The 41,387-nt window shown below is 68.8% G+C and carries 38 protein-coding genes; 23 read left to right on the top strand and 15 right to left on the bottom strand.

Annotation, left to right across the window (positions count from 1 at the left end):
- The 3 genes from HUW62_RS16740 to HUW62_RS16730 form a co-directional block, all read left to right on the top strand.
- Positions 1-615 (top strand): PEGA domain-containing protein (locus HUW62_RS16740; RefSeq protein WP_176435022.1); only part of this gene is annotated, 615 nt, incomplete at its 5' end.
- A gap of 101 nt (positions 616-716) precedes the next feature.
- The gene (locus HUW62_RS16735; protein WP_163864773.1) at positions 717-2,087 is read left to right on the top strand and encodes a KamA family radical SAM protein; all 1,371 of its coding nucleotides are present in this window, start codon (positions 717-719) and stop codon (positions 2,085-2,087) included.
- A 20-nt stretch (positions 2,088-2,107) separates the two neighbouring features.
- Entirely contained in the window at positions 2,108-3,334 is a 1,227-nt protein-coding gene (locus HUW62_RS16730) for a KamA family radical SAM protein (protein WP_255203468.1), read from the top strand.
- Positions 3,335-3,390: 56 nt separating this feature from the next.
- Here the strand turns inward: HUW62_RS16730 and HUW62_RS16725 are convergent, their stop codons facing one another.
- From HUW62_RS16725 to HUW62_RS16715, 3 genes are all read right to left on the bottom strand, one after another.
- Positions 3,391-4,062, bottom strand: coding sequence for a hypothetical protein (locus HUW62_RS16725; RefSeq protein WP_176435020.1), 672 nt, complete (start codon positions 4,060-4,062; stop codon positions 3,391-3,393).
- Between the two features lie 127 nt (positions 4,063-4,189).
- Complete coding sequence (locus tag HUW62_RS16720) at positions 4,190-4,525, bottom strand: hypothetical protein (RefSeq protein WP_176435019.1); 336 nt, start codon at positions 4,523-4,525, stop codon at positions 4,190-4,192.
- Positions 4,526-4,599: 74 nt separating this feature from the next.
- Complete coding sequence (locus tag HUW62_RS16715) at positions 4,600-5,160, bottom strand: hypothetical protein (protein ID WP_368670426.1); 561 nt, start codon at positions 5,158-5,160, stop codon at positions 4,600-4,602.
- A 72-nt stretch (positions 5,161-5,232) separates the two neighbouring features.
- Between HUW62_RS16715 and HUW62_RS16710 the strand changes: the two genes are divergently transcribed.
- From HUW62_RS16710 to secF, 6 genes are all read left to right on the top strand, one after another.
- On the top strand, positions 5,233-6,345 hold the full coding sequence (locus tag HUW62_RS16710; RefSeq protein WP_163864775.1) for a SpoIID/LytB domain-containing protein: 1,113 nt from the start codon (positions 5,233-5,235) through the stop codon (positions 6,343-6,345).
- Positions 6,346-6,405: 60 nt separating this feature from the next.
- On the top strand, positions 6,406-7,491 hold the full coding sequence (gene queA / locus HUW62_RS16705) for a tRNA preQ1(34) S-adenosylmethionine ribosyltransferase-isomerase QueA (protein ID WP_163864776.1): 1,086 nt from the start codon (positions 6,406-6,408) through the stop codon (positions 7,489-7,491).
- 5 nt (positions 7,492-7,496) lie between these two features.
- Complete coding sequence (tgt, locus tag HUW62_RS16700) at positions 7,497-8,705, top strand: tRNA guanosine(34) transglycosylase Tgt (protein ID WP_163864777.1); 1,209 nt, start codon at positions 7,497-7,499, stop codon at positions 8,703-8,705.
- 142 nt (positions 8,706-8,847) lie between these two features.
- Positions 8,848-9,204 (top strand): preprotein translocase subunit YajC, encoded by a 357-nt coding sequence (gene yajC, locus HUW62_RS16695; RefSeq protein WP_163864778.1) that lies wholly within the window; start codon positions 8,848-8,850, stop codon positions 9,202-9,204.
- Positions 9,205-10,977 carry a protein translocase subunit SecD gene (gene secD / locus HUW62_RS16690; protein WP_163864779.1) on the top strand — a complete coding sequence of 591 codons (1,773 nt, stop codon included), beginning with the start codon at positions 9,205-9,207 and terminating at the stop codon, positions 10,975-10,977.
- 24 nt (positions 10,978-11,001) lie between these two features.
- Positions 11,002-12,171 carry a protein translocase subunit SecF gene (gene secF, locus HUW62_RS16685; protein WP_163864780.1) on the top strand — a complete coding sequence of 390 codons (1,170 nt, stop codon included), beginning with the start codon at positions 11,002-11,004 and terminating at the stop codon, positions 12,169-12,171.
- A gap of 104 nt (positions 12,172-12,275) precedes the next feature.
- Here the strand turns inward: secF and HUW62_RS16680 are convergent, their stop codons facing one another.
- Positions 12,276-12,875, bottom strand: coding sequence for an outer membrane beta-barrel protein (locus tag HUW62_RS16680; protein WP_176435018.1), 600 nt, complete (start codon positions 12,873-12,875; stop codon positions 12,276-12,278).
- 226 nt (positions 12,876-13,101) lie between these two features.
- On the opposite strand from HUW62_RS16680, the gene recJ reads away from it, so the two are divergent.
- The gene (gene recJ, locus HUW62_RS16675; protein WP_176435017.1) at positions 13,102-14,814 is read left to right on the top strand and encodes a single-stranded-DNA-specific exonuclease RecJ; all 1,713 of its coding nucleotides are present in this window, start codon (positions 13,102-13,104) and stop codon (positions 14,812-14,814) included.
- Positions 14,815-14,875: 61 nt separating this feature from the next.
- On the opposite strand, the gene HUW62_RS16670 is transcribed toward recJ, so the two are convergent.
- From HUW62_RS16670 to HUW62_RS16655, 4 genes are all read right to left on the bottom strand, one after another.
- A complete protein-coding gene (locus HUW62_RS16670; protein ID WP_163864783.1) occupies positions 14,876-15,118 on the bottom strand; it encodes a YHS domain-containing protein in 243 nt (80 codons plus the stop codon).
- 180 nt (positions 15,119-15,298) lie between these two features.
- Complete coding sequence (locus HUW62_RS16665; RefSeq protein WP_240356280.1) at positions 15,299-16,066, bottom strand: hypothetical protein; 768 nt, start codon at positions 16,064-16,066, stop codon at positions 15,299-15,301.
- 14 nt (positions 16,067-16,080) lie between these two features.
- Entirely contained in the window at positions 16,081-17,370 is a 1,290-nt protein-coding gene (locus HUW62_RS16660) for a hypothetical protein (protein WP_176435016.1), read from the bottom strand.
- A 24-nt stretch (positions 17,371-17,394) separates the two neighbouring features.
- Complete coding sequence (locus HUW62_RS16655) at positions 17,395-18,522, bottom strand: hypothetical protein (protein WP_176435015.1); 1,128 nt, start codon at positions 18,520-18,522, stop codon at positions 17,395-17,397.
- 178 nt (positions 18,523-18,700) lie between these two features.
- Between HUW62_RS16655 and aspS the strand changes: the two genes are divergently transcribed.
- A complete protein-coding gene (gene aspS / locus HUW62_RS16650) occupies positions 18,701-20,518 on the top strand; it encodes an aspartate--tRNA ligase (RefSeq protein ID WP_163864787.1) in 1,818 nt (605 codons plus the stop codon).
- Here aspS and HUW62_RS16645 read toward each other — a convergent pair whose 3' ends face one another.
- Entirely contained in the window at positions 20,519-21,922 is a 1,404-nt protein-coding gene (locus tag HUW62_RS16645; protein ID WP_176435014.1) for a PLP-dependent aminotransferase family protein, read from the bottom strand. It abuts the gene before it with no gap.
- Between the two features lie 134 nt (positions 21,923-22,056).
- Here HUW62_RS16645 and HUW62_RS16640 point away from each other — a divergent pair, with 134 nt between their 5' ends.
- The 7 genes from HUW62_RS16640 to HUW62_RS16610 all read left to right on the top strand — a co-directional run bounded on the left by HUW62_RS16640 (position 22,057) and on the right by HUW62_RS16610 (position 26,778).
- Positions 22,057-22,944, top strand: coding sequence for a PhzF family phenazine biosynthesis protein (locus HUW62_RS16640; RefSeq protein WP_176435013.1), 888 nt, complete (start codon positions 22,057-22,059; stop codon positions 22,942-22,944).
- A gap of 480 nt (positions 22,945-23,424) precedes the next feature.
- On the top strand, positions 23,425-23,601 hold the full coding sequence (locus HUW62_RS48110; protein WP_217911367.1) for a hypothetical protein: 177 nt from the start codon (positions 23,425-23,427) through the stop codon (positions 23,599-23,601).
- A 200-nt stretch (positions 23,602-23,801) separates the two neighbouring features.
- Entirely contained in the window at positions 23,802-24,725 is a 924-nt protein-coding gene (locus HUW62_RS16630; protein ID WP_163864790.1) for a diacylglycerol kinase family protein, read from the top strand.
- A 79-nt stretch (positions 24,726-24,804) separates the two neighbouring features.
- The gene (locus tag HUW62_RS16625) at positions 24,805-24,948 is read left to right on the top strand and encodes a LuxR C-terminal-related transcriptional regulator (protein ID WP_255203469.1); all 144 of its coding nucleotides are present in this window, start codon (positions 24,805-24,807) and stop codon (positions 24,946-24,948) included.
- Positions 24,949-25,077: 129 nt separating this feature from the next.
- Positions 25,078-26,133, top strand: coding sequence for a DUF72 domain-containing protein (locus HUW62_RS16620; RefSeq protein ID WP_163864791.1), 1,056 nt, complete (start codon positions 25,078-25,080; stop codon positions 26,131-26,133).
- A 44-nt stretch (positions 26,134-26,177) separates the two neighbouring features.
- Positions 26,178-26,486: a hypothetical protein gene (locus HUW62_RS16615; RefSeq protein ID WP_163864792.1), complete on the top strand. Its 309-nt coding sequence runs from the start codon at positions 26,178-26,180 to the stop codon at positions 26,484-26,486.
- Complete coding sequence (locus HUW62_RS16610; RefSeq protein WP_176435011.1) at positions 26,407-26,778, top strand: Smr/MutS family protein; 372 nt, start codon at positions 26,407-26,409, stop codon at positions 26,776-26,778. Before HUW62_RS16615 ends, HUW62_RS16610 begins: the two co-directional genes overlap by 80 nt.
- Here HUW62_RS16610 and HUW62_RS16605 read toward each other — a convergent pair.
- The 4 genes from HUW62_RS16605 to HUW62_RS16590 all read right to left on the bottom strand — a co-directional run bounded on the left by HUW62_RS16605 (position 26,760) and on the right by HUW62_RS16590 (position 33,030).
- Positions 26,760-29,525, bottom strand: coding sequence for an SNF2-related protein (locus HUW62_RS16605; RefSeq protein ID WP_163864794.1), 2,766 nt, complete (start codon positions 29,523-29,525; stop codon positions 26,760-26,762). The two genes, HUW62_RS16610 and HUW62_RS16605, sit on opposite strands and share 19 nt — an antisense overlap.
- A 201-nt stretch (positions 29,526-29,726) precedes the next feature.
- The gene (locus HUW62_RS16600) at positions 29,727-31,073 is read right to left on the bottom strand and encodes a DUF58 domain-containing protein (protein WP_176435010.1); all 1,347 of its coding nucleotides are present in this window, start codon (positions 31,071-31,073) and stop codon (positions 29,727-29,729) included.
- A complete protein-coding gene (locus HUW62_RS16595; RefSeq protein WP_163864796.1) occupies positions 31,070-32,005 on the bottom strand; it encodes a MoxR family ATPase in 936 nt (311 codons plus the stop codon). The genes HUW62_RS16600 and HUW62_RS16595 overlap by 4 nt, the downstream gene beginning before the upstream one ends.
- A gap of 68 nt (positions 32,006-32,073) precedes the next feature.
- Positions 32,074-33,030, bottom strand: coding sequence for a hypothetical protein (locus HUW62_RS16590; protein WP_176435009.1), 957 nt, complete (start codon positions 33,028-33,030; stop codon positions 32,074-32,076).
- Between the two features lie 56 nt (positions 33,031-33,086).
- Here HUW62_RS16590 and HUW62_RS16585 point away from each other — a divergent pair, with 56 nt between their 5' ends.
- Positions 33,087-35,234 (top strand): peptidylprolyl isomerase, encoded by a 2,148-nt coding sequence (locus HUW62_RS16585; RefSeq protein WP_176435008.1) that lies wholly within the window; start codon positions 33,087-33,089, stop codon positions 35,232-35,234.
- 9 nt (positions 35,235-35,243) lie between these two features.
- Here HUW62_RS16585 and HUW62_RS16580 read toward each other — a convergent pair whose 3' ends face one another.
- The gene (locus HUW62_RS16580) at positions 35,244-36,359 is read right to left on the bottom strand and encodes an HD domain-containing phosphohydrolase (protein WP_163864799.1); all 1,116 of its coding nucleotides are present in this window, start codon (positions 36,357-36,359) and stop codon (positions 35,244-35,246) included.
- Positions 36,360-36,597: 238 nt separating this feature from the next.
- Between HUW62_RS16580 and HUW62_RS16575 the strand changes: the two genes are divergently transcribed.
- From HUW62_RS16575 to HUW62_RS16560, 4 genes are all read left to right on the top strand, one after another.
- A complete protein-coding gene (locus HUW62_RS16575; protein WP_163864800.1) occupies positions 36,598-37,599 on the top strand; it encodes a dihydrodipicolinate reductase in 1,002 nt (333 codons plus the stop codon).
- A 16-nt stretch (positions 37,600-37,615) separates the two neighbouring features.
- Complete coding sequence (locus tag HUW62_RS16570; RefSeq protein ID WP_141643258.1) at positions 37,616-38,065, top strand: MaoC family dehydratase N-terminal domain-containing protein; 450 nt, start codon at positions 37,616-37,618, stop codon at positions 38,063-38,065.
- Positions 38,065-38,739 carry a MaoC family dehydratase gene (locus tag HUW62_RS16565; protein ID WP_163864801.1) on the top strand — a complete coding sequence of 225 codons (675 nt, stop codon included), beginning with the start codon at positions 38,065-38,067 and terminating at the stop codon, positions 38,737-38,739. Before HUW62_RS16570 ends, HUW62_RS16565 begins: the two co-directional genes overlap by 1 nt.
- Positions 38,740-38,908: 169 nt before the next feature.
- On the top strand, positions 38,909-40,753 hold the full coding sequence (locus HUW62_RS16560) for an acyl-CoA dehydrogenase (RefSeq protein WP_163864802.1): 1,845 nt from the start codon (positions 38,909-38,911) through the stop codon (positions 40,751-40,753).
- Between the two features lie 123 nt (positions 40,754-40,876).
- Here HUW62_RS16560 and HUW62_RS16555 read toward each other — a convergent pair whose 3' ends face one another.
- Positions 40,877-41,329: a biopolymer transporter ExbD gene (locus tag HUW62_RS16555; RefSeq protein ID WP_176435007.1), complete on the bottom strand. Its 453-nt coding sequence runs from the start codon at positions 41,327-41,329 to the stop codon at positions 40,877-40,879.
- Positions 41,330-41,387: the final 58 nt, after the last annotated feature.

Below are 41,387 nucleotides of genomic sequence, written 5' to 3'. Positions count from 1 at the left end.
GGCACGGAGACCCCCACGCCGCCGCCCACCCAGAAGCCTCCTCCCGAGGCCCCTGTCGTGGAGAACAAGCCCGTGGAGCCGCCTCCGCCTCCGCCGGCCAGGAAGCTCGCCGCCATCTTCGACGGTGAGGCGGGCGCGGAGATCTCCGTGAACGGCAAGAAGGTCGGACGCACTCCGGATGCGCGTCTCGCCAACCTGGAGTTGGGGAAGACCTACCAGTTCACCGCGAAGCTCGCGGGCTACAAGCCGTACGCGGGACAGTTCCTCGCCAAGGGCGACGCGGACGAGCTGACCATCTCCTTCGACCTCATCAAGGAGGAGAAGCGCCCCGTCGAGACGGTGGTGAAGCCCCCGCCTCCTCCTTCGAACCCGACGCCTCCGAAGTCGAAGGCCACGGGCATGCTGGCGTGCAGCACGAAGCCCGCAGGCGCGGAAATCCTTGTCGACGGCAAGAAGACGGGACGTCAGACGCCGGTGACGCTCGGCAGCCCCCTCGTGCTCCCAGTGGGCAAGAGGAAGATCTCCTTCAAGCTCAATGGCAAGACGACCAAGCCCCAGGTGGTCTTAATCTCCGAGAACAAGATGGAGAAGCTGGTCAACGTCGCCATCGAGTGACGCAGTCGGGCATCAAGCGTCGTCGTCGAATTGTTGAATGAAGTGGTGCCGGGCGCGGTATGACGCCCGGCCCGCGACGCTACATGCTGAGGTGATGCGCCATGCAATCGACGCCCATCCGGGGCAAGGCCGAGGCCGGTCCCGCGCAACAGCCGTTTTCATATCCGCTCCGCCGTGAGTTCGTCGAACCCGACTGGCGGCGCATCCCCGGCTACAAGGACGTCACGCAGGCGGAGTGGGAGAGCTCCGTCTGGCAGCGCAAGCACACCGTCAAGAACCTGAAGGAGCTCAAGGCCACCCTGGGGGCGCTGCTCCCGGACGACCTGGCGGAGAGCCTCGAGCGGGATCAGCGCGAGCGCGCGACGATGTCCATCCTCGTCCCGCCGCAGATGCTCAACACGATGGACTATCAGGACCTGTGGAGGGATCCGGTGCGGCGCTACATGCTGCCCGCCTTCGCGGACCGCCTCACCGAGTGGACCAATCACCCGAAGGCCAGCCGTGACAGCCTCCACGAGCAGGACATGTGGGTCGTCGAAGGTCTGACGCACCGCTATCCGACGAAGGTGCTCGCGGAGATGCTGCCGACGTGTCCCCAGTACTGCGGGCACTGTACGCGCATGGACCTGGTGGGCAACGACGTCCCCCAGGTCAGCAAGCACAAGTTCTCCATCGGTCCGAAGGACCGCTACGAGCAGATGCTCGAGTATCTGCGCCGCACCCCGACGGTGCGCGACGTGGTGGTCTCCGGCGGCGACATCGCGAACCTGCCCATCCAGCAGCTCGAGCCCTTCGTCAGCTCGCTGATGGACATTCCGAACATCCGGGACATCCGTCTGGCCAGCAAGGGGCTGATGGCCATCCCCCAGCACTTCCTCCAGGACTCGGTGCTCCAGGGGTTGGACAGGCTGGCGAAGAAGGCCGTGGAGCGGGGCGTGGACCTGGCGATGCACACGCACGTCAACAACGCCGCGCAGCTCACCCCGCTGGTGGGCAAGGCCGTGCGCAAGCTGCTGGACATGGGCTTCCGCGACGTGCGCAACCAGGGCGTGCTGTTGCGTGGCATCAATGACAGCGCGCAATCACTGCTCGAGCTGTGTTTCACGCTGCTCGACCACGCGAAGATCCTGCCGTACTACTTCTACATGTGCGACATGATCCCCAACAGCGAGCATTGGCGGCTGTCGGTGGCTCAGGCGCAGCGGCTCCAGCACGACATCATGGGCTACATGCCCGGCTTCGCGACGCCGCGCATCGTCTGTGACGTGCCCTTCGTGGGCAAACGCTGGGTCCATCAAGTCGCGGAGTATGACCGCACCCGCGGCATCTCCTACTGGACCAAGAACTACCGGACCGGCATCGAGGCGAATGACCCCGAGGCCCTCGAGCGGAAGTACGAGTACTTCGACCCCATCGACTCGCTGCCCGAAGAGGGTCAGGCGTGGTGGCGGGAGCAGATCAAGGCGGCGTGATGGACACCCCCGCGGTTGCGATGAGTGTGGCGGCGGACTTGCGCACCGAGCGCTCCTCGCTCAGTGATGCGGGGCGCCGTCGCCTGTTTCCCCAGGCCACCGATGCGGAGTGGAACGACTGGCGCTGGCATCAGCGCCATGCCGTGCGCGGGTTGGAGCAGTTGGAGCGCTTCATCCCGCTGACCGCCGATGAACGCGCGGGCGTCCAGGAGACGTCCTCGCTGTTCCGCATCGGCATCAGCCCGTACTACCTGTCGCTCATCGACCCGGAGCATCCGTTCTGCCCGGTCCGCATGCAGTCCATTCCCGTGCGGGCCGAGGCTCGCGTGCGTCCCGGCGAGCTGGAGGATCCGCTCGGCGAGGACAAGACGCGGCCAGAGGAGTGCATCGTCCACAAGTATCCCGACCGGGTGCTGTTCCTGGCGCTGGATACGTGCTCCGTCTATTGCCGCCACTGCACGCGGCGGCGCATCACCCAGGGCGGCGTCGCGGAGTTGTCCAAGGAGCAGATGCGCCGCGGCATCGACTACGTCCGGCGCCACCCCGAGGTGCGTGACGTCCTCATCTCGGGCGGAGATCCGTTCCTGCTGAGCGAGCAGCGCCTGGATGAGCTGCTCGCGCCGCTGAGCGAGATTCCGCATGTGGAGATGATTCGCATTGGCACCCGCGTCCCCGTGGTGCTGCCCATGCGCGTCACGGATGCGCTGGCGAGCACGCTGCGCCGCCATGCGCCTGTCTTCGTCGTCACGCACTTCAATCACCCGAAGGAAGTGACGCCCGAGGCGCGCGAGGCGTGTGAGCGATTGGTGGACCACGGTGTCCCCGTGGAGAACCAGGCCGTGCTGATGCGGCAGCTCAACTCGGACGCGCGCATCATCAAGGAGCTGTCACACCTGCTGCTGCGCAGCCGCGTGCGGCCGTACTACCTGCACCAGATGGACGTGGCCGAAGGCTGCGAGCACCTGCGCACGCCCATCGCGAAGGGCCTGGAAATCATCCAGCAGCTTCGCGGCCACACCACCGGACTCGCAGTGCCGCACCTCGCGGTGGACCTGCCCGGCGGCGGCGGCAAGGTGACGCTCCAGCCGGACTACGTCGTCGAGCGGGGCGAGCGGGAGACGGTGTTCCGCAACTACAAGGGCGAGCGCTACGCCTACCCGGAGCCGGAAGAAACAGACTGCTCTTGTCCGTATGACGAGACGTGGCGCGCTCGTGCCCAGGAGTACGGCTACCTTCGGAAGGGCTGAGGCTGAGCGGCAGTGGCTCCCGGCGTTGTGCTACCGGGAGCGGGCGCCCGGGAAGCTCACTCGTCGTCCGAGGACTTCTTCCGGGCCTTCTTCTTCACCTTGGTTGTCTGCGAGCTGGGGCGACGCGCGGCCTTCTTGGCGGGCTGGTCGTCCCCTCCGCCCATGATTTCCACGGGCACCTGGTCCTCGCCCGCCGCGGCGGCCTGGGCTCCCACGGCGCCACCCTCCTCGCCGCCTTCTTCACCCTCCACGGGGATGCCAATCTGGACTTCGGGGTTGTCGCCCTCGTTGGACTCCAGCTCGACGGGGTTGTCGTTGTCGAAGCCGTTCTGAATCGAGACTTCCTTCTCCTCGGTGGGCTTCGCCGCGGCCGGCTTGGACGCCTTGGCCTGCTCCTCCAGGCGCTGCCCCTCCGCCTTCGCCCGCTCATTGCCCTCGCGTCCCATCCGCGCGGTGAAGCGGTCGTATTCCTTCGCGGTGACGCCGTGCTTCTCCAGCACCGAGGTGGTGGCCGCAGACTGCTTCCGCGTGGCCTGCCCGCGCTCCTCGTTGCTCATCTCCGAGGGTTTGCGATTGCCGTACTCGTCGTCCACCTTCTTCATCGCCGCCGCTTCGTCGCGGCGGATGTGCGCCACCTTCTCGGGGGTCAGCTCGCCCCCTTCGTCCGCGCCGGCGACGCCCGGAAGGACCAGCAGGGCTGCCATGAGCAGGGAAATCGGACGGGACATGACGCGGCTCCTCGACGGTGGAATCACTCGTATCTAACCACGGTCCGCCCTCGGCGCGCACCGGTCGCCTTCCGTGGCGGGGACTGTCACTGAAATCCGTGATTGCTCCCAGTCACGTCTGAGGGCGTCAGCCGTTCTGGCAACGCGCGCAACCATTCCTGGCATCGGAGCACTGCTCCCGGCCCTGGGCGCAACGCGGGGGGAGGTCATCCCGGTCCGGGTTTCGGTCCACCAGGGAACACAGCTCCTCGGCCACGCCACAGGTGCTGGTGGCCACCTCGCAACGGTCCTGACAGGCCAGCTCGTCCTGGGCCGCGCGCGCTCGCAGCTCCTCGAGCCGCGCCGAGGCTCCGTCGATGGCCGCGTCGTCGTCACCCGCGACGCGCGTGTCCACGTTCTTCGCGCAGCCCGCCAGGAGGTGGATGACCACGAGCAGCGGAAGCGCGACGAAGGGGACTCGCATGGGCCTTTCCATATTCGTGCGGGTGGTCCTCCGTCCAGCAGGGGCCTCCACGAGTGTCGGACGTGGGGCTCACCTCACCCCGCATCAGGCGGCGACTGTTGTTGCTGGGGTGGGGGACGCGGGCGGCGCGGTGGCTCCTCGGGGCGCGACAGGTACAGGTAGGCCGTCAGCGCCAGCAGGGCCGCGACCGCCAGCCGCCGCATCCAGTCCTCGCGCTGCCGCACGGGAGACGCCTGGTCCTCCCGCGTCGCGGCTTCACGGCCCGCCGCCACGTCGGCGCTCACCGCTCGCAGACGACGGCAGACCTCCACCACGGGCACCAGGCCCGCGGGCACTGGCGCGTCCTCCCGCTCCAGCGCCGCCACGAGCATCCGGGCCCAGGCCGCTTCCTCCTCGCTGCCCGAGGGCTCCCTCGCCGCCGTGCCTGTCTTCGTCGCCAGCGACACCGCGGCTCGTAGCAGGAGCACCGAGAGGGCCTGCTCCGACACCCCGTAGAAGCTCGCACAGTCCTCCAGCGAGGCCCCCACGACGAGCCGGCGGTTCAGCAGGGCGGCCGGACGGGGCTCCAGCGCCCTGAGGGCCTGGACGAAGACAGCGGGGGGCAGACGGGAGATGGGCGGCTCGGGAGGTGTCACGGGCGCGCCATCCTCTCCCATCCTCCGGCCGTTTTCTTGAGGCACGTGGCCGCGCACCTACACTCCCAGGCCATGTTGCGACCTGTTGCACTGCTCCTGCTCCTGCTCTCCCCCCTGCGCTCGCTCGCGGTGGAGACCCTGCGCATCGCCATCGAGGACACGGGAGTGGAGGTGCGCATCAGCGGGCGCGGACTTGGCTTCGGCGTGGACAGCGAGGAGGCCACCTTCGTCCCCATCCCCTCCGATGTCGCCACCGTCCGTCGCAAGGCCGGCAAGCTCGAGGTGAACGGCGCCCCCGTCATCGGAGACTCCGTGCGCTTCCGCGCGGGCCTCGGCGCCTCCGAGGATGCGGGCTCGGCTCCGGGAGAACAGCCGATCAAGGCCGGCGGTGCCCAGGTGCGCGGTGACGTCGTCGTGCGTCCGTTCAAGGACGGGCTCCAGCTCATCAACGTCATCTCCCTGGAGGACTACCTCGCCGCGGTGCTCGGCAGCGAGATGCCCGTGTCCTTCCCGCCAGAGGCCCTCAAGGCCCAGGCCATCGCCGCGCGCACCTACGCCCTGCAGAAGAAACTGGAGAGCTATAGCAACGCGTTTCATCTGGGCAGCAGCGTGCTCCACCAGGTGTACGGCGGCGTCAATCGCGAGGACCCTCGCACCCGCGCCGCCGTCGACGCCACCCGTGGCCAGGTGCTCACCTACGAGCTGGCTCCCATCGAGGCCTACTTCCACGCCTCCTGCGGGGGCCGCACCGAGTCCGGGCAGGACGCCCTCCACCGTGACTTGCCCTACCTGCAGCCCGTCGACTGTCCGTGCGGCCGACTGCCCGCGAGCCGCTGGTCCGCCTCCATGTCGGACACCGAAATCAAGGCCGCCCTCAAGCGCCCCGCCCAGGGCATGAAGGTGTCCGCGCGCACGCCCACCCGCCGCGTTACCCGCATCACCATGGGCGATGGCAGCACGGTGGACGGAGTGGAGCTCCGCCGCAGGCTTGGCTACACGCGCCTCAAGAGTCTCGACTTCGAGGTGGAGCGAACCGACCACGGCTATGTGTTCTCCGGTCGCGGCTATGGCCATGGGGCCGGGCTCTGCCAGTGGGGCGCCAAGGCGCTCGCCGACAAGGGCAGGGGGTACCTGGAAATCCTCACCCACTACTACCCAGGGGCCGAGCTGCAGCACCTCTACTGACGTCCCCTGTGTCGGCGCGCTTTCCGCGGCGGCGCGGGGGCTGCTACAAGCGCCAACCCCGTGTCGTCTCGCCTCTCAGACTACGACTTCGAGCTCCCCGAGTCCCAAATCGCCCAGGCACCGCTCGCCCGGCGCGATGCCTCGCGGCTGATGCTCGTCCGCCGCTCCACCGGTGACGTGAGCCACCGCCAGTTCTCCGATGTCCTGGAGCTGCTGCGCCCGGGTGACTTGCTCGTCCTCAACGACGCACGCGTCATCCCCGCGCGCCTGCTGGGCCAGAAGGCGGGCACCGGTGGCCGCGTGGAGCTGCTCGTGGTGCGCCCCGCGGCCTCCACGCTGACCTCGGCCGCGTTGGACGGCGCTCCCGAGTCGCTCGACTGGCTCTGCCTGGGACAGGCATCCAAGGGCCTCAAGCCCCCGCAGCGCCTCACCTTCGCCGGTGGCCTGGAGGCCGAGGTGCTGGAGGTGCTCGGAGGAGGGGAGTACCGCGTTCGCTTCCATGCGCCCCCCGGTGCCTCGCTGGCCTCGTTGCTCGACGCCGCAGGGCGCCTGCCGCTGCCGCCCTACATCACCCGCGAGCCCGATGCCGCGGACGCCGAGCGCTATCAGACTGTCTACGCGCGCGCTTCCGGCGCCGTCGCCGCGCCCACCGCGGGCCTGCACTTCACGCAGGACACCCTGGACGCGCTGGCTGCCAAGGGCGTGCGCCGCGCGCTGGTGACGCTGGACGTGGGGCCGGGGACCTTCCTGCCGGTGCGCGAGGAGGAGCTCGACAAGCACCACATGCACCCGGAGCGCTTCACCATCCCGGAGTCCACCGCGCGCGAGGTGAACGCGGCGCGAGCGGAGGGGCGGCGCGTCGTCGCCGTGGGCACCACCGTGGTGCGCACGCTGGAGTCCGCCACGGAGCCGGCCACGGGACTGCTGCGCGAGGGGCCCGGCGAGACGACGCTCTTCATCCGTCCGGGCTTCACCTTCCGTCAGGTGGACGCGCTCCTGACGAACTTCCACCTGCCGCGCTCCACGTTGGTGGTGCTCGTCAGCGCGCTCCTGGGGCGCGAGCGCACGCTGGCCGCCTACGCGGAAGCGGTGCGCGAGGGTTATCGATTCTTCAGCTACGGCGACGCCATGCTGGTGTCGGAGTGAGTGCCATGAGTGAGCAGGACGCGGGAGCAGGGGAGACGGCGCGCGAGAAGGGCGACTCGCGGGTGGCACCGGGCCTGGTGCGCTTCGAGCTGCTCCATGAGGATGCCTCCGGAACGAAGGCCCGCCGAGGACGGCTGAACACCCCGCACGGCCCCATCGAGACGCCCATCTTCATGCCAGTGGGCACCGTGGGCAGCGTCAAGGGCGTGGGGCCGGATGACCTGCTCGCGCTCGACGCTCAAATCATCCTCGGCAACACCTACCACCTCATGCTGCGCCCCGGCGAAGCGCTGATGCGGGAGATGGGCGGCCTCCACCAGTTCGTCTCCTGGAACCGGCCCATGCTCACCGACAGCGGCGGCTTCCAGGTCTTCAGCCTGTCGGAGAAGCGCAAAATCACCGAGGAGGGCGCCGCCTTCCAGTCCCACCTCGACGGCGCGCGTCACTTCCTCACCCCCGAGCGCTCCATCGAAATCCAGGAGACGCTCGGCGCCGACGTCATCATGGCCTTCGACGAGTGCCCGCCCTCCACCGAGGACCGCCCGTACCTGGAGAACTCCCTCGCGCGCACCACGCGGTGGCTGCACCGCTGCGTGAAGGCGTGGAACCAGGGAGGACGTTCGTCCCTCTTCGGCATCGTCCAGGGCGGCCTCCACGAGGACCTGCGCAAGCGCCACGCGGAGGAGGTGTGCGCGGTGGACCTGCCGGGGTACGCGCTGGGCGGCTACTCCGTGGGCGAGGCCCCCGAGGCGATGCACGCGGGCGTGGCGTACTCGGCGCCGCTCTTGCCTCGCGACAAGCCGCGTTACCTCATGGGTGTGGGCACCCCCGTGGACCTGGTCACCTGCGTGGAGCACGGGGTGGACATGTTCGATTGCGTGCTCCCCACCCGTTGTGCGCGCAACGGCCTGCTCTTCACCTCGGAGGGCAAGCTCACCATCCGAAACGCGGCATTCGCCAGGGACCCCAGGCCGGTCGACCCGGCGTGCTCCTGCTACACCTGCCGCAACTTCAGCAGGGCGTACCTGCGCCACCTCTTCGCGGCGGGGGAAATCCTCGCCATGCGCCTCAACACCCTGCACAACCTCCACTACTTCCTGGGACTGATGGCGGATGTGCGCAAGGCCATCGCGGAGGACCGATATGCGGCCTTCGCGCGGGAGTTCCGGGAGAGGGCTCGAGCCCAGGAGGCCGAACGGACCCGTGGTCGCTGAGCGACCGGATGGAATCCCGGGTTCCCGCGTTCACTTGCTCACATGGGGACCTGTTGCTAAGAGGGCCCCCTTTCAGGATGGGTCCTTCGGGTAGTGTGGGGGGTCCCCCATCCCAAGCCTTCCTCAACCGACGAGGCAGTCTGTGGCTGAGAGCTTTTTGATGCTGGCGCAGGCCGGGGGCGGGACCAACCCGCTGAACACCCTGGCTCTGCTCGTGGGCCTGGTGGCGATCATGTACTTCGTCATGATCCGCCCCCAGCAAAAGCAGATGAAGGAGCACCGCACGCTGCTCACTTCGCTCAAGAAGGGCGATGAAGTGGTCACCTCGGGCGGCATGCTCGGGAAGATCCACCTCGTCGAAGAGCGGACCGTGACGGTGGAGGTCGCCAGTGGCGTGCGCGTCCGCATCCTGAAGACGTCCATCAGTGCCAAGGGCACGGTGGCTGAAGGGCCCGCGCAAGCGGTGTCCGCCGAAGAGAAGAAGAAGGAGGAGAAGTAAATGGACCGCGGCTGGTGGTGGAAGTTTGGACTGATTGTCGCGGTGACGCTGGGGACCATCTGGTTCCTGATTCCGTCGTATTACTCGCTGGCGGTCATGGACCGTGCACAGCGCAATGACCTGGCGGCGCTGCAAGCGCGGCTTCCCGCCTGGGCACCTCCCGCGAAGTACCGGCTCAATCTGGGCCTGGACCTTCAGGGCGGCATCCACATGGTCATGCGCGTGGACACCAAGACCGCGCTCCAGAAGCGCACCGAGCGCCGAGGCCAGCAGATCGCCACGTACGTCGCCGACAAGAAGCTCGGCGAAGTCACCGTGGATACGGATCCAGAGAAGCTCCAGCTCACCTTGACGGCGAAGGACCCGGCGACCATGGACGCCATCGAGAAGGACGTCCTGGCGACCTTCGGGGACTTCAAGCGGGTGGACCGCAACGGCGCGACGCTGGTGCTGTCGCCCGACGACACGCAGGTGAACCGCTTCCGTGAGGAATCGGTCGACCAGGCGATGCTCGTCATCCGCCGCCGCATCGACAAGTGGGGCGTCGCCGAAGTCGACGTGCGCAAGCTCGGCACCGACTCCATCCAGATTTCGCTGCCCGGCCGCAGCAACCCGGAGCAGGCCAAGGAACTGGTCGGCACCACCGCGCAGCTCGAGTTCCGGATGGTGGACGACACCAACCCGCAGGTCTTCGCGCAGATGTTCCAGGCCAACCCGCCTCCGGCCGGCAGCGACATCACCGTGACCGAAGAGGGCGGCTTCCCGCAGCTGCAGAGCAAGTCGCGCGAGGCGCTCCTGGCATACACCGAGGGCAAGGTCCCGGAGAACCGCCAGGTCGTCACCGAGTGCATCGCGAACCCGCTGAAGAAGAACGAGTGCTCGTCCTACCGCACCTTCCTGTTGGACAAGTTCGTGCCGCTGACGGGCGAGAGCCTGGCGGGCGCGGACGCGAACGTGAACCAGATGAATGAGCCGGAGGTGAACATCGCCTTCGACCCGGCGGGCGCGCGCGAGTTCGAGAAGCTGACCGAGGCGGGCGTGGGCAAGCGGATGGCCATCGTCCTGGACGACAACGTCCAAACCGCGCCGAACATCAACGAGAAGATCGGCGGCGGTCGTGCCCGCATCACCATGGGCCGCATGGGCGCGCGCTCCCACGACGAGTGGCTGGGTGAGGCGCAGACGCTGGCGCTGGTGCTCAAGGCGGGCGCGCTGCCCGCTCCGGTGACGGTGGGTGAGATTCGTCAGGTGGGCGCGAGCCTGGGTGACGAGCTCATCAAGAAGGGCGGCATGGCGGTGCTGGTCGGCCTGGGCCTCGTGCTCCTCTTCATGGGCTTGTATTACCGCAAGGCGGGGCTCATCGCGGACATCGCGCTCGTCCTGAATGGTCTGCTCATCCTGGCGGGGCTGGCGTTCTTCAACGCGACGCTGACGTTGCCGGGCATCGCCGGATTCGTGCTGACGTTGGGCGTGGCGGTGGATGCCAACGTGCTCATCAACGAGCGCATCCGCGAGGAGTTGAGCCACGGCAAGACGGCCAAGGCGGCCGTGGACCAGGGCTATGACCGTGCCTTCTGGACCATCTTCGATGCACACGTGACGGCGCTGATCGCCGGCTTCATCCTGTTCTTCACGGGCACCGGACCGATTCGAGGCTTCGCCACCACGCTCATCGTGGGACTGCTGGCCTCGCTGTTCACGTCCATCGTGGTGACTCGCGTCATCATGACCTACTTCGTCCACGGCCGTAACGCGCAGTCGGTGTCGGTCTGACCGGCGGGAGCCCGGATAACTGCCATGCAGATCCTCAAGAACAAGACGAACTTCGACTTCATCGGCAAGCGCAAGCCGGCCATCTTCATCTCCACCCTCATCAACCTCGCCATCCTGGTGGGCATCGTCACGGTGGGGTTCAACTACGGCGTGGACTTCGCCGGCGGCACGGTGGTGGAGCTGAAGTTCAACCACCCCATCAGCGCGGCGGAAGTGCGTGAGCGCGCCCAGAAGGGCGGCCTGCACGACGTGAGCGTGCAGAACATCGGCAGCTCCGACGAGAACGCCTTCCTGTTGCGCATGGGCGGCGTCACCCAGCTCAACGAGGAGAACGCCACGAAGGCCAAGACGGCCATCGAGGCCCTGGGTACCATCCGCAACGTCTACTCGGACCTGTCCAACGGCATCATCAACTTCCGCTCGGCCACCCCGCTGACGGCGGAGCTCATCAAGAGCACGGTGGAGGCTTCCGGCACCGGCGTGCAGGAGGTCCGTGTCCTGGGCGAGTCGCAGGGTGGCTCTGGCGTCGACTACCAGGTCGTCGCCAGCGGCATGGCGGACAAGGTGAACTCCGCGCTCAACATGGGCGTGGAGAAGCCGGACTTCGAGCAGCGCCGCGTGGACTACGTGGGTCCGCAGGTGGGCAAGCAACTGCGCAACCGCGGCGTCATGGCGCTGCTGTACTCGATGGTGGCCATCCTCATCTACGTGGCGTTCCGGTTCGACTTCAAGTTCGGCCCAGGCGCGCTGCTCGCCATGCTCCACGACGTCATCATGGTGGCCGGCTACTACCTGGTGAGCCGCCGCGAGTTCAACCTCACGGCCATCGCCGCGCTGTTGACCGTCGTCGGCTACTCGGTGAACGACACCATCGTCATCTACGACCGCATCCGCGAGGACATGGCCAAGTACAAGGGCAAGCCGCTGACGGAGGTCATCAACATCGCCATCAACGACACGCTCGGCCGCACCATCCTCACGTCCGGCACGACGGCGCTGTCACTCATCGGTCTGCTCATCTTCGGCGTGGGCGAAATCTTCGACTTCGCCATGGCGATGCTGGTGGGCATCCTCGTCGGTACCTACTCCTCCGTGTACATCGCCAGCCCGCTCACCATCTGGCTGGACGAGCGCGCCGCGGCGAAGGAAGGCCGTCACGGCGACGGCATGAAGCACGAGCCGAAGGCGGCGTGACGGACATCGCCTGACTCCCGCTCGCGGGAGCCGGACGCGACGAGGGCCCTGGTCTCCCACTCACGGGAGGCAGGGCCCTCGTTGTTTTCAGCAAGGGCCGTGCGTCAGAAGCGCGCGCCCAGCGTCACCGAGGCGTCCAGGAGGCCGCCGTCGGTGTCCTCGTCCAGCGCCCCGTTGGCGAAGCCGTTGTCGAGCAGCACGCGCCAGGTGGCTCGGACACCGGCCGTCAGCGCGCCGCTGTTGAACTCCAGGCCCGCGGCGAGCGGCAGCTCCTCCATGGTGTCGGAGTCGTAGAGCCCGCCGCCGATGCCGCGCACGTCCACATAGGAGAGGCCGAAGCCCGCTCCGACGAAGGGCCGCACCGCCGTCATGAAGGGCGGGGAGACCTTCACCAGGGCGCTACCACCCTGGCGGACGATGGAGGGGCCCTCATCCAAGAGCCGGACGTCGTCGATGCCGTTCTGCGAACCTTCGTAGCCGAGCTCGAACCCGAGGAACGTGGTGGGCTGCACGTTGAGTGTGAGACCCCATGCCGGACCGGTGCTCGTGAGATCTCCCAGGTTGCCCGTGTAATCGCCCAGGCCTCCCTTGAGGAACACGTTGACGTCGCCTCGCTTGCCCGGCTTTCGTTCCTGCGCAGAAGCCGTGCCCGCGGCGAGCAGCGCGAGCGCCAGCGCGCCGACCTGGATACCCTTTGCAGCCATGCGGTCCTCCCTGTCAGGTGGTGTGCAATCAACCTGTGCACCGGATGGACGGCACGCTCCCCACCAGCAGGCGACAGGCCGAGCGCACGCCTGAACGCTTGAGCAGGAAGGGAAATGTCGTGCCCAAGGTTGGACTATCCTCGTCAGACGTCTGAGGTACTGTCGGCCTGTCAAGATTTCGTCCCGGCCACGGAGGAGTCCCGGTGGCCGAGGAGGGGAGCTGCGAGTGCGGTGGTTGCTTCCAGACGTGGTCGAGGAGGAGGTCGGGTTGCTCGCTGGGGAGCTGTCGCTCCATCCGCTCGCGGCCAGGGTGCTGCTGCACCGCGGTTACCGGACGCCTGAGTCCGCCTCCGCGTTCCTGTCGGACCGACTGGCGGACCTGCCGGACCCCTTCCGGATGAAGGGCATGGCGGCGGGCGTGGAGCGGCTGGTGCGTGCCCTGCACCGGCGCGAGAAGGTGACGCTGTACGGCGACTACGACGTGGACGGGGTGTGCTCCACGTCGCTGATGTTCCTGTTCCTGAAGGAGCTGGGCGTTCCGCCGGCCACGTACATCCCCCACCGCCTGGACGAGGGCTACGGCCTCAACATGTCCGCGGTGGAGCGCATCGCCGCGGACGGCACGCGGGTGCTGGTGACGTTGGACTGCGGAATCACCTCCGTGGCGGAGATCACCCGCGCGAAGGAGCTGGGGCTGGACGTCATCGTGGTGGACCACCACACGGTGCCGCCCACGCTGCCTCCCGCCGTCGCGGTGCTCAACCCGCATCAGCCCGGCTGCGAGTACCCCACCAAGGCCCTGTGCGCCGCGGGCGTGGCCTTCAACCTCTGCATGGGCCTGCGCAAGCGGCTCCGCGATGACGGCTTCTTCGCCACCCGCAAGGAGCCCAACCTCCGCGCCATGATGGACCTGGTGGCCATGGCCACCGTCGCGGACGTGGTGCCGCTCACCGGCGCCAACCGCATCCTCGTGACGCATGGCCTCCAGGAGCTGACGGCCGCCCGTCGCCCGGGCGTGCGCGCGCTGAAGGAAGCGGCGGGGATGGACGCGGACACCCCCATCACCGCGGGCCAGGTGGGCTTCCGCCTGGGGCCTCGCATCAACGCCGCCGGACGGCTGCATGACGCGTCGCTGGGTCTCCAACTGCTCTGCTCGGAGACGCTGGAGTCGGCGCGCTCACTGGCCTCGGTGTTGGACCGGGCCAACGCGGAGCGGCAGGGAATCGAGAGCGGCATCCTCACGCAGGCGCTGGCCCAGGCCGAGGAGCACAAGGACGCGCGCGGCTTCGTGCTCTACGACGAGGGCTGGCACCCGGGCGTCATCGGCATCGTCGCCTCGCGCGTGGTGGAGCGCTACCACCGGCCCACCGTCATGGTGGGCGTGAAGGACGGAGTGGGGAAGGGCTCGGCGCGGAGCATCGAGGCCTTCCACCTCTACGACGCGCTCAGCGGATGTTCGGAGCTGCTCACCAAGTTCGGCGGCCACAAGCACGCCGCGGGCCTCACCATCGACGCGGACAGGCTGCCCGCGCTGCGCGAGGCCTTCGAGAAGATCGCCTGGCAGCGCCTCACCCCCGAGGACCTCATCCCCCGCTGCCGCGTGGACGCGGTGGTGAGCGCCCGGGAGCTGGATGCGACGGCCGTGGAGGCCCTCCAGCGCCTGGGGCCCTTCGGCCAGGGCAATCCGGAGCCGGTGCTGGTGCTGCGTCACCAGGTGGCCCGCTCGCGCGTGCTGCCGGCCAAGGCGGCGGGCAGCAGCGGACACCTCAAGCTGGCCCTGGCGGATGCGCCTGAGCTGGATGCCATCGGCTTCGGCATGGCGGACCGCGTGCGGATGGTGGATGGGCCGGTGGACCTGGCCTTCCAGGCGGGCTTCGACACCTTCCGAGGTCAGCGAAAGCTGTCGCTGCGCCTCAAGGACGTGCGCGTCGCCGCGTAGTGTGTGAAGCCAAGGACCCGCGGAAGCTCCTCCGCGGGCCCTGTGTGTGACGGCCGTCAGCTCAGGCCAGTCCCCAGCGCACCCGGCCCGGCGTCATCAACGCGCCCACTCGCGCCAGCTCGTTGAGTCGGAAGCGCTCGGCCTGCCGCTCGAAGGCATGGCGGCACCGTTCCGAGCAGAAGAAGTACCGGCGCTTCTTGTACTCGGACGACGGCTGGCTCTCGAGCGTCTCGAGCTGCTTGCCGCATACCGGGTCCCAATGCTTGCCCTGTCCCTGCTGCCCCTGCCCCTGCACGTCCTTCATGCCTCGCCTCCCCGCCCTGGGGCCCCACGCCCATTCCCGACGGTGGCTACAAGCAGGGCATATGCCAACCCCCAACTCCCCGGAATGCCGAGGAGCGGGGGGCCGCACGAAGGGTTGGAGGCGGAAAAACTTCCACCCGTTCACGCTCCTCGAGGGGAGCGTGAGGTCGGGAAGTGTTCTTCAGAAGGTGGCGCCGACGCTGCCGCCCAGGAAGAAGTCGTTCATGTAGCCCCGGCGGTAGCCCATGGCCTCCAGGCGGAAGGAGAGCCGGAAGTTGCCGTTGCGGGACAATTGAGGACGCCCTCGGAGGCCCACGCCGTACTGGAAGAGGGGCTTGAGGCCGTTCACCTTCGTCTCGTTGGCGTCCACGGTGATGGAGGTCGTCTGGTAGGCGACGCCGCCACCCACCTGGCCGAAGAAGCCGAAGTCGGACTTGCCGAACTTGAACTCGTAGGCCGGGGCGATGGTGAAGTAGTGGTGGCTGGTGCTGCCGCGGATGAAGTCGGTGCCGTCGCTGCTGTTGCCGTACGTCCAGCGCAGGTCCGCCCAGAGGTTCTCGCGAAAGGGCTCGAGGTCGAACGTGCGGCCGAACTCCCACGTGGTGCGCACGCCCAGGCCCAGCACGGTGTCGGCGAAGCGGCCCCGGGGGCTCTCCAGGAGGAGCGCTCCGGCGAGGAGCTCCACGCCCACGCCCATGTTGGGGTCGTCCAGGCCGGCGAGCTCCTTGAAGTCGCCTTCCTCGCCCTCCTGCTCTGAAGCGTTCCGGAACTCGTCTGCCTGGTCCACGTTGCGACGGCGGCGCTCGGCGGCCTCCTCCTCTTCAATCTGCTCCTGACTGGGGCCCGGCTCGTCCTCGGGATAGGCGTACGGGTCGTCGTCATCCTGCGCGAAGGCGGGGGTCGCCACGAGCAGGCCGCCCATGAGGCAGCGGGTGAGCCAGTTCTTCACGGGGGCGGTCCTCATCAGTCGACGCTCAGTCGGGGGCAGGTGGTGCCGCCAGCGGCGCTGGGCGGGCAGAGGTTGGGATTGGTGGTGCCCACGAGCAAATCCCGGGGAATCTGCAGGTGGTCCATCAGCTCGTTGCAGACGGCTTCCTTCAGCCGCAGGTCCGTGATGTGGCTGATGATGGCGCTCGACGCCACGGCCAGGTCGAACTTCGTCTGGTCGGCGAGGTACTGCTGGGTGAGCTGGAGCAGGCCGGGCGTGGTCGTCGAGGAGTCGCTGTAGGCGGTGACGATGGAGCGCAGCAGGATGTCTCGCTGCCCGGTGGCCTCGCCGGCCTGGTACAGCGCGCTGGCGAGCAGCGTGCCCACCCGGTACTCCTTGCCGGTGAACTGATCCAGGCTGTCGCCCCGGATGCTGTCGCGCAGGGACGCGTCCATGCAGCGGTCCGCCTTCGCCAGGTCCCGGTCGGCCGGAATGGAGCCGTAGTCGGGGCCCTCGAAGGACGTGGAGAGGAAGCGGGTGTCGCAGCCGTTCTTCGTGCGGCAGGTGGCGCCGTACGCGTGCAGGTCGGCCAGGCCCTCGTCGAAGGACTTGAGGATGTTGGCGCCCTGGCTGGGGCCACCCACGGCGGCCCACGTGCTGAGGGCCAGGGGGAAGGCCTGCCCGGCGTACACCTTCAGGTTGAAGATGCGGTGCGAGTACTCGTGGGTGATGACGCCCGCGTTGATGGCCAGCGGCGCGCGCTGGAGCTCATCGAAGGGCAGCACGAGGAAGGACTCCATCGCCGAGAAATACAGGGCGTTGTCCTTCAGCGCGTCGCGGCTGATGTCGGTGATGGTGAAGTCGGGGAAGTAGTACGTCTTGACGGGCTTCTTGAAGTCGGCCGTCGGGATGTTGGTGACGTCGTGGAAGTAATCGAAGGCGCGCTCGAGGTTGTAGTACGTCGTCACCATGTTCCAGGTGTGGAAGTCCGCCGGCCACAGGACGTCATCCTGGGAGATGTAGCTGGCGGTGACGTCGCGGCCCTCGCCCTTGATCAGCGCGTTGACGAAGGCCTCGGGCGTGGTGGCGTTGGCGAGGTCCTGGTCGTTGGAGTCGTAGACGATGCGCGCGCCGCCGTGCAGGTCGGCGACGCTGCCGCTGAGCCCGACGACGTCGGCGATCGTCTTGAGCTCGACCTCCTCGGGGACGTACTGCCCGTTGCTGGAGAGCACCAGTGCGCGAATCTTGACCGGGGCGCTCGTGTCGGGCGCACAGCCGGTGGCCAAGCCCAGCACGGCGGTGGTGGCGATGACTGTTCGGAGCATGGAGGCCGTTTTACCCCGGTCCGCTCAGAACGTGTATTCCCCCCCGAGCGTCACCAGGCCGGAACGGACCCTGGACGGGGCCTCCCCCGGGTCCATGGCCTCCAGGTGGTCCTCTTGGAGCGCCACGCTGGCCCATACCCTCAGTGGCGCCCCCAGCTTCACCGTCCAGCGGGTGCCCAGGAGGTGGGACCACCCCTCGCCCGCGACGTAGCGGGTGAAGGCGTAGGAGACCTGCCCCCGCACGTCCCGTCCGGGCTTCCAGGTGAGGGAGGGCCTGACGTCGAAGCGCGAGGGCGCGGTGGGGATGCCCGCGGTGGCGTTGGCGTCCGCCATGCGCCGGGCCAGCGCGGTACCCAAGTCCTTGTTGACGCGGGCCTGGTAGCGGCGCAGGACGCGGCGCGTCTCCACGGCGTTCTCGACGCGGCGGACCAGCGCGGCCTGCTCCTCCTCGGTGAACTGGCCGGCGGACAGCGGGTCCTCGCTGTAGAGGGACAGGCTGCCCCGGGCGCCCAGCTCCCAGCGCGTGCCCAGGAGCAGCCGGACGCCCAGCCCGGGCCGCGCGGCCCAGAGGATGTCCTCGCGGGCGAAGCGCGTGGTGGTGCCCTGGGCGTTGGTGACGAGCAGCTCCCGGCTCAGCGGGTGGCGGGTGAGGGAGACGCTCGCGTCCACGCCCAGCTCCACGTCGGAGAAGCCCGCTGAGTCATAGGCCAGCGCCACGAGCGCGCCCTGGCTGGCGTAGCCGGTGCTCGCGTCCACCGCGGGGAGGCGGCGGGCGGGGCGCTCGGGGACGAGTTCGACGGTGGTGTCCTTGGGCAGGCTCGCGCTGATGATGCCGGACAGGAGCCAGTGGTCGCCCAGCACCTGGTCCGCGCCCAGGCTGAGCTGGTGGGTGAGGGCGGTGCCCGCTTCGGGGCGGGCTCCCGTGTAGCCCAGCGTGAGGAACGTGGCGCCGTCGCGCAGCTCCACGTCACCCAGGACGCTCCAGGCGCGGAAGTCCTTGCCGACGGTGGTCTCCACGCTGACGGTGGTGTCCCCGGACTCGGCGCGGGCTGGTGGCGCGGTGAGCAGGGTGGCCACCAGCCCCAGCAGGACGCCTGCCTGGCGAGGCAGGGCCCAGGGCCCGGGCTTGCGCGTGCTTGGCTCCCCCTTCATGAGCAGGTCAACACGGCGGGCGGCGAGAAGTCGCGCGCGGGTCCGAGGAACGTCAGGACGCGCGTGGAGAGTCGACCGTTTGAGAGCAGTCAGCACGGCGCGGACTCCTTGACGCATCGTTTCCACGGTCTCTATGGTGCCGCGCCTTTTCCTTCTACGAACCACGCAGGCGGTCTCCATGGCGGTCCCGTTCATCTCCGAGGTCAAGCGTACCCACACGTGCGGTCAGCTCACCGCGACCAATGTTGGCGAAGAGGTCGTCCTCTTCGGCTGGGTGCACAATCGTCGAGACCACGGCGGCGCGGTCTTCATCGACCTCCGGGACAGGGATGGGTTGACGCAGGTGGTGTTCGAGCCGGACCACGCGGAAGCGCATGGGCTGGCGGGCAGTCTTCGGTTGGAGTTCTGCATCGGCGTGCGCGGCAAGGTCGTGTCGCGTGGCAAGAACGTGAACCCGAAGATGAAGACCGGGGAGATCGAGATCAAGGCGACGGATCTCACCATCTTCAATCGCTCCGAGCCAACCCCGTTCCCCATCGAGGACTCGATTGACACCTCGGAGGAGAAGCGACTGGCGCACCGCTACCTGGACCTGCGCCGGGCTCCGCTCCAGAAGTCGCTGATGACGCGCTCGAAGATGCACTCGCTGACGCGCGCGTACATGGTGGACCACGGCTTCCTGGACCTGGAGACGCCGTTCATGGGCAAGTACACGCCCGGTGGCGCTCGCAACTTCCTGGTCCCCAGCCGGATGAACGCGGGCAAGTTCTACGCGCTGGCGGAGAGCCCGCAGCTCTACAAGCAGCTCTTCATGGTGGCGGGCTTCGACCGGTACTTCCAGATCGTGAAGTGCTTCCGTGACGAGGACCTGCGCGTGGACCGGCAGCCGGAGTTCACGCAGATCGACGTGGAGATGAGCTTCGTCAGCCAGGACGACATCTTCACCATCATCGAGGGGCTCATCAAGAAGCTGTGGGGCGAGGTGCTCGGCATCGACGTGCCCACGCCCTTCGCGCGGATGGACTTCTACGAGTCCATGGCGAAGTACGGCAACGACAAGCCGGACCTGCGCTTCGGGCTGGAGCACACGGTGCTCACGGACCTGATTCGCGAGCACGGTGAAGCCGGCGGCGTGCCGATGATGTTCGAGGCGGTGCAGAACAAGGGCATCGTCAAGGCGATGGTCGTCCCCGCGGAGAAGGCGATGAGCCGCGCGGAGAGCGACAAGCTGGAGGAGTTCGCCAAGCAGGCCGGTGCGAAGGGCCTGGCGCGCGCGAAGGTGGGCGAGGGTGGCGAGTGGACGCAGTCGCCGCTGTCCAAGACGATTACCCCGGCGCTGCGCGCGGCCATCAACCAGGCCGTGGGCGCGAAGACGGGCGACCTCCTCCTGTTCCAGTTCGGCAAGGAGTCGCTGGTCCACACGGTGATGGCGAACCTGCGCGTGCATGTCGCCAAGAAGCTGGGGCTGATTCCGGAGTACGGCAGCGGCGGCCAGTGGAAGTTCCTGTGGGTGGTGAACCCGCCGCTGTTCGAGCATGACGAGGATTCCAACACCTGGGTGGCGGCGCACCACGCCTTCACACGTCCGCATGACGAGGACGTGCCGTTCCTGCTCACCGACCCGGGCCGGGTGAAGTGCCACCGTTACGACGTGGTGCTCAACGGCTTCGAGATTGGCGGCGGCTCCATCCGCCTGCATGACCCGAAGGTCCAGGCGGAGGTCTTCAAGGCGCTGGGCATCGGCGAGGAGGAGGCGCAGGCGAAGTTCGGCTTCCTGCTGGACGCGCTCAAGTTCGGCGCGCCTCCGCACGGTGGTATTGCGTTGGGCATGGATCGGCTCGCCTTCCTGCTGACCGGCGCCGAGTCCCTGCGCGACGTGATTCCGTTCCCCAAGACGAAGACGGGCACGGACCTGATGACGGGCGCGCCCGGCGACGTGGACGACAAGCAGCTTCGCGAGCTGCATGTCCGTCCGGTGCCGCCCCCGCAGAAGTAGTCAGACGATGGAGGCGAGGGGCTCCGGCCCCCCCTCCAGTGTCTCGCGCAGTCGATGCAGGCCCTTCTCCAGCGAGGCGCGGGTGCGTGGCGCTCCCAGGCACACGCGCACCGCCGCTGGAGCGGTGGCCGGGCCCACGGTGAACAGCTCGGCGGGAATGACGAGCACTCCGCGCCGCCGGGCCTGGGAGGTGAACGCCTCCGCGCGCCAGGGCGCGGGGAGCTTCAGCCAGAGGTGGTACGTGGTGGCTCGGCCCTGACGTGGCATCAGGTCCCCGAGCACGTCCTTCGCCAGCTCCAGGCGCTCGTGTGCTTCGCGGCGACGGCGCACCACCAGCTCATCGGCGGTGCCGTCTCGTACCCAGCGCGCGGTGATGTCGGCTGTGAGCGCGGGTGTCATTCGCGCGGCGAGGGCGGCTTCCTCCGCGAGTCGCTCGGTGCTCGGCCCTCCGGGCGCCGCGAGGTAGCCGATGCGCAGCCCCGGGGCGAGCAGCTTGGAGACGCCTGCGATGAACCAGCCGGACTCCGGCAGGAGCGCGCAGAGCGGTGGTGGTCGCTTGTCGAGGAGGAGCCCGTAGGCATCGTCCTCCACCACCGCGAGGCCGTGGCGTCGAGCCACCGTGGCGATGCGACGACGGCGCTCCTCGGGCATGACCGCGCCGGTGGGGTTCTGGAGGTTGGGAAGGCAGAAGAGGACCTTCGCGCCGGTGCGGCACGCGGTCTCCAGGGCGTCCGGGAGGAGGCCTTGCTCGTCCATGGCCACGCCGTGCAGCCGCAGGTGGAGCCGGTTCGCGAGCACCTTGAGGCCGGGGTAGGTGAGTGACTCGCAGAGCACCGTGTCGCCAGGGCGCGTGAGGGTGCTGAGGGCGACCTCCATCGCGTGCTGTCCGCCGGAGCAGACCATGATTCGCGAGGGCTCGACGTCCAGGCCGAAGCGGGACATCCACTCGGCGCCAGCCTCGCGGTGCTCCGGGTGTCCCGCGTGGGGTTGGTAGTCGAGCAGCTCGGAGAGGTGAGTGGAGCGTTGCAGGGCTTCCAGTGACTTCTTCAGGGCGGCGCCGGCGGGGTCTCCGGATGGGGTCGCGGGCCAGTTGAGGCCCAGGTCGATGAGGGTGTCGTCACCTGCGTCCTGGGCTGGCTGTGGGAGCTGGCGCGGGGTGTCCCGGTGGCGCACGAAGGTGCCTCGACCGACTTCGCCGCCGATGAGGCCCCGACGCTCCGCCTCCGCGTAGGCGCGCGTGACGGTGCCTACGGTGACGCCCACCTTCTCCGCCAGCTCACGGTGCGTGGGCAGGCGGGTTCCGGCGGCGAGGCGGCCCTCTTCGATATCCGCGCCGAGCGCATCCGCGAGGATTCTGTAGAGCGGCCCCTCTCGGCCCCGCAGGTTGGGCGTCCAGATTGTCATGGTGACAATGCATACAGTTGCCGGGCGTGTTGGTGCAATGTATCGATTGTTCCGATTCGTGGGCTGGATTGTGTCGGTACACTCGAAGGACGGTGCGGGCTTGGGCCCGAGGCCGTGGATGGGAGAGGCACGCCATGCAGGTGACCATCGTCGACGCTTTCACGCAGACCGCTGGGGCGGGCAATCGCGCGGGTGTGGTGCTGGACGCGGCGGGACTGGGGGGGGAGGCCATGCAGCGCATCGCCGCGGCGGTGGGTGCGTCGGAGACGGCGTTCGCCGTCTCGGGCCCCACGGAGCAGGGCGTGCGGCTTCGCTACTTCACTCCGACGAGCGAGATTGATTTCTGCGGCCACGCCACGGTGGCGACGTTCCACCTGTTGGCCGAGCGTGGGCTCGTGCCTCGGGCGGGGCCGCTCAAGCTGGAGTGCGCGGCGGGGGTGCTCGACGTGGAGCTGGAGTCGGTGGACGCGCGCCGGAGCCGGGCGTGGATTGTCACCCCTCGGCATCCGTGGCTGGAGACGCCGGTGCCGCTGGAGCAGGTGCTCGCGCTCGTGGGTGGGACGGTGGACATGGTGGATGACTCGTTGCCCGTGCGGCGCAATGCGCACCGGGTGATGGTGCCGTTCCGCAGGAGGGAAGACGTGTGGGCGCTGGCCCCGCGTTCGAGCGCGCTGGACACGCTGTTACGGCCGCATGGCCTGAGCGGCGCGTACTTCTTCTCGCGCGAGACGTTGGAGGAGGGCAGCGTGGCGCACTCGCGATACTTCGTGCCCGGCATGGGTGTGCCGGAAGACCCCGCGACGGGCTCGGCGGCCGGGCCGCTCGGCATGTACCTGGCGATGCACGGCGTGCTGCCGCTGCCCGCCGAGGGCGGCACGGTGCGCGCTCGCATCGAGCAGGGCGATGCCATGGGCAAACCGGGGCGCATCGAGGTGGAGGTCACTGGACGCGCCAGGCAGCCCGAGCAGGCTCGCATCGGCGGAGCGGCGGTGACGGTCCTCGACGGCACGCTGCACGTGTAGCGGAGCGGCCCGACCCTGTTCCAGGACGCCGGTCGTCGACGGACCTTGCTCGCTCCACACGGACGCTCCGCCGTGTGCAGTGCTCACTGAGAGGCCTCGTCCGCAAACCGAGTCCCGAGCCGTCCGCGACGCATGCGATTCCTTGCCTACCCCTATGTTGGTCCCGAGGAGATACGCCGCCGTTCCTCGGATGCCCTGGCTGGTACTCCGGTCAGCTCCCTAAGGGACGTCCGGGATTGGCTTGCCGCCAACCCCGATGCACTCGTCGAGGGTGCGACGTATGTGGTCGACTTGCGCGGAAGCTTGCGCCTCGCGCCTCGGAGGTCCGAGCATGTCGCGTGCGCTAGCGGTGAAGAGGTCCTCGCCGCTGGCGAGATTCGCTTCCGCGACGATTCGCCCCAGCCCTCGGTTGTCGAGGTGACGAACCTCTCCACTGGCTACTGCCCTGATGTGACCTGTTGGGCTGCCGTGGAGGGGGCCTTGAATCGGGCGGGCCTGAGGCCTCCGTCGGGCTTCACCACCAAGATGCTGTTCCGGCGGTGTACGGCGTGTGGCCAGGTCACCCTGGTGAAGGACGGATGGTTCGTCTGCGTCTTCTGCGATGCAGACCTCTCTTCCTCGTGGAACGTCGGGGCCCGCCGTGAGGTGGGCGATTGAACCCGGCCTTGGGTCCCTGAAGGCACATTCCAGAGAGGCGGCCAGTCGTGGGGGGCTGGCTGGAGCCGGGCCTCACTGTGCGGTGCGTCAGCCGTATGCCGGGTGGCGGGGGACCTGGACGACCCTGGGGGTGCGTCGCGAAGTGGAGTACCGCGCCACAACCGCGTAAACAGGGGCGTTACAGGGAGGGGTAGGTGCCGATGAAGACGTTCCTCGTGGTCAATCCGCGCAGCGCCAATGGCCAGACCGGGAAGCGCTGGGTCGAGATTGCCGCGCAGGTGGGGAAGGTGCTCGGTGAGTTCGGGCACGGCTTCACCCAGGGCGGGATGGATGCCGCGCGCATCGCCCGCGAGGCGATTGACCAGGGCTATGAGTGCATCGTCGCGGTCGGCGGCGACGGGACGCTCAACGAAGTCACCAACGGCTTCTTCCGCGACGGCAAGGCCATCAACCCGAACGCCGTCCTTGGCCTCATTCCTCGCGGCACCGGTGGCGACTTCCGCCGCACCTTCGGCTGGGGGCTCGACCTGGAGTCCTCCCTGGAGCGGCTCCGCTCGGACACCACCGAGCCCTTCGACGTGGGCCGGCTCGACTTCATCGACAACGATGGCAACCCCGCGACGCGCTACTTCGCCAACATCGCCTCGTTCGGCGTGAGCGCGGTGGTGGCTCGCGAGGTGAACAGCGGCAGCAAGGCCCTCGGCGGTAACTTCAGCTTCGTCTGGGGCACGCTCAAGGGCCTGGTGAAGTACACCGAGCGCAAGGTGCGGCTGTCCACGGATGATGGGCCCGCGGAGACGCTCGACATCACCGCCGTCGCCGTGGCCAACGGCCGCTACTTCGGCAGCGGCATGTTCGTCGCCCCCGAGGCGATTACCCACGATGGCGTGTTCGACATCACCATCTGGTCCGGCTACGGCCTGAGCGACTTCCTCCTCAAGTCCAAGGGCGTCTACAACGGCTCGCACGTCACCTGGAAAGGCACGCGCCGCCTGCGCTGCCAGAAGGTCCACGCGGAGTCGGTGGATGGCCAGGAGGTCTACCTGGACGTCGACGGCGAGACGCCGGGCCGACTGCCTGCCACGTTCACGCTCCTGCCCGCCGCCATCCGCATCAAGGTGTAGGCCGCGCGGGCGTGCGACTGATGCGCATGCTCCCGACGTCCCGCGAGCCTGAGGCCCAGGTCCGCGAGCGCTCCACGACCTGTATCGCGGCCGGGAGATTGCCCAGGCGCTCGGCACGGCGGAGGGCACGGTGAAGAACCAGACCTCCAGCATCCTGTCGAAGCTCGGTGTCCGGGACAGGACTCGAGCGGTGCTCCGGGCGATGGAGCTCGGCTGTCTGTAGGCCGTACATCCCTCTTGGGCAGTCCCCGGGTTCTGGGGCAACCTCCTGCATCAGGTGGCGTCCGGCGTTATGCCTGCTGGACGCGCGGCACCGCGTTCCGGTGTCCGTAGGACACAGGAGAGATGCCCGATGGCCCAGCAGCGCGGACCCTCCCAGCTCGACCTCTTCACGGGCGCGCCCGTCGAGCCGCCCACGCGGAGCCGGAGCAGGACCCAGCCGGTAGCCCCCGCGCCGGTGCCGGAGCCCCTCGCCGACCTGGGCCGGGAGCTGCCGACGGGTGTCTACCTGGGCACCTCGTCGTGGACGTTCCCCGGCTGGTCCGGCCTCGTCTATGACCACGAGGCCGCCGCGTCGCAGCTCGCGCGTGAGGGCCTGTCCGCGTACGCGCGCCACCCCGTGCTGCGCACCGTGGGCATCGACCGGACGTTCTACGGCCCCATCAACGCCGAGGCCTTCGCCGAGTACGCCGAGCAGGTGCCCGCGGACTTCCGCTTCCTGGTGAAGGCGCATGAGGCCTGCACCCTGGCGCGCTTCCCCGTGCACGAGCGCTACGGCGCGCACCGGGGACAGCTCAACGAGCGGTTCCTGAACGCGGCCTACGCGGAGGAGTACGTGGTGCGCCCCTTCGTCGACGGCCTGGGCGACAAGGGCGGTCCGCTCGTCTTCCAATTTCCACCGCAGGACCCGCAAGTCCTGGGCGGCACCGCGCGCTTCGTGGAGCGGCTGCACGCGTTCCTCGCCGCGCTCCCCAAGGGCCCCCTGTACGCGGTGGAGGTGCGCAACGAGGAGCTGCTGACGGAGGGCTTCGCGCAGGCGCTGGCGGACGTGGGGGCATGTCCGGTGCTCGCGGTATGGGCCCACATGCCCTCCATGGGGATTCAGGCGAAGCGCACGCGAGCGCTGGACGCACGGGCCCTGGTGGTGCGGTGGATGCTGCCGCCGAACCTGGGCTACGAGGAGGCTCGCGCTCGCTACGCGCCCTTCAACCGGCTGGTGGACGAGGACGTGCCCACCCGCGACTTGCTGGCCCGCGCGTGTCTGGCCGCCCTGCGCCGCGAGCGCCCCGTCTTCGTCACCATCAACAACAAGGCCGAGGGCAGCGCGCCACTGTCCGCCATCAAACTGGCGGAACGTATCGTCACGAGCAGGGCGACGGAGGGGGACCAGCGGAGCGTCGCGTCATGAACGCCCCTTGCGCCCATGCACAACACTTGCTTACTTGAGGGGGCATGAAGTCTGTCCTCATCGCCGCACTGCTGGTTCAAATGACGACAGCCGGAGGCGCGGGCGCGCGCGATGAACGTGCGAACGAGCACGTCACTGCGACGGAGGATTGGAACAAGCACCTCTCCGCGCTGAAGCAGGAGGTCGACTCGGTGTCGGACCAGTTCCGGGCGGCCCGAGAGCGGCGGCGGTTGGAGGCGGAGCAGAAGAAGCGCGAGTCGGGGGAATGGACGAATGAGCCCACGGCGCCTGCCGCCTCTCCCACCAAGCGAGCCATCGCTCCCGCCGGAGGGGCCGGAACCCCCGCCCGCTGACGATGAAGTCTTCGAGCTGCCCATCGACGGCACCCTCGACCTGCATCTCTTCCATCCTCGCGAGGTGAAGCCCCTCGTCATCGAGTACCTCTGGGCCTGTCGCCAGAAGGGGTTGCTCGACGTGCGGGTCATCCACGGCAAGGGCACGGGCGCGCTGCGTCGCACGGTGCAGTCCCTGCTGCCCACGCTGGAGGAGGTGGAGTCGTTCCGCCCCGCCTCCGAGTTCGATGGAGGCTGGGGCGCGACGTGGGTGCGGCTCAAGCCGCTGCCGCCTCAGGACAGCCAGAAGTAGGCGGAGGCGATGAGCGAGCGCTTCTCGTTCACCTTGGCCTTGTTCGCGAGCTCCGCGAGCTGCCGGTCCTTGGCGGCGTAGCGCTTCTCCTCCTCGTTGCGCAGCGAGGACAGCTTGCGGCGGTACTCGCGCTCCATCCGGTCCGAGTTCGCCCGCGCCTTCGCGCGCTCCGCGATGTCTTCCACGGACGACACCTGCTTGCGCGCGTCGATCCACTGCTGCCGGGCCGACTCGACGGCTTCGCGCGACTCCATCAGGCAGTCCTCGACGTAGCGGTCCGCGCGCTCCTTGGCCTTGTCCAGCTCCAGGGCATTGCGGCGCTCGGCGGCGCGGACGATTTCGTCCTTCGCCGTCACCAGCGACTGCTCCTGCATGAGCTGCACGGACACGGGCGCGGGCTGCCGGCGCTTCTCCTCCTTCGCGACCAGCTTCACGAAGTGCGCGCCGTCCTGGAGGGGCAGGGCGCGGAAGTTGCCCTCGCGGTCCTTCACCAGCACCAGGTGGACGAGCTTCTCCTCCGGCTTCAGGCCCGTCGTCTCGAACTTGTAGGCGAACCACCAGCCCTCGCTGCCGGCCAGGCGCGCCAGTCGTGAGGGAAGGCCCGCGGCGTCGAGCTGGAGGTAGCTGACGGCGTCCTGCTTGCGCTCCTTGACGGCGTAGGCGGCCTTGGCGATCTCCAGCCGGCCGGAGGTGCGGCTTCCGAGCACGGAGCTGGTGAGCGCGCGCGCCTCCTGCTGCCGCTTCGCGAGGGCCTCCTTCGTCTGCTCTCCCTGGCCCCGCAGGCGGCGGCGGACATCGCCGTCGAAGCGCTCCAGCACCACCGAGCGCATCTCCGTCATGCGCTGGCTGATGCGCCCCTCCATCTCCGAGCGCAGCTTGTCGAACGCCGCGTTGATGTCCTCCACCTTGCGGCAGCCCTGGTAGATGTCGAGGATGCGGCGCTCGAAGTCCACGCCGCTCTCCAGCGCGCCCAGGATTTCATCCGAAGCGCCGAAGACGCCGTCGAAGAGGTTGAGCTTCTTCTCCAGCAGCTCGAACAGGCGCGCGTCCGCCGCGTTCATCCGGTTGAGGAAGTTGATGACCAGCACGTCGCGCTGCTGGCCATACCGGTGGCAGCGGCCGATGCGCTGCTCCACGCGCTGCGGGTTCCAGGGCAAATCGTAGTTCACCACCAGGTTGCAGAACTGGAGGTTGAGGCCCTCGGCGCCGGCCTCGGTGCAGATGAGGATCTGCGTCTTGTTGCGGAAGTCGTCCACCAACGCGCGCCGGTCCTCCGGCGTGCCGGCGTCACCCGACAGCAGCGAAATCTTCCCCCGGTACCCGTGCTCCGACAGGAGGTTGAAGAGGTACTGCTGCGTGCGCTTGGACTCGGTGAAGATGAGCGCCTTCTCCGGCCAGCCGTGCGCGCGCATCACCGTGAAGGTGCGGTCCAAGCCCCGCTTGAGGGCCTCGCCCTTGGCGTTGACCTTGATGGAGTCCGCCAGGTCCGCGTACTGCCGCAGCTCCCAGACCTCCTGCTCCAGGGCGCGCACGTTGGGCGCCTTGGCCGGGTCGTCGGACCACTCCTCGCCCTCCTCGACGAACTGCTTGGCCTCCTCGGGCTCGAACATCGCGAGCGCCTGCTGGCCCAGCTTCGCCGCCGCCAGTCGCTTCTCCAGGTTGTCCGACAGCCGCCGCAACGTCGGGGCGATGGCATACGTGGAGGACGCCAGGAGCTTGCGGTAGCACAGCGTCAGGAGCGTCTTCTTGCCGGGCTCGATCGCCGCGGCCTCCGAGCGCTGGAGGTACTCGCTGACCTTCTCGTAGAGGTCATGCTCCTCGGGCGAGGGCGTGAAGTCCTCCACGATGGAGCGGCGGTTGGTGTAGCGCACGTACTCGCGCACCTGACGGCGCAGCGTGCGTTGCACCACGGGCGCCAGGCGCTCCTTGAGCTCTCCGGCGGCGGCCTCGGACATGCCGCCGCCCTCGTCCACGCGGTAGCGGCTGCGGAAGGCGTGCTCGGGGCCCAGGATCTGCTCGTCCAGGAGCGACATCAGCCCGAACAGCTCCATCAAGTCGTTCTGGAGCGGGGTGGCGGTGAGCAGCAGCTTGGGTTTGCCCGCCAGGGACGCCTTGAGGGCCTGGCCCATCTTGTTGTTGGCCCGGTGCGCGTTGCGCAGGCGGTGGGCCTCGTCGATGACGACCAGGTCCCACGCGATTTCCGACGTCAGGTGCGCCTTGTTCGCCGCGAAGGGGTGCGAGCAGATGACGGGGAAGGGCTGGTCGAAGCAGTTGCCGGTGGCGCGCACGGTGCGCCCGTCCACCATCACGCTGTCCAGGTCGAACTTCTCCCGCAGCTCGCTGTTCCACTGCGCGCGCAGCGTGGCCGGCGCGAGGATGAGGATGCGCGTCTTCCCCTCGGCCATGAGCTGGGCGATGACGAGCCCCGCTTCGATGGTCTTCCCCAGGCCCACCTCGTCGCCCAGCATGCAGCCGCCGCGCGACAGCGAGTCGAGCGCGAACATGGCGCCCTCGACTTGATGCGGGTTGAGGTCGACCTTTGCTTCGGACAGGGCTCCCGCCAACCGTTGTTGCGTATCACCACTGCGTGCCAGCAGCTCTTCCGCCAGCAGGCGTTCGTGGAAGGGGGTCAGCGTCGTCCGGGGCGATGGCTCCGTGGCCTCCGCTCCTCGGGCGGCGATGGCCGCCGCGTCCGCCTCGACCTCCAACCTCAATCCCCTTGCGACCTCCGCCAAGACCGTCTCCATCCGCTCTGTTTCGGGGCGCCCACCGACACAGCGGGCGAGAGAGACGCGCCATTTTGTTGACGGAGGCTCCGGTGTAAAGGGGGTCGTCTCCGAGGCCGAATTCTAGGCCTCCGCGCGATTGGCATGCTTCTTCGCGAGCGACGCGCGCGTACTCCAGAAATGAGCGTCGCGCGAACTTTCCGCTGGACATCTTCGCGAGGCCTACAACAGCCCGCGCGACTTGACGTCCAGGTACACGTTGAGCGCGGCCGCGCCAAACCCCTGGGCCGGTGCGCGGACCACCAGCGCCCCCGCGTCGCGCAGGGTGCTGGCGGTGCGGCGGAACTCCGACTCCAGCCGCGTGGCGGCCTGTCGCGAGTACGCGTCCTGCGCCTCCACGGGCACGTCGATGGCCGCGTCGCGCACGTCCTCGTCCAGGAGCGACGCGACGACGGGGAGATGCCGGGGCCGCAGGGCCAGCGTGCGGGTGAGCAGCCCCGCCGAGGCATCCGGGTCCACCAGGTCCGTGAAGAGCACGACGAGGGTGCGTCGCGTCTGTCGGGCGAAGGCGAAGTCGTAGGCGCGGCCGTAGTCGCTCTCCTCCAGCGCGGCCTCGGCGCGGTAGAGCGACTCGGTGATGAGGCGCAGGTGCTCGTGGCCCTTGCGAGGCGGCAGGAAGGTGAGCACGTCGCTGGCGAAGGCCATGACTCCCACCACGTCTCCGGCGTCCAGGCCCACCCGCGCCAGGCGGAGCGCCGCGTCCACCGCGTGGTCCAGCTTGCGACGGCCCTGGACCTTGCCGGCCATGTGTCGCCCGCAGTCCAGGAGCAGCAACATGGGCTGGTGCCGCTCGGGCTGCCACGTGCGCACCAGCGTGTTGGCGTGGCGCGCGGAGGCCTTCCAGTCGATGTGGCGGTAGTCGTCGCCGGGGCGGTACTCACGCAGGGACTCGAACTCGCGTCCCTCCGCCGCGCGGCGGCGCAGCGTCCTCTCCGATGGTGCGTCCGAGGAGCGGGCCAGGGCCAGGGCCTCCCGAGAGAGCGCGGTGAGGTCCGGATAGATTTTCACCGACTGCGCCGCGGGCACGCGCACCTGTCGAGCGCAGAGTCCCAGCGGGCCGAGGAGCCGGAGGTGGAGGTCGCCGAAGCTCGCATCTCCTCGGGACGGAGGGGTGACGAAGTACGTCAGCCGGGAGCGCGTGAGGGGCGCGCCGCTCAGGGCTGGCAGCACGAGGGACTGGTGGTGGCCGGTGCTGGCGACGACCTGGGGCGGCTCGTCGCGGACCTCCAGGCGCAGCGGCGCGGGGCCCGTGTCCACTCGCTCGAAGGCCAGGTGCACGGCGTTGCGGGTGCCCGAGGAGAGGATGGGCTCCACCTCGCGTGCCACCTTCACGTCTTCCACCCGGGGCGCGCGGAGGAAGTCCACGGCGCAGAGGGCGAGCACCGCCACGTCCAGGGCCAGCGCCAGCCAGCCGAACGCGGGGCTGGCCACCGTCAGCGCGGCGGGGAGGAGTCCCACCGCGAGCAGTGCGACGGCGAGGCCGGTGGGGACGGGACGGCCCACGCTCACCGGGGGACCCGGACCCGCTCGAGCGTCTGCTTCAGCACGTCATCCGTGGTGACGCCTTCCACCTCGGCCTCGGCCTTGAGGAGCAGGCGGTGGTTGAGCACGCTGCCCGCCGCGCCCTTCACGTCGTCAGGGGTGACGAAGTCATTGCCCATCAGCGCGGCGCGGGCCTTGGACGCGGCCAGGAGCGCCTGCGCGGCGCGGGGGCTCGCGCCCAGCCTCACGCGGGGATTGGCGCGGGTGTCCCGCACCACGGCGACGACGTACTGGAGGATGGAGTCGTCGCAGGTGACGCGGGCCGCGCGGGCCTGCAGCTCCATGAGCGTGGGCGCGTCCAGCACGCGGTCCACGGAGGGCGGCCGTCCCTCGCGCTGGTGGAAGGCGCGCAGCATGGTCGTCTCGGAGTCGGAGTCCGGATAGCCCACGCGGATGCGCATCAGGAAGCGGTCCAACTGGGCCTCGGGCAGGGGATAGGTGCCCTCCAGCTCCAGCGGGTTCTGCGTGGCGACGACGAAGAAGTGCGGCGGCAGCGGGTGGGTGACGCCGTCGATGGTGACCTGGCGCTCCTCCATGGCCTCCAGCAGCGCGGCCTGGGCCTTGGGCGGGGTGCGGTTGATTTCGTCCGCGACGAGGACCTCCGTGAAGATGGGGCCCTTCACCAGGCGGAAGGCGTTGTCCTGGGGCTGGAAGATGTTGGTGCCGAGGATGTCCGCCGGCATCAGGTCCGGGGTGAACTGGATGCGCGTGAAGAGCAGCCCCAGGGCTCCAGCCATGCTGCGCGCGGTGAGCGTCTTCGCCACGCCGGGCACGCCTTCCAGGAGGACGTGGCCGCGCGCCAGGAAGGCGGTCACCAGGTCGGCGAGCACACGCGGCTGGCCGAAGACGGTGCCGGCGAGCGCGGCGGTGAGGCGGGCGAGGGGAGTGGCGTCGGACATGGTGGCGGGGAACGGTAGACCGCCGTCGAGTCGCGCGGCACCACTTTCGTGGCGCGCGCGCCGTGTCGTCAGTCGTTCTTGCTCTTGAGGCCGAGGAACGCGCCGATGAGCGCGGCCACCGCGCCCAGCAGGCCGATGAAGACGCCGAAGCTGGGTGAGGAGTTCATCATCTCCGCGTTGCCGATGGGCGTGGGCACCAGCGTCGTGTCCGACGACACCTTGATGAAGACGATGCACCAGATGAGGCACACGAAGGTGGTGAACAGCTGCGCCATCCACGGCACCACGGGATTGAGGTTGGGGAACGAGCTGCGCACCCGGACGCCGATGGCCACCATCACCATCAGCGAGAGCACGAATGCGCCGAAGCCCGTGCTCATCAATCCCAGGGCGTCACCGTCCGCCGCCGTCTCCTTCCAGGGCGTGAAGCACGAGAGGACGACCAGGCCCGAGCCGTAGAAGGCAATCTTGTCGCCTGCGCTCATCGCGCCCATCAAATCCCTGGCGTCCTGCATGAGCTCTTCGGGGTCGACGATGGGGTTGCCGCCCTCCTCGTCGTCGCGACCCCTGCGCGCCCAGGGGTCGGAACCCGTGGCGACCGGAGCGGGAGCGGGAGCAGGCGCGGGAGCGGTGCGCTTGGGGGCCGTGGCTGCCGCGGCGCGAGTCGCGGGCGCGGGGCGGCTGGGGCGCTGAGGCGCGCCTCGGGCGATGTCCTGCACGCTCTTGACGTTGGTGGCGTCCGCGCTGGCCGGCGCGGCGGGCCTGGCTCCGGACTTGCCCGCGGGCCGAGGACGCGCGGGCTTGGGAGGAGGGGGGCGAGGGTCTTCGCTCGCGCCCGTGGATTCCTCATCGTTGTCAGCAGGTGGCTCCGAGGAGAGGAACGAGCTGTCGATGATGTAATCGCAGACGGAACAGATGGATGCGTCGGCGGCTACCTGCGAGCCGCAGCCAGGGCAGTTCAGGACCAGCGCTCCTGCTGAGAGATGCGAGCCGCCATCTTCGGAGCCCGGGGCCGCGCATGTCAAACTGCCTGCGGCCTAACCCCTGGATTTTCGCGGGAAATTGGCCTAGGCCCCAGCGCATGAGCCGCCCGAGCCTCGTCCGACTCCCCAGCGTCTGTCTGGCCCTCCTCGTCCTCGTCACAGGCTGTGTCCGCGCCGTGCCGGGCCCCGACGCGGACCCGCCCGACGCGGAGGTGATGGCCCGAATCCGCGATTGGGAGGACCGGCGCTCGCTGGGCGACGGGCAGCTGGTGGCGCTGGTCACCAGTGCTCCGGATCCGCGTATCCGGGCGAGGGCCCTGCGCGCGCTGGCTCGCATCCAGGACATGGCCACGGTGAACGCGGTCGTCGCTGGACTGAAGGACTCGGAGGCCTTGGTCCGAGGTGAGGCCGCCTTCGCGGCGGGCGAGCTGGCGCTCTCCTGGGAGCCGCTCACGGAGACCGAGCGGGCGAGCCTGGCGACGCCCTTGCTGGCGGCCGAAGAGGACGAGCGCGACGCGGCGGTGCGTGCCGCGCAGCTCGACTCCCTGGGCCGGCTGGCGACGGCGGATACGCTGGCGAGACTCGTCCAGCGGCTCCAGGGCGAGGACGTCGAGACGGCTGGGCGAGCGGCGCTGGCGCTGGGCGTGGCGGCGCGACGCGGTGGTGCCGCGGTGGTGAAGGACGTGTCCCTGGCGCCCGCGCAGGCGCTGATGGCGGCGGGGCGGCCGGTGTCGGCCCGTTATGGCGGCGCGTATCTGCTGGCCACGGCGAAGCGCGCGGAGAGCCTGCCCACGCTGCGCGCGTGTCTGTCGGATGAGGACGCGGACGTGCGCGGCCTGTGTGTGAAGGCCTTCGGTGACGTGGGTGGACCGGAGGACGCGGTGGTGCTGGGCCGGATGCTGGACGACACGGTGCCTCGCGTGGCGGCGGAAGCGGCGCGCTCGCTGGCGAAGCTCGCGGCCACGTGTGGCGGGCCTTGCGCGCCGCTGGATGCCCTCGAGGCCTTGGTGCCCCGAGCGAAGCGCGTGGCTCGGGGAATGGAGACGCCGATGCCCACGGGCGCGGCGCCGCGCGTGGAGACGCTGGCGCGCTCCGCGGATGGGCACCCGTTGCTGGCCCTGGCGCAGCAGGGGTTGCCGGAGTTCGGCGCGCCGTTGCTCGTGTCGCTCCGTCTCGCGCTGGCGGACGCGGAGCGGGGCGCGGCGTCGGATGTGGCGCGCTCGGACCTGGGGTGGCTCGACTGCCGGCTGGCGGCGGCGTTGGACCGTCAGCGCGGCATGGTGGCGGACACGATGAACTGTGGCTTCGGCCGGGTGTCAGAAGAGCGTCGACTGGCCTTGGGCCTGCGCGAGGCGGCGCTCTCTCCGAAGAAGACACCCGCCGACTTCGCGGTGGGCTACCTGCGCCACCCGTCGGCGCGCGTGCGGCTCACGGCGATGGAGGTCCTCGCCGAGCGCCCCGTGCCTCGTGCGGCGACGGCCGTGGCGCCGCTCCTGCGCGGTGAGGACCTGGTGGTGGCCGGCGCGGCCGCCGCGACGCTGGGGAAGCTGAAGGCCCCGGGTGCACAGCCGGAGTTGGAGGCGCTGGCCGACCGCGTCCCCTCCGAGCCGGACCTCGCGGACCCCGTGGCGAGCGCGCTCGTCGCGCTCCAGCTTCCTGGCACCGAGGCGCGCATGAAGCAGTGGTTGACGCTTCCTCACGCCAACGTGCGCCGCGTGGCCGCCGAGGCCCTCACCCAGCTCACCGGCCAGCCCGTGCGCTCCGCGCGCGTGGAGCTTCCGCCGTACGCCTTCCGTCCGGAGCCCGCGCCCAGGGGGGCCGCGCTGGTGCTGCGCACCGAGAAGGGCGACATCACCGTGCGGCTCGACGCGGACGACGCGCCGCTCACGTCGGGCAATCTCTACGCCCTGGCGCGCAAGGGCTACTTCAACGGCATCACCTTCCACCGCGTGGTGCCGGACTTCGTCGCGCAGGGAGGAGACCCTCGTGGAGACGGGGAGGGCGGCCCGGGACACTCCATCCGCTGCGAGATGACCCGGCGACCCTACCTGCGCGGCGTGCTCGGCATGGCGCTGTCCGGGAAGGACACCGGCGGCAGCCAGTTCTTCTTCACCCACGCGCCTCAGCCGCACCTGGACGGCCGCTACACGGCCTTTGGCGAGGTGGTGTCGGGGCTGGACGTGGTGGACGCGTTGCTGGAAGGCGACGTCATCCGGGAGGTCAGCGCGGTGACGCTGGCCCCGTGAGGTGACGTGTCAGGTGCCGCTGGCTCGCGTCAGCGGCGTCTGGGTGCCGAGCGGGTGGCTGCGCCAGCGCAGGTTCTCCTCTTCCTCCAGCGCCTCCACCTGGTTGCGGATGCGCTGCCACTCCGTCTCGGGGATGCGCAGGAAGGCGTCCGCGAGGTTCGGGTCGAACTGCGTGCCCGAGCAGCGGCTGATCTCATCCCGGGCGACGCTCATGGGACGGCCCTTGCGGTAGGGCCGGTCCGACGTAATCGCGTCCACCGTGTCGGCGATGCAGAAGATGCGCGCGCCGATGCAGATGTCCTCGGCGGCGAGCTGCTGCGGGTAGCCCTTGCCGTCCCAGCGCTCCTGGTGCTGGAGGACGATGAGCGCCGCCTCGTGAAGGTACGGCATCTTCCCCATCATCCGGTAGCCGAACTCCGGGTGCTTGCGCATCTCCACCCATTCATCCGGCGTCAGCGGGCCGGGCTTGAGCAGGATGGAGTCGCGCACGCCAATCTTGCCGATGTCGTGCAGCAGCGCGCCTTGCTCCACCACGTCCAGCGCGGCCCCGGCCAGTCCCACTTCCTCCGCCAGCCGGCGCGAGTAGAGCGCCACGCGACGCGAGTGCCATTGCGTCTCCGTGTCGCGGTAGTCCAGCGCGCTGATGAGCCCGTCCAACAGGCCCGTCGTGCGCTCCACCACCCGGCGCTCCAGGTCCTGGTTGATGGCCACCAGCTCCGCGTTCTTCTCCGCCACCTCGCGCGTCAGCCGCTCGTTGGACTCCACCAGCCGGTAGTGCTCCACCGCCTGCCGCACGCTGCTCGTCAGCTCGCTGAGCGACCAGGGCTTGCCGAGCAGCCGGAACACCTCACCGCGGTTCACCGCCTCGGACGCGGTGCGGAAGTCCGCCGCCGCCGTCAGCATCAGCCGCACGGCCTTCGGGTTCTTCTCCCGGAGTACGCTCAGCAGCTCGATGCCGTTGAGGTACGGCATCATGAAGTCCGTCAGCACGACGCTGAAGCCCACCTCGCGAGCGGCCAGGGCCGGGTCGCTGTAGGTGATGACGTCATAGCCTTCCGTCTGGAGGATCCGTGAGAGCGCGGCGAGGATGAGCACGTCGTCATCCACCACGAGGATGCGGTCCATGTTGGAGGATCTCCGGGAGGTCGCGGGCCTGTCATTCTTTATACACGCCTTGCCTTGCGCCCAAACAGGGGCCCCCTTGCGTTTTGCGCTCGCAAGCCCCGGAAATCCTTGGAGGTTCTTGCTAGCGGCAAGAGTGGTAGAACCAAGTGATGCTTGCCTGCTCGCCAAGGTGTGATTTATGGTGCGCGGCAAGGCTGCGTATCAACGCTAACCCCTTGGAATCCTGGAGCAATCTCCGATGGCTAGAGCCCCAGCAGGGCCGGTGCCGGTGGTGGTGATGGGGCTGGGATTCATCGGGCAGGAGATTGCCAGAGCTGCCCTGTCCTGCCCGGAAGTGGAATTGATTGGGGCCGTGGATACCCACGCCTCCCTCGTCGGTCGTCCGTTGGGTGACGTGCTGGGAGGTCCCGGTCCTCGCGTCAAGGTGATGGACTCCCTGGAGAAGGCCGTGGGCCGCCGCAAGGGCGCGGTGCTGCTGCACGCGACGGGCTCCCGGCTGCCGCAGGTGATGGACCAATTGCTGGCGGCGCTGAAGCTGGGCCTGCCGATTGCCAGCACCTGTGAGGAGCTGGCGTTTCCCTATCTGAAGTACCCGGAGCTGGCGGACAAGCTGGACCGCGCCGCGCAGCGCGCCGAGGTCTCCATCGTCGGCGCGGGCGTCAACCCGGGTTTCGTTCTGGACAGACTGGTGGCCACGGCGGGGCAGGTGTGTGGTCCGGTGCGGCGCGCGACAGTCACCCGGGTGGTGGACGCGCGCACCCGCCGGGAGGCCTTGCAGCGCAAGGTCGGCGCCGGTCTGACGGAGGAAGAGTTCTTCGAGTTGGTGGATGGTGAGCAGCTCGGCCACGTGGGGCTGGTGGAGTCGGCGGCACTCGCGGCATTGGGCCTGGGGTTGGATTGTGATGACTACGAAGAAGAGGTAGCCCCCGTATTCGCCGAGGAGGACATCTCGGGCGGCGCGTTCGCCGTGAAGAAGGGACGGGTGGCGGGCATGTTCCAGTCGGTGGTCGGGTTGGAGGACGGGCAGGAGCGGGTGCGACTGGAGCTGACCATCGCCGTAGGGGCTGACGACCCGAAGGACCGCATTGAAATCGATGCGGACCCTCGTTTGGTGTTGGAAATCCCGGGGGGAGTGGCAGGCGACCGGGCCACCGCGAATGCGCTGGTGAATGCCGCGCCACGCTTGACGGCCGCCGAAGCAGGGCTCCTCACGGTGCTCGAGCTTCCGGCCGGACGTTAGAGTCAGGAGAGGGATAATGCTGGACAAGAATGCGATCGGCCGTGCCTCGCCGCCGACGCTCAACGAAGTGGAGAAGGGTGCCATCCGCCGCTTCGCGGAGGCCATCGGAGACTACAACCCCATCTACTACGACGAGGAGTACGCTCGGGCCTCTGGATATCCCACCATCATCGCTCCTCCCACGTTTCCCGCGTCCTTTCATTCGGCCGCGGACTTGAGGGAGCTGCTTGGCGTGGGCATCAAGAGCCTGCTGCACGCCGAACAAGGCTTCGACTACGAGCGGCCCATCTTCGCCGGAGACCGCATCTACGTCTCCACCCGCGTCGCGGACGTCTCCGAGCGCCAGGGCATGTCCGGGAAGATGGACATCGCTGTCATCGAGGACGAAGGCCGCGACGAGGAAGGCAACCTGGTGTTCCGAGCCCGCCGGACGTTGGTGGTCCGCGCCTCAAAGGAGACCCCGTGATGCCCGCGCGCAAGCTCTACTTCGAGTCCATCCGCGTCGGAGACGAGCTGCCGGCGCTGGCGAAGGCTCCGGTGGACCGTGTCCAGCTGTCCCGGTACGCCGGTGCCTCCGGCGACTACAACCCCGTGCACGTCGACGAGCTCTACGCCAAGAGCGTGGGCATGCCGAGCGTGTATGCCCCCGGCATGCTGGTGATGGGCATGCTCGGCCAGCTCATCAGCGACTGGGCCCGGGGCGGGCAGATGCGGCGCTACAACGTGCGCTTCATCAAGATGGTGTGGCCGGGTGACACCGTCGTCTGCAAGGGCCGGGTGAGCAACCGCCACGGCACCGCGGGCCGCTACTTCGTGGACATCGACCTGTGGGCGGAGAACCAGCGCGGCGAGCTGGTGATGAAGGGCGGCGCGCAGATCCAGCTCTTCTACTCCCTGGAGGACGAGAACCGGCAGCGCTCCGGCCAGTCCCCCATCGTCATCGAGGTGCCCCGGGAGAGCCTGGCCGCCGCCCCCGCCACGTCCACCGGCGGAGGCTCGAGCGAGGCCTCGGCCGTCGACGAGGAGGCCGACGAGTCGGACGAGCGCCGCAATGGTGCCTCGTCCAAGAAGACCGTCCCCCGGGAGAAGCCCGCTGCCAAGACGGCGACGCTTCCCTCGGCCAAGAAGGCGAAGAAGTAGCGGTTTGACGGTCTGCGGTGAGGGGCGGCCTGGGGGGCCCCTCAACGCAGGGTGTCATTCAGGGTTGACTCAAAAATCAGTCGCCGCCACACTTCCTGTGTCATTTGCGCCGCTGACCCGAGGCCTTCGAACCTGAAGGCGGGCAGCGAGCCGTCACGCAGGAGTGGCCATGTCCGCCGGCATCAACACCTACAAGATCGACCTTCGAGAGATTTTCTTCGCTTTGTTCGAGCAGTTCGGCTTCGGCCAGGTGGCCGGTCAGGCCCCGTACGACGCCTGGGGCCCGGATGAGGCGAAGGCGGTGTTGTCTGAGACGTATCGCTTCGCGCGCGAGGTGCTCGGGCCCCTCAACTCCGTGGGAGACCGCGAGGGCTGTCGGGTGGAGAACGGCTCGGTGCTCACGCCGACGGGCTTCAAGGACGCGTGGAAGAAACTCTACGAGCAGGGCTTCAAGACGGTGGCGGTGAGCCCGGAGCACGGTGGCCAGGGCGCGCCGATGATGCTGCAGGTGACGGTGGAGGAGCTGCTATCGGGCGCCAACACGGCCTTCAACATGTACCCGGGCCTGTCGTTCGGCGCGGCGGAAGTCATCGCCGAGTGCGGGACGAAGGAGCAGCAACACCTCTTCGTGGAGCGCATGCTCAACGGCACGTGGGGCGGCACCATGTGCCTCACCGAGCCGCACGCCGGCTCCGACGTAGGCGCGGCGAAGTCCACCGCCCGTCGCAACGCGGACGGCACGTACAACATCCGCGGGACGAAGATCTTCATCTCCGGCGGCGACCATGACATGGCCCAGAACGTCATCCACCTGGTGCTCGCGCGCATCGACGGCGCGTCGCCCGGCACCAAGGGCCTGTCGCTGTTCATCGTCCCCAAGCTGCGCATCGGCAAGGACGGCAGCTCGGGTCAGGCCAACGACGTGTCCGTGGGCTCCATCGAGCACAAGATGGGCATCAACGGCTCGGCGACCTGTGTGCTGAACTTCGGTGAGAGCGACAACTGTCTGGGCGAGCTCGTCGGCACCGTCGAGCACGTCGGCATGAGCCAGATGTTCAAGATGATGAACGGCGCGCGCATCGCCGTCGGCATCCAGGGCGTCGCGCTGGCGTCGGCCGCCTACTACAACGCGGTGGACTACGCGAAGGACCGCAAGCAGGGCTCCCACTTCACCAAGTGGAAGGACCCCACCGCGCCGCGCGCCGCCATCATCGAGCACCCGGACGTCCGCCGCATGCTGCTGGACATCAAGTCCCACGTGGAGGGCATCCGCGCGCTCATCATCAAGCTGGCCATGCACCTGGACAAGGCGCGGCAGCTGGCGGGCAAGGACGACGAGGCGGCCACCTACCACAAGGGCCAGGTGGAGCTGCTCACCCCGCTGGTGAAGTCCTACGGCTCGGACCAGTCCTTCCGTCTGTGCTCGCAGGCCATCCAGGTGTACGGCGGCGCCGGCTACATCCAGGACTACCCGGTGGAGCAGTACACGCGTGACTCGAAGATCTTCTCCATCTACGAGGGCACCAACCACATCCAGGCCATGGACCTGGTGGGCCGCAAGCTGGGGCAGGCCGGTGGCATGCACTTCCAGCAGTTCATGGGCGACGTGGGCGCCTTCGTGGAAGCGCACCGCGAGAACGCCACCTACGGCGAGGCCGTGAAGCTGCTGGCGAGCGCGCAGGAGGCGCTGATGTCCAGCGCGATGACGGTGTTCAGCTGGTCGCAGGACGGCGGCAAGTTCCCGCTGATTCCGCTGTCCGCCAACCGCTTCCTCAACATGATGTCCGAAGTGGCCGTGGGCTGGCTGCTCCTGGACGCGGCGCTCATCGCGGACAAGGCGCAGGGCGCGCTGTCGGCGGACCACCCGGACCGCGCGTTCTACGAGGGCAAGAAGTACAGCGCCCTGTACTACGCGCGCAACGTGCTGCCCAACGTGGAGCAGGCCGCGCGCCTCATCGCCCTCGAGGACACCTCCCCGATGGAGATCACCGACGCCGCGTTCGCGTCCGTCTGAGCCGCGACGACATCTGATGGGGCGCCCCGCGTGAAGGGTGCCCTCCAGAAACACCGAGGCCACCTGGGGATTCGCTCCCGAGGTGGCCTTCGTGTTTCAACAGGGACTGTGTGACGGGTGGGGCTACTCGCCCTCGCGCACGCCGATGGCGAGCTGGCCGAGGCCCGCCTTCTTCGCCAGCTCCATCACCTGGACGACGGTGCCGTGAGGGACGCCCTCGTCGGCCTGGACGATGACGACGGTGTCCGGGTCCTTCAGCTTGGCGGCGTCGAAGGCCTTCTGGAGCTCGTCCTGGCTGACGACGTTGCCGGCGACCACGAAGCGGCCGTCCGCGAGCACGGCCACGGACATGTCCGTGGTGCGCGCGGTGACGTCCGCGGCGCCGCCCTTGGGCAGGTTCACCTTGAGGCCCGCATTGGCGCCGCCTCCGGGGCCCTGCTGGACGATGACGGAGCTGGTCACCATGAAGATGATGAGCAGCACGAGGAAGATGTCGGTGAGCGGGGTGATGTTGATTTCGGCGAAGACACCTTCTTCGCCTTCGTCACCGGACCCCGGTGTCTTGCCCATGGCCATGGTGCGTGTCCCCTGGGGCTAGGCGGGCTGCGTGTCGACGCGCGCCGGAGAGGTGGGG

Origin of the sequence: Myxococcus sp. AM011, from assembly GCF_013372595.1 — a bacterium.
Lineage (GTDB): Bacteria > Myxococcota > Myxococcia > Myxococcales > Myxococcaceae > Myxococcus > Myxococcus eversor.
Note: the sequence above shows the minus strand (reverse complement) of the source record. Positions and strands in the feature narration are given on the sequence as shown.

What these genes read in the sequence shown, in the direction of transcription:
- HUW62_RS16710 (WP_163864775.1), top strand. Translation starts at nt 5,233, where the DNA reads ATGTTGCGACCTGTTGCACTGCTCCTGCTCCTGCTCTCCCCCCTGCGC.
- HUW62_RS16560 (WP_163864802.1), top strand. Translation starts at nt 38,909, where the DNA reads ATGTCCGCCGGCATCAACACCTACAAGATCGACCTTCGAGAGATTTTC.
- HUW62_RS16565 (WP_163864801.1), top strand. Translation starts at nt 38,065, where the DNA reads ATGCCCGCGCGCAAGCTCTACTTCGAGTCCATCCGCGTCGGAGACGAG.
- aspS (WP_163864787.1), top strand. Translation starts at nt 18,701, where the DNA reads ATGGCGGTCCCGTTCATCTCCGAGGTCAAGCGTACCCACACGTGCGGT.
- secF (WP_163864780.1), top strand. Translation starts at nt 11,002, where the DNA reads ATGCAGATCCTCAAGAACAAGACGAACTTCGACTTCATCGGCAAGCGC.
- HUW62_RS16730 (WP_255203468.1), top strand. Translation starts at nt 2,108, where the DNA reads ATGAGTGTGGCGGCGGACTTGCGCACCGAGCGCTCCTCGCTCAGTGAT.
- HUW62_RS16595 (WP_163864796.1), bottom strand. Translation starts at nt 32,005, where the DNA reads ATGTCCGACGCCACTCCCCTCGCCCGCCTCACCGCCGCGCTCGCCGGC.
- HUW62_RS16640 (WP_176435013.1), top strand. Translation starts at nt 22,057, where the DNA reads ATGCAGGTGACCATCGTCGACGCTTTCACGCAGACCGCTGGGGCGGGC.
- HUW62_RS16620 (WP_163864791.1), top strand. Translation starts at nt 25,078, where the DNA reads ATGGCCCAGCAGCGCGGACCCTCCCAGCTCGACCTCTTCACGGGCGCG.
- HUW62_RS16660 (WP_176435016.1), bottom strand. Translation starts at nt 17,370, where the DNA reads ATGCTCCGAACAGTCATCGCCACCACCGCCGTGCTGGGCTTGGCCACC.
- HUW62_RS16735 (WP_163864773.1), top strand. Translation starts at nt 717, where the DNA reads ATGCAATCGACGCCCATCCGGGGCAAGGCCGAGGCCGGTCCCGCGCAA.
- HUW62_RS16615 (WP_163864792.1), top strand. Translation starts at nt 26,178, where the DNA reads ATGAAGTCTGTCCTCATCGCCGCACTGCTGGTTCAAATGACGACAGCC.
- HUW62_RS16645 (WP_176435014.1), bottom strand. Translation starts at nt 21,922, where the DNA reads ATGACAATCTGGACGCCCAACCTGCGGGGCCGAGAGGGGCCGCTCTAC.
- HUW62_RS16585 (WP_176435008.1), top strand. Translation starts at nt 33,087, where the DNA reads ATGAGCCGCCCGAGCCTCGTCCGACTCCCCAGCGTCTGTCTGGCCCTC.
- HUW62_RS16555 (WP_176435007.1), bottom strand. Translation starts at nt 41,329, where the DNA reads ATGGCCATGGGCAAGACACCGGGGTCCGGTGACGAAGGCGAAGAAGGT.
- HUW62_RS16630 (WP_163864790.1), top strand. Translation starts at nt 23,802, where the DNA reads ATGAAGACGTTCCTCGTGGTCAATCCGCGCAGCGCCAATGGCCAGACC.
- secD (WP_163864779.1), top strand. Translation starts at nt 9,205, where the DNA reads ATGGACCGCGGCTGGTGGTGGAAGTTTGGACTGATTGTCGCGGTGACG.
- HUW62_RS16720 (WP_176435019.1), bottom strand. Translation starts at nt 4,525, where the DNA reads ATGCGAGTCCCCTTCGTCGCGCTTCCGCTGCTCGTGGTCATCCACCTC.
- HUW62_RS16570 (WP_141643258.1), top strand. Translation starts at nt 37,616, where the DNA reads ATGCTGGACAAGAATGCGATCGGCCGTGCCTCGCCGCCGACGCTCAAC.
- HUW62_RS16605 (WP_163864794.1), bottom strand. Translation starts at nt 29,525, where the DNA reads ATGGAGACGGTCTTGGCGGAGGTCGCAAGGGGATTGAGGTTGGAGGTC.
- tgt (WP_163864777.1), top strand. Translation starts at nt 7,497, where the DNA reads ATGAGTGAGCAGGACGCGGGAGCAGGGGAGACGGCGCGCGAGAAGGGC.
- HUW62_RS16610 (WP_176435011.1), top strand. Translation starts at nt 26,407, where the DNA reads ATGAGCCCACGGCGCCTGCCGCCTCTCCCACCAAGCGAGCCATCGCTC.
- HUW62_RS16725 (WP_176435020.1), bottom strand. Translation starts at nt 4,062, where the DNA reads ATGTCCCGTCCGATTTCCCTGCTCATGGCAGCCCTGCTGGTCCTTCCG.
- HUW62_RS16575 (WP_163864800.1), top strand. Translation starts at nt 36,598, where the DNA reads ATGGCTAGAGCCCCAGCAGGGCCGGTGCCGGTGGTGGTGATGGGGCTG.
- HUW62_RS16680 (WP_176435018.1), bottom strand. Translation starts at nt 12,875, where the DNA reads ATGGCTGCAAAGGGTATCCAGGTCGGCGCGCTGGCGCTCGCGCTGCTC.
- HUW62_RS16580 (WP_163864799.1), bottom strand. Translation starts at nt 36,359, where the DNA reads ATGGACCGCATCCTCGTGGTGGATGACGACGTGCTCATCCTCGCCGCG.
- HUW62_RS16670 (WP_163864783.1), bottom strand. Translation starts at nt 15,118, where the DNA reads ATGAAGGACGTGCAGGGGCAGGGGCAGCAGGGACAGGGCAAGCATTGG.
- HUW62_RS16655 (WP_176435015.1), bottom strand. Translation starts at nt 18,522, where the DNA reads ATGAAGGGGGAGCCAAGCACGCGCAAGCCCGGGCCCTGGGCCCTGCCT.